Genomic DNA, 57671 nt, shown 5'->3' with positions numbered 1-57671 from the left:
AGGCTCAAGACCACCAGGGGCACCATGACCATGCCGCCGTCATGGAGCAGGTCGGCTGTCAGCTCCAGGTTTTCCCGGATAAAGGCCTCCATCATGCCCCCTGGTGCTTCTGTACGATATTGATCAGGGCAACGGCCTTTTCCTCCATCAGCCCCAGGGTGCTTTCAACGGACCGGCTCAGCAGGGTGTGGGCCAGCATGATGGGGATGGCAACCGAGAGCCCCAGCATGGTGGTGACCAGGGCCTCGGAAATGCCGCCGGACATCATCCGGGGGTCGCCGGTGCCGTGCATGGTGATAACATGGAAGGTGTCGATCATGCCCGTGACGGTTCCTAAGAGCCCCAGGAGCGGGGCAATGGCGGCCAGCATGCCCATGGTGGAAAGAAAGCGCTCCATGGGGGGGATTTCCTTGAGAATGGCCTCCTGGACCGCGTTTTCCATATCCTCCCGGGGGAGGGTGCGGCTGCCGATACCCGCCCGGATCACCCGGATGACCGGATTTCTTGCATATTTGTCGCAGATGGCTGTGCAGTCATTCCATTTCCGGGCGTCGGCTGCCGCTTCAATGGTAGAGACGGCTTTTTCCAGCCGGATTTTCCGGCGCAGAAAAAAGATAATCCGTTCCAGGACGATGAGGCCGCCGGCGGCCAGGATGGCCAGGATGGGCCAGACCAGGGCCCCGCCCTTGGGGATCTGCTCCTTGAAGCTGAGCTGGTGGGTGAGCTGGCTTAAGGCCCCGCCCCTGGAGATATCCATGGGCACTGCCTCCCTTAGGCCGTCCATGTACTGGGTGATCTTTGCCTGCATGCCCCTGTCGGGGAGGCGGGAGAGGGCGAACAGCTTTCGTTCACCGGGGGAGTAGTTTAAAAAACCGGTTTCGTCCGCCAGGCGGTAGGCGGCGGTGAATTCTCCCACCAGCAATACCTGGGTTTCTGCGGCTTTGCCGGACCGGTCAACGATGGGGCAGGTTTCCACGCTCACGTTGCCGCCCCGGCGGATCTGGTCAAAGAGCAGGTCCGCCATCTTCCGGATATGGTCCATGCCGGGGAAAACAGCGGCATCGGCAATCTCCTTTAGGAAGCCGGTGTCCGGATGAAAGACCCCGGCAATGGGGCTTGAGTCCACAACACTTTTGATATCCTTGGCATTCATGCGGACCACCCCGGACAATTCCTTGACCATGCCCAGGGCCGATTCTAGGGTTTTGGCCAGTTGGGCATCGGTTTTGTCCAGGGCTGTGTTTTCTGCCGAAAGGGCCTTGATCCGGTTTTGAAGGTCCTGCTTTTTACGGGTCAGTTCGGCAATGGCATGGTTCAGTCTTTTTCGGTCTGTTGTGATTTTTTGCCGGCTCTGGGCGGCCTCGGCCCGGGCGGCCGTCAATTCCATGGCGGCTTTTTCCTTCATGGCCGCTTCTTTTTTCTGGGTTTCAATACTGAGCAGCCGCATGTCCTGGGCCAATGCGCCAGGAGAAGAACAGGTCAGGGCGAAAAAGATACAGAGCAGAACGATAATGGGGAGATGGCGCTTCATTGAACAACTATCCTTCCCAGGGGCAGGTCCGTGAGGGCAACGGGTTTACGCTTGGCCCCCATCTCTACTGCCGCCTGAATCTCTTTTAAAAATGCCGGGTCCAGGGGGGCCCAGGTCTTTTGGGCCGGGTTGTAGAAACCGCACCGGGCCCTGTCCAGGGTCTGGTAGAAGAGGTTCAGCCGGCCCAGCCTGAAAATATTGACCAGGGTATCTTCCCCGGCCAGGTCAATGGTCCGCTGGGAGACCTCAACGGTCCTGCCGTATTCGGCCTCCACCAGGAGGGCTTCCATGATTTTCCGGTATTTTTCGCTGACAGGGGCCTTGGGGTCCCGGTTCAGGGCTTCAAGGGATGCCAGCCGTTTGCTTCTTTCGCTGTCAAGGAAGGGCAGGTCGCTTTCCTTGAGTTCGTGCAATTGGGCGATAAGCCGGTCCAGGAAGGGGGCGATCTGGTCGGATATCTGCTGGATATCTGCCAGCTGCCGCTCTTTTTGGGCCACCGAGGCCTTTAATGCCTGGTTCCGGTCCGTTTCGGCGGCCAGGCTCTTTTCAAGGGTGGCAATTTGATTTTCAAGGGTTTCGAACTGCCGCAGTTTCTCTTCTTTTTCCTGCCGCCATTTTGCCTCGCCGGCCTGGGTCTGCTGTTCAAGCCGGACGGCATTGCGGACCGGTTTTTCAATCTGCTCTTTGACCCGGTTCGCCCGGGCCGGGGCTGAGATCAGCATCATGGCCAGAGCCCCAAAAAGCAGATATCTGTATTTTTTTCTATCCATCAGGATGTCCTTTTATTTGCGGGCCTTAAAAACAAAAAGGCCAAGAATCCCAGTTCACCGGTGTTAGCGGTGACTGACCTTCTTGGCCTTGAATTACGTATGAATTACTATCTTTTTTTACCGGCGCCTTCCTGACGCCATGTTGTCTACGCCTTTAAACATACCTTTCTGGCCATGTCAAGGGAAAAGCACATGGGTTCGGGAGACGGCATTTAAGAATCGGGATGATAAGGAAAAACGGAGGGCCGGGACCTAAATCTTTATGCTGAAACTGACGCCTCATCCCATGGGGTGCCTCCCTAGAAAACAATAAAAGCTATCCGTTCAACCAATTAAATCATTTTTTGTTTGAATGCGGTGCGCCGGGCCGGAACAATTTGTCGGTGTCTTTGGGTGTCGACGGGGGAATATGAAATGTTTCCAGATGGTTATCCTCTGCTGGGATGGGGTAAAAAACGTTCTTTACAATTGCCCGTGGGCCCTGTATAACCAAACTTTTTTATAATAAATCAGGAAGGATATAATGGAAGAACTTCAGAAAAAATACGGGTTCTGGACCGCCACAGCCATGGTTGTGGGCATTGTTATCGGGTCCGGTGTCTTCTTTAAAGCGGATGATGTACTCAAAGCATCCGGCGGCAGCCTGCCAACGGCCCTGACTGCCTGGCTCATCGGCGGCGGGATCATGGTGGTCACCGCCTATGTGTTTTCCCACATTGCCACCCGCATCGGCAAGGTCAACGGGGTGGTGGATTATTTTGAAGAGGCTTACGGCGAGAAAGCCGGATACATTGTGGCCTGGTTCATGACCTTTATCTATTATCCGACCCTGGTGGCGGTGCTGGCCTGGGTGTCGGCCAATTATACCCAGGCGCTGTTGGGCCTTGAAAATGTGGTATGGCATATTTCAGCGGTGTATCTGGTGCTGTTTTTTATCCTTAACGTCCTTGCCCCGGTGCTGGCCGGAAGATGGCAGGTGTCCGCCACCATCATTAAACTGATCCCCCTGGGGATGGTGGCCGTGGTGGGTATGATCAAGGGGGTATCATCCGGTCAGATTGTGGACAGTTTCACCATGGGCGCCAAGGCAGTTTCAGATTCCGGAGGGCTTGCCGTCGCCACCCTGTCCACGGCATTTGCATATGAAGGGTGGATCATTGCCACTTCCATCAATGCCGAACTCAAAGACGCTAGAAGAACCCTGCCCAAGGCCTTGGTTGTGGGGACCCTGGTGGTGGTTGGGGTATATATGCTCTATTACATCGGCATTGCCGGCGTATTGTCCAACGATGAGGTGCTGAGCGCCGGGGACGGGGCTCCGGTTAAGGTAATCTCCCTGATATTCGGGAAGATCAGCGCGTCCATGCTTTCTGTATTTGTCATCATTTCCTGCCTGGGAACCCTAAACGGCCTTATCATGGGCTGCTCCAGGGGCATGTATGCCATTGCCAGCAGGAATATGGGACCGGCGCCTGACATGTTCAAGGCTGTGAACCCCAAAACCGATACGGCAATTGCCTCTGCCCTTCTGGGGTTTGTGATGTCCTGCGTATGGATGGTGGTCTGGTACGGGAATTTCAACGGATGGTGGGGCGGCTTTATGGATGTGTCCGAACTGCCCATTGCCTTTTTGTATGTGATCTATATTTCCCTTTATTTCTGGATGATGAAAGCCTTTACGGATCTTTCGCCCCTCAGCCGGTTCATTGCCCCGGCACTGGCCGGGGCCGGCTCCATTTATATTATCTGGGGGGCGGTGCATAAGGCCATGTTCCTCCCCTTCCTGGTAATTACGCTGGTGATTTTAGGCGCCGGAATGATGCTTAGAAAATAGCCTTTGGCCTGCCGCTTCGGAGCGCGTGTTTCCGGGGCGGCGGACCGGCCGCCTGAACTGCCAGGATTTTCAATGGATAAAGATATCTGCTGTTTAAATTTTAAGGGGCTTTTCGGATATATTGAAAAGCGGTTTGGAACAGAGGGGGTGGATGCCATGTTGCGGCATGCCATGGGAGACCGCACCTGGCTGATTCCCAATAAAAACAACCCCGCCAGCCTTGAACCGGTGACCCTCACCCATCTCACCGATGAGGCCTACTGGGTGTCCAACGCGCTTTCACTTGCCTTGCTGGGGGCTATAAAAAAGGTGGTGCCGGGACCCCATCCTGAGCAGAGGGCCGGAGAAGCGGCCGTTCTTGAAAATTTATCCAAACGGGATTTGTTTTTTGCCAGGGTGTTCGGTCCCATGGCGGTTGCCAAACGGGCGGCACGGATCAATGCCAAGTTCAACCGGACAAAGGATGTTGCCATCGTCCGGGTGGCCAGGGATTCTGCCGTGGTACAACTCCATTACAAACCCGGCGTCCGGGTTACCCGGGAGGTGTGCCACTGGAATCTGGGGGTATACATGGGGGTGGCAAAACTTTCAGGCGCCCGGCTGCTGCAGGCCCGGGAGACAAAATGTGTTCATGAAGGCCACGGGTGCTGCGAATTCGAATTTAACTGGCAGGTCCCCGGTTTCCTCAGCCGGTTTTACCGTATGGGCCTGCGTTTTTTAACCAAGGATCTCATTGCCGAGTACGAAAAAACCGTCGAGGACCGGGACCGGTTGATCGAGCGATTAACCGAGAGTGAGACATTGTTCAAGCGGATCACCGGCCACACCAGCGCCCTGGTGTCCATCCACGATGACCAGGGCCGGTATGTGTATGCCGGTCAGTCCCATATCCGGATGGGGTACAGGCCCGGGGAACTCATCGGGAAATCCTCGCTGACCATGGTTGAGCCCGAGGACAGGCAGGCCATGACCGCCGCCCTGGAAGCGGCAAAGGCGGGACGGCAGGCCAAGGCATTCCTCAATTACAGGCTTCGGGACAAATCCGGCAGGTGCCGGTATTACCGGGGGGCTTTTGATGCCGTATTCAGACCTTCGGGGGCCCTGGATCAGATCATCTGCGTGGGCGAGGATATCACGGCGCTGCGCCAGGCCGAGTCGGAAAAAATGGCGGCCCTGACCGAGGCTGCCGAATCCAGGAAAATGGCCCTTGTGGGCCAGGTCTCCGGTAAAATGGCCCATGATTTCAACAATATTTTGACCATTATAATGGGAACGGCGGAAATCAACGCCATTGAGTGCAACGATCCCGGGGCCAAGAAGGCATTCAGCCTGATTTTCCAGCAGAGCCGGCTTGGAAAGACCATGACCAGGAATCTGGTGGCCTTTGCCAAGGACCAGGAATTAAAAGAGGAGTATTTTTTCCTCAATGACAAATGTGACCTGGTGCTGGACCTGCTGGGAAAAGACCTGAAGGAGATTGAGGTCGAAAGGCATTACAGCCCTGACATTGGCGAAATCAAGGCCGATCCGGGAATGATCGAAAACGCCCTGGTCAATATTATTCAAAACGCCATCCATGCCCTGAGCCGGGTGGCACACCCACGAATCGCTATATCCATCCGCGGTGAGGCGGGGGATTCCCCCCGGGTCTGTCTTGAAATTGAAGATAACGGATGCGGTATACCGGAGAGGTTCCAGGAGCGGATTTTTGATCCTTCGTTTACCCTGAAAGGCAGCCGGGACAAGTCCGGCGCCTATGCGCCGGAGATTAAAGGCACCGGCTACGGCATGGCCAATGTCAAAAAGTATGTGGAGCAGCATAAGGGGCGGGTGTCGGTCTGGTCTAAGGATGATAGCGGCACCCGGGTGACCATCGAACTGCCCACGTCAGGCCACTCCCCCTGCCGCTGCATCGCGGAAGAGGAACCCGCGGAAATCTGTGCCAGTGAGAAGCGGATTCTCATTGTTGAGGATGAAGAGGCCATTTCCAGGATCCACCGCAGCCTGTTGTCCAACAGCCCGGGCCGCCACATGGTGGACATCGCCGAAACGGGAGACGCCGCCCTTTCACTTCTGGACAGCCACCGCTATGATCTGGTCAGCCTGGACTATGTGCTGCCCGGAAACCTGGACGGCATGGATCTTTATACCCATATCAGAAAATCCGATCCCGATATCCCCATTCTTTTTGTTTCCGGAAATCTTGAGTTTATCGCCTCTGTGAAGGAATTAAAACAAAAGGATTCCTGCATGGCCCATCTGTCAAAGCCCTTCACCAACCTTGAATATTTCAATGCGGTGAACCGGCTGATGGCAGAAGATGCCGCCTGACCGCGAGAATTTCAGGCCCCGTCATCCACGGTGCGGAGCCATACCTCTATCACCGGTGACCATGATTTTCCGGCGGGTGTGGCCACATTGTCCAGGCAGACGATCCGGGGGGGGACATAAAACCGGTCCGCCCCGATGCGGTTGATAATGGTGGTCCCCACGCCATGGGCCTGGCTGCAGGCATTGAGGCCGATGAGCACCAGTTCATAATACTGCTGGCTTGGCTGCTGGATATACCGTGCCAGCCTTTCCAGGTCTTTTTGGGAACGGTTATCCAGGCTTCCTGCGCCGGTGAAACGAAAATTGAAATTGATCCGGCGGCCGCCGAGGGTTTCGTTTTTATACCGCTGGTTATGGGAGGGATCCTTAAAACGGGGAGCCGTGATTTCAATGTCTCCCATGTCCATGGACAGTTTGGCAAATCCCTTCATGGCCACCCGGGTCTGTCCTTCCTCTGAAAGGGCATAATCGATAAATTCCCTGATCAGCGGGTTGTCGTTGCGGGCCGGCGCATAGAGGTAGAGCCTCCGGGAGAGGGGATAATCTTCACAGGCCACACTCAGGTTGGTGGCCTCCACGGCGGAGGTGCCTTTATGTTCTTTTATGGACAGGGCCTTTGCGCCTAACACGCCGGCCATGCTGACAAAGCCGATGCCGTTGGCGTCCCTGGTCACGCCTTTGGAAAGACCGGCGTTGGAATCGTAGCGTTTTGCCGTTTTTACCAGGGTGTTATTTTTCAATACCATCTGTTTAAAGGTGTCATAGGTGCCGGACTGGTTGTCCAGGGCATAAACCGTGATTGGGCGGTTTTGTCCGCCGACATCGGCCCAGTTGGTTATCCGTCCGGAAAAAATATGGCTGATCTGATCCAGCGCCAGAGCCTTGATCCGGTTGGACGGATTGAGGATGAGGGCAATGCCGTCAACAGCCAGAATATGCTCATTGCGGATGGATGTCATGTCTCCCTTGGGGGCAAGGGCCTTGGCCTCTTTTTCCTTGATGCGCCGGGAGGCCATGGCGATATCGCATGCCCCGGACTTAAGGCCGGCAAAGCCGGTGCCGGAACCGTGGGCCTTGATTTCGATGCGGTGGATGTCGTTGTTTTTTGCGCCGACAATGAAACACTCTCTTTCTTTGGCGCCTTTTTCCCGGGAGACGAGCTGGTATCCTTTTTGTTGGAGAAATTGTTTGGCCAGATCCGGCATGAGTTCGGCGCCGATGGTGTTGGAACCGTGGATGCGGAGAATGGTTTTTCCGGCCGCGCCCTGGGCCCGGAGCGGGAGCAGGACCAACAGCACAAGGGAAAGAATAAAACAGGTTATGGTGTATGGTCTAGGGTAAGAGACGGTCATGGGGTATCCTCGTTTAAACAATATTGCTCAAAATAATAAACCCGCGCCATTGCCGTATGAAACAGGTCGTATATTAAAAAACGGGTATCTCTATCAAAAAAGCCGGTGAATGTCAAAAAAAACGGAGTGATATTCGGCGCTTCCGGCCCGCGCCACGGTCACTCCTTTGGGCCGGAGTTTCTGATTTTGAATTCGTTGATCATCTCCAGGGGGAGGACCCGGATCAGCTCGGACAGGCAGATCTGGTTCATTTTCATCATCCCGTCGTCGGCCATGGTTTTCATGCCTGATTTTATGGCCAGCCGCTTGAGTTCGGTCTCGGTTGTCTTGCAGCTGATGGCCAAGGTAATGGTCCGGTTCAATTCAAATAATTCAGAAACAAGGGTCCGCCCGTCAAAGCCGGTGAAATCGCAGGCCTTGCAGCCGATGCCCTTGTAGAATTTGATATGGGAGGGGTATTCACTGAAAAAGAGCTGCCACTCTTCCTTGGGGGGCGTCACCTGCCTTGAGCATTTGGCGCAGTTGCGACGGACCAGCCGCTGGGACACCACTCCGATGAGGCTGGAGGCGATCTGGTTATGGTCGATGCCCAGGTCAATGAGCCTGGATACCACATTGATTGAGTCGTTGGTATGGATGGTGCTCAGCAGCAGATGGCCGGTCTGGGCGGCGTCAAAGCTAATGACGGCGGTTTCCTGGTCCCGAACCTCACCCACCAGTATCACATCGGGGTCCAGGCGCAGGAAAGAGCGGAGCAGACGGGCGAAACTCAGACCGATTTTGGTGTTGGTCTGGGTCTGCATGATGCCGGGAAAACTGTATTCAATGGGGTCTTCTGCGGTGATGATCTTGATCTCCGGAGAGTTGACGTACTGCAGTGCGGCGTAAAGGGTTGAGGATTTGCCGCTGCCCGTGGGACCTGAGACCAGCACCATGCCGGCCGAACTTTTAAACAATTGTTTTAAGGGGTCCAGCACATGCCTGGAGTGGTTGAGGTTGTCAATACCCAGCCCGGTCCTCCTTGAATCCAGTATCCGGATGGTGATGTTTTCCCCCACAATGGCCGGGCAGACCGCCACCCGGAAATCCAGGTCAAAGGTGTTGTTGTTTTCCCTGTAGGTGATCCTGAATACCCCGTCCTGGGGCATCCTGCGTTCGGAAATGTCCAGATTGGACATGACCTTGATTCTGGATATCACGGCTTCGGGTTTGGTTGCCAGGTGGTCTTTGAGCCATTGTTCTTTGGGCTCCTGGCAGATGCCGTCGATCCGGTACCTTAGTTTTACCCCTTTTCGGTCTTGCTCAAAATGAATGTCGCTGGCCCCATGGACGATACCGTAATTGATGATGGTGTCGACAATATGTTTTATTTCCGATTCCGTCCCCGAATAAACGGCCTGTTTCGGCCCCCCCTCCTTAATGGCTTTAATATGGTCGAGGGAGAAAGACTGGGCGCCGGCAGTAACGGTTTCCGCCGGGCCGGGTTTTTCGTCGGTAGCCACCAGGTCCGAGTTGTATAGGACGGAAAAAAGGGATCTGAATTTTTTTTCGTTGATAAAAACCGTTTTGAGTTTCAGATTCCGGTAAATGAGCTGGAGTTCGTCAACGGCCTTAAATCCTTCCGGGTATGTGATGCCCAGAACCAGTTTCCTGGCGTCCATGGAGATGGGGAGGATCATGTTCCGGCGGCCGTATTTTTCGGATACGAATTTAATTAATCTGACTTTTACCAGTTCATCGTAATAGAAATCGTCCAGTGTTTTATAGGGGGTGTTGTACTGGTGGGAAAGGGCGTTGTACAGCTGATGGTGGGTGATGAGCCCCTTGTTGATCAGGAACTCGCCGATTTTTTCCCGGGACCGGCCCTGTTCCTTCAGGGCGGCCTGGAATTCCTTTTTGGAGATCATACCCTGGTTGATGAGGATCTCCCCGATTTTTGACCGCATATTATGTTTTTTCAGGGCCATGGAAAGATCTTCGGGCTGGATGAAGCCCTTGCTGCACAGGATTTCGCCCAGGGTCCGCCGGTTGTTCATATAGCTCAGTGCCCGGACCAGATCAATTTCCCTCATCATCTGAAGCCTGACGGCCAGTTCCCCGATTTCCAGGGCCTCGTTCTGCATTTCAACCAGTTCGTTGAGCATCTCCTTGGAAATCAGCCCTTTTTGGAGAAGCGCCTGGCCGATGGGCTGATTATCCGCTTTGGTCACCAGGGCCTCTTTTACATGGTCCGGTGCCATGATCTCATGTTCAACGATCATCTGGCCCAGTTTTTTCCGCCGGTCGGGATGGCTTTTAAGGATATCCATCTGGTCCTGGCTGAGATAGCCTTTGCGAACCAGGATCTGTTCCAGGTGGAATTCCGTTTCCCTCTCTTTTTTCTGGATGGCAAGGGCCTGCTTGAGCTGGGTTTCATTTATGACCCCCTCTCTGATTAGCAGTTCACCGATGTGGGTCTCCTGCTGGCGATTTCCCGGTGCAGATTGAGTCATGAGAATTACCTTGTAAATTTTTTGGTTGTCAAATTTTAGGACGGAAGCTTTTGCAATGTCAATTAAAATCTGGTCTTGGGGAAGATGGATAAGGGCGAAACCGGCCCATGGGGAGGTTTCAATTTCCGGACACCGCCAGCTTGAGAAAAAAGTGTTGACATTGTATTTATTATTCTGTACTGAGTATTTACTCAGTTAATTTGAGTAGATACTCAGAAAGGTGAATATGAATAAAAAAGAAGCAATATTACAGGCTGCCACGGTGCTCTTTTCCAAGAATGGGTTCAAGGAAACCTCCACGGCTGATCTGGCCAAAATGATCGGCGTGGCGGAAGGCACGGTGTTTTACCATTTCAAGAATAAGAAAAAACTGTTCCTGGCCGTACTGGGCCAGACCCGTGAGATGATCCTGCACGAGTTTGCAACTTACATGGGGCAGAAGCAGTTTGTTTCGGGAATGGATATGGTGGAAAAGGCGGTATCATTTCATCTTTACCTGGCAGGGAAAATGGAGAATCAGTTTCTCCTTCTCCACCGGTATTACCCCTACCAGATGGCCGAGGTCTTTCCCGAGTGCCGCAGCCACCTGGAGGCCATTTACGACTGCCTGGTCAATATTTATGAAGAGGCCATCGAGGCGGGACAAAAGGACGGTTCCATTGACCCGATGCCGGCACGGAAGACCGCGCTGATCATTTTTTCAATGGTTGACGGGGTGGTCCGGTTCAAAACCTATAACCTATATAATGCCAATGCCCTGTTCAACGAGATGGTGTCGGCATGCAAACGTATACTTAAAACTTAAATAAGAAAGGTACGACAGATGCTCAATAAATTCTTACCGTTTCTCCAGTGGTTTAAAGATTATTCAACGGCCAAGTTCAAAATCGATTTTTTGGCGGGCCTCACCGTTGCCCTGGTACTGATCCCCCAGTCCATGGCCTATGCCCAGCTGGCGGGGCTGCCTGCCTACTACGGGCTTTATGCGGCCTTCCTGCCGCCCATGGTGGCCAGCCTTTTCGGCTCCAGCCGCCAGCTGGCCACCGGACCTGTGGCCGTGGTCTCCCTGATGACCGCCGCCTGCCTGGAGCCCCTGGCGTCAGCCGGCAGCGAAGCCTTTATCGCCTACTCCGTCATGCTGGCCCTCACCGTGGGCATCTTCCAGTTTCTGCTTGGGGTGCTGCGGCTGGGACTGATCGTCAACTTCCTTTCCCATCCGGTGGTCAACGGGTTCACCAATGCCGCCGCCATTATCATCGCCTCTTCCCAGCTTTCCAAGATGTTCGGGGTATATGTGGATAAAGCGCCCCACCATTACGAAACCATCATGCGGGTGGTCGCCGCAGCAGTGGATTACACCCACTGGCCCACGCTGTGCATGGGGGTGGCGTCCATCGCCATCATGGTGGGGCTCAAGCGCATCAATCCCAGGATCCCCAACGTGCTGGTGGCCGTTGTCATCACCACACTCGTTTCCTGGGCCATCGGGTTTGAACACAATGTGAAAATCACACCGGCCCAGATCCAGTCTCCCCAAATCCAGGCCCAGGTTGAATCCTTTAACCAGACCCTTGCACAGATTTCCACCCTGGCCGATGACCGGACAAAGGCGACCTCCCGGATGGAGGCTGCAAAGGCCGGGCACGCCCCCAAGACCGAGATGCTGGCCCTGGAGTTCAAGGTCAACGAATACAGTGCCAGGATCAACGGGTTGAAAGCCAAAGCCAGTGAGATCCGCACCGCGCTGCGGGATTATAAATTCGGTGCTGTGGAAGCCGGCGGCAGCCTGTCATTTATCGTCGCACAGAAAGATACGGTAATTGAAAACCGGGCCGACGACCGGGTCTACCGGATCAAGGTGGGCAACAAACCCCTGGACCTTTCCGCCATCAGCATGAGCGGCGGCGGCGCCGTTGTGGGCAACATCCCCAAGGGGCTGCCCAGCCTGGGCGTTCCCAAAATCACCCCTTCCGTATTCTTCCAGCTGCTTCCCTTTGCCGTGATTATTTCCCTGCTGGGCTTCATGGAGGCCATCGCCATTGCCAAGGCCATGGCCGCCAAGACCGGGCAGCGCCTGGATCCCAACCAGGAACTCATCGGCCAGGGCCTGTCCAATATGCTGGGCGCCATCGGCAAAAGCTATCCGGTCTCCGGATCCTTTTCCAGGTCCGCCGTCAACCTCCAGGCAGGGGCTGTGACAGGGCTGTCCAGTGTGATTACCAGCCTCATGGTTATCATCACCCTCCTGTTTTTCACCCCTCTGCTTTATCATCTGCCCCAGGCGGTGCTGGCCTCCGTTATCATGATGGCGGTTATCGGGCTGGTCAATGTTTCCGGTTTTGTTCATGCCTGGAAGGCCCAGTGGTATGACGGCGCCATCTCCGTGATCACCTTTGTGGCCACCCTGGCCCTGGCACCCCACCTGGAAGAGGGGATCTACATCGGGGTTTCCCTTTCCCTGGGCGTATTTTTGTTCAAATGCATGCGCCCGCGGGTTCCCACCCTGTCCCGGGCCGAAGACGAGTCCCTCAAGGATGCCGGCCTTCACGATCTGGCTGCCTGCGATCACATCGAATTGATCCGGTTTGAAGGCCCGCTCTTCTTTGCCAATGCCAGCTACCTGGAAGATGAGATCAACCGGCGCATCAATCCCGAATCCTCCATCCGTCATTTCATCATTGCGGCCAACGGCATCAACGACATGGATGCCTCGGGCCAGGAAATGCTGGGCCTGGTGGTTCAGCGGCTGAGAAGCGCCGGATACGGGGTGTCACTCTGCGGGGTGAATGATGCCGTATACCAGGTGCTGGCCAGAACCCATCTGCTGGAAGAGATCGGCGAACACAATATTTATGCCACCACGGATAAGGCCATCACAGAGGTTTATGAAAAAACCCACGAGGGCACAACCGAAAAGGCATGCCCCCTGCTCACCGTCTGCAGTGCGTCCGGGGCCCATTAGAATAAGGAGATGCAACCATGACCATTCTTTCATTTTTCAGCGGAACATTCTGCGGAAAAGAAACGATTATCCAGGAAATCTCCCAGGCCCACGGGCTGCGCACCATCACGGACCTTGACCTGATCAGTACGGCATCGGAACTATCAAATATTTCTGAAAAGAAGATCAGCCGCGCCTTTCTGGATAAACCATCGGTGTTTAACAAGTTTACCCATGAAAAGGAACGCTCCATTGCTTACCTGAGGCTGGCCCTGGCCAAAAACCTTGCGGAACCGGATTTCCTGCTGGACGGTTTCACGTCCATGCTGATTCCGTCTGCCGTGAGCCATGTACTCAAAATCTGCCTCATTGCGGACACCGCCTCCCGGGCAACCAGAGCGGCCGCTGACAAACAGATCAGCGAGAAAGAGGCGGTGGGGCACGTCCGGCGGGACGATGAGATCGCCGGCGCCTGGTGCGACAGCCTGTTCAAGGTACAGGATCCCTGGGATCCTTCGTTATACGATATTGTCATTCCCACGGACAAGATGGATGTCCAGGCTGCCGCGGCCCTGGTGGCTGACAACCTGAAGCGTGAAGTGATCCAGCCCACAAAGGCCTCCCTCAAGGCGGCAACGGATTTTGTGCTGGCCGCCAACGTGGAAGTGGCCCTGGCCAAAGAGGGACATGCCGTCGGGGTCAGCGCGAGGGACGGCCTGGTGACCCTGACCATCCACAATAATGTACTGCTCCTGGGACGGCTGGAAGAGGAGCTCAAGGCCATTGCCGGCCAGGTGGCAGGCGTGGACACCGTTGAGACCCGAATCGGCAAGGGGTTCTACCAGACCGATATCTACAGAAAGTTTGACTTCCAGGTCCCCTCAAAGGTACTGCTGGTGGATGACGAGCGTGAGTTCGTCCAGACCCTGTCCGAACGGCTCCAGATGCGTGATGTGGGATCGGCCATTGCCTATGACGGCGAATCCGCCCTGAACCTGGTGGCCGAGGATGCCCCCGATGTCATGATTCTGGATCTCAAAATGCCGGGCATAGACGGTATCGAGGTCCTCAAGCAGGTCAAGGAAAAGACCCCGGATGTTGAGGTGATTATCCTCACTGGACACGGTTCTGAAGCGGATCGTGACATCTGCATGAACCTGGGCGCCTTTGCCTATCTCCACAAACCCGTGGATATTGAGGAACTGAGCCGTGTCCTGGAAGACGCCAACAAAAAACACCGTCAGGGGGAAGGGGCCTGAGGGGCCCGGCAGTGACCTATGTCCCAGAAATCAGATCATAAACGGTCTTCAAAAATGAACCCGGAACGACTCCCCTTTCTCAAAAAAGGGGAGTTTCTGGACTTCCGGCGGATCTGGCTGCTTTCATTTGTTCTCACAGCCGGGTTCGCCATTGTACCGGTGATTTTTTTTGCTGCCATTGATTATAACCTGACCTATACCTCCATGGAGCAGGACGCCGTTGCACGGACCTCTCGGCTGGCCTCCAACACCTGGCGGTCTGTGGCCTCTTTTCTGGATGAACGGAAGAATGCCCTGACCTATGTGGTCAACAATACCCCCCTGGAGCGGCTTTCGGACCCGGCACACCTTAACGGGGTGCTGGCGGATCTGACCCAAAGCTTCGGGGGGTTCACGGATATCGGGGTCATTGACGGTCAGGGCAACCAGACCACCTATGCCGGCCCCTACGGATTGGGGGGAAAGAACTATTCCGCCCAGACCTGGTTCAGCCGGGTAAAGGAAGAGGGCACCTTTGTCAGCGAGGCCTTCATGGGGTTCCGCCATGTTCCCCATATTGCCCTGGCCATCCGTCACCGGGCCGGTGACGGCCGGATGTTTATTCTCCGGGCCACCATGGAGCACCAGCTCACCCGTATTTTGGGGGAGGTGGACAAGGCCCAGGGCAGTGACGTGTTCCTGGTGAATACACGGGGAATTCTCCAGACCAGGTCCGAGATTTACGGAGATGTCCTGGACGCCCTTCCCATGACGCTGCCTCCGAAAAGCGATGAAACCCTTACCCTGTCCCTGGCGGATCCGGGAACCGGGGATAAGTGTATTGCGGCCTACCGTTATATACCGGATACTCCCTTTGTGCTCATGGTGATCAAGCCCGAAAAGGCGCTCATGGCCCCCTGGCGCGACAGCCAGGTCACCCTGATCAAATATCTGGCGGGGAGCATTACCGTCATTCTGCTCTGGATCTGGCTGATCACATCATATCTGGTCCGCCGCCTGAGGATGGTGGACCGGAAACGGGCCGAATATCTCCACATGGCTGAATACGCCAACAAGATGGCCTCCATCGGCCGTCTGGCCGCAGGGGTGGCCCATGAAATAAATAATCCCCTGGCCATTATCAATGAAAAGGCCGGGCTGATGAAAGATCTCCTGGAGTTCAGTCCGGAAGGGGCCAATGACGCTAGATTCGATAAGATCATTGACACCATTCTGGCCTCGGTGATCCGATGCAGCCGGATTACCAAACAGCTGCTGAGCTTCGGCCGGCATACCGATAACCGTCTGGTGCCCCTGAAAATCCGGATGGTGCTGGATGAGGTGCTGGTCTTTCTGGCCAAGGAAGCGGAATTCAGAAATATCACAATTAAAATTGATATACCGGAGAAGCTCCCCAAAGTGCTCTGCGATCACGGTAAGCTCCAGCAGATCCTGCTCAATATCATCAATAATGCCTTCGGCGCCATGGAGCCGGGGGGACAATTGGATATCTGTGCCCAGAACGGACCGCAGGGATTTGTCTCGCTGGGCATTGGAGATGACGGCTGCGGCATATCCGAGGCCAATCTCAAGGAAATTTTTGAACCCTTTTTTTCCACAAAAACAGATGACGGCGGAACAGGCTTAGGCCTGTCCATCACCTACGGCCTTGTCCAGGAACTGGGGGGGCAGATCCAGGTGAAAAGCAAAGAGAACCAGGGCACAACATTTACCGTTTTACTGCCCCTTACGGAAGGGGATAAGGAAAAAGCATGAAAATATTATTGGTAGACGATGAAAAAGAATTGGTATCCACCCTTGCCCAGCGCCTTGAATTCAGAGGGATTCAGGCAGACTGGACAGATGAGCCGGAAAAGGCCCTGGATATGGTGGACCATAATGCCTACCAGGTGGCGGTACTGGACGTGAAAATGCCCGGTATCGACGGGTTTGAACTCAAACAGCGGCTGGAGCAGAAGGATGCCGACCTCCGTTATATTTTCATGACCGGCCACGGATCAAAGGACTGTTACCAACAGGGCTGTTCGGAAACCGGAGAAGCGTACTATCTGGTCAAACCCGTGGACATCACCCGCCTCATTGAGAGACTCAAAGAGGTACTGGGCAACTGAGGCTGCCCGGGAAAGGAAAACAATGACAGTTGAACAACGTACAAAGGGTACCGGCTATTTCGGCAAGATGACGGCGGCCATGTCCCATGAACTTAAAAACTGCCTGGCCATCATGAATGAAAACAACGGGCTGATACAGGACTTCACGGCCCTGGCCCTCCAGGGCCGGCCCCTGGATCCGGAACGGCTGACCCAGGTCTCAGAGAGGATCTCCCGGCAGATTGTGAGAGCCGACGACCTGCTCAAGCAGATGAACCGGTTTGCCCACAGTGTCGACCGCCCTGAGCAGCAGGTGGACCTCAATGATGCGGCAGCCCTTGCCGCCAGCATCGGGGCCAGGCTGGCCGCCAACCGGCAGGTGGAAATCCGTATTGAAGCCACAGACACCCCCGTGTCACTGACCCTTTCGTATTTTTCGCTGCTGAATCTGATCTGGCAGACCATGGAGGCCATGATGGCCGGCATGGCGGCTGAAACGGTGCTTTCAGTTAGTGTTGCCAAAAAAGAGAATGCCGTAACCATGGGATTTGAGGCATCCAGCCCCTTTACAGAATCCCCTGAACCCGCGTTAAAGGCCGCAGACGTCTTTCATCTATGTTCCGATGCCGGCGCCCATATCGAGGTCCTCCCCGATAAAGGCCTGATCACCCTGACCTTTGGAAAATAAAAAGACGGATATAAATGTCATAAGGAGATAATCATGAACGAAAACGTATTGCTCATAGACGACGAACCGGAATTTATAGATACCCTGGGAGAAAGAATGACGAGCCGCGGTATGAACGTTACCACCACCACCTCTGCCCGGCGGGGCATTCAGGCGGCTGATAAAAAGAATTTTGATGTGGTGGTCCTTGACCTGCAGATGCCGGAAATGGACGGGCTTGAAACCTTGAAAATTCTTAAAATTCAAAATCCTGATGTCCAGGTGATCCTCCTCACCGGCCATGCCACTGTGGAAAAAGGCATTTCGGCCATGAAACTGGGGGCCATGGATCTGCTGGAAAAACCTGCCGACATTTCCGTACTCACGGACAAGATCCATAAGGCGCAGACTAAAAAAATGATCCTGGTGGAGAAAAAGACCAGCGACAGAATCAAGACCATCATGGAAACCCGGGGCTGGTAATCTTTCTGGCCCCGCCATGCGGACGGACTGCCGTCCATGCCCTCTTTAAGGCATCCGGCAGTCCACCTTTTCCCCATCCCGCCCGCCCTCAAGGTGTTTCCTCTGAATTGCTTAGATCATCGCGTATTGGTGGTTTGGACTGATACTTACATTTTGGGTCGAACCATGCGAATTCAACATATCGCCTTGAAGGTTGTTTATGGCGCCAATTCCTGATAGAGTTCCTGCAACGTATTGTATCATCCCTGAATTAGCGATGATATGCGATGCCGTATCGTATTTTTCTGGAAATGTGCAGATGTTTTACGTCCACTTGATTGCCAATGGAAAGATTGAATATGAGATGCCGAATTGGAAAAATATCAGGATTATTTTGCCTTTATTCAGTTTTTATTGGAGTGTTCATTTTAACGGCAAGCTGTTTTACAGCCGATGCAGCAGGTGAAGACAGGTTAACGGTCAAGGTTGGCGTGTATGAAAATAAACCCAAGGTTTTTACAGATCCCGAAGGTGAGGTCAGGGGATTCTGGCCTGAACTCATCGCAAGTATCGCAAGTAAAGAAAACTGGGATATCAGGTATGTTCATGGAAGCTGGAATGAAAATCTTGAGAGATTGATCCGCAATGAAATAGATCTCATGCCTGATGTTGCCTTTACGGAAAAAAGGAACAGGATCTACAGGTTTTCCCATGATGCCGTTCTCATGAGCTGGTCCAGGGTCTATGTCAAAAAAGAGAACACCCGGATCCAATCAATAACGGATCTGAAAAAGAAGAAAATTGCCGTACTCAAGGGGAGTGTCAATTTTGAAGGTGCAGACGGCATTCGAGAAATTGTTCAAAAATTCCATGTCGATTGCACCTTTTTAGAATGTGACAGCTATGACAAGGTATTTGAGGCGGTAGAGAATAATCTCGCCGATGCCGGCGTCACAAATCGAAATTTCGGAAATAAGAATGAGGAAAAATACAATCTTAAAAAAACCGCAGTCATTTTCCAGCCCATCAGCATAAAATTCGCGTTCACAAAAGGGGGGCGGTTAACCGAGAACCTTTCTGGAAAAATAGATTCGCATATGGCCAGGCTCTTCGCCGACAGCGATTCAATCTACTATGAATTGCTGGAAAACTATTTTGAAACAAAGATCGCCCAGAAAACCGTTGAAATAATCCCCACATGGGCCATGACGGTGTTAAAAAGTGCCGGGGCAGTTTTCAGTATTTTGGTGCTTGTCCTTTTTCTGTCACGGTTGCAGGTAAAAAGAAAGACCCGGGAAATAGCGGTCAAGAACAACGCATTGGCTGAAAGCGAAGGTTTTTTACGCACCTTGATTGAAACCATACCCGATCTTATCTGGCTGAAGGATCCCGAGGGCAGATATCTGTCATGCAATAAAAAATTCGAACGGTTTTTCGGGGCAAAGGAATCCGATATCATCGGTAAGACCGATTATGATTTTGTGGATGAAGCATTGGCGGATTTCTTCAGGGAGAAAGATAAGCTGGCAATTGCCTCAAACGGGCCGACCATTAATCAGGAAGATGTGACCTTTGCCGATGACGGCCATAAAGAATTGCTGGAAACCATTAAAACCCCAATGTACGACAATTCCGGCAATCTTATCGGTGTACTTGGCGTGGCCCGGGATATCACCCGGCTCAAGCGGAGCGAAAAACGGATTCGTGAAGAAAAGGAGTTCACGGAAGCCGCCTTGAACTCACAAAGGGATACCTTTTTCCTTTTCGAGCCGGCCACAGGAAAAGCCATCCGGTGGAATGACGCCTTCTGCCGTATCTCTGGGTATACCAATGATGAAATCGCCCGGATGAAAGCACCGGAGTCCTATTACAGCCCGGCGGATTTAAAAAAGGCCCTTCCCTTTGTTGAGATGGTTACCCGGACGGGGTTTGGCACCATAGAGCTGGATTTGATCTGCAAGAACGGACGGAAAATACCCACGGAGTATAATGTCGCGGTGATCAGGGATGACCGGGGTGACCCCAAATACCTCATTTCCAGTGGGAGGGATTTAACCGAGCGGAAACAGCTGGAATTAAGATTCCAGCAACTGGCTGAGAATTCATCCGACTGGATCTGGGAATTTGATGAAGACACGGTGTTTACCTATTCCAGTCCGGGGGTTATACGGCTGCTGGGATACACACCGGAAGAAGTGGTCGGAAAATCAGCCTTGGATCTGATTCCGTCCCATGAAAAGGAAAAATCAGCCCGGGCCTTTGCCAGAATCAGGGATCGCCATGAGCCCTTTTCAAGGTTTGAAACGATCAACCAGCGTAAGGACGGCCGCCTGGTCACCATCGAATCCAGCGGTAGCCCGATTTTTAATTCTGACGGCGAATTCAAAGGGTACCGGGGGATAGACCGGGATATTTCAGAGCGTAAACGGATAGAGGAAGAACTTCGCCAGTCCCAGAAAATGGAATCGATCGGAACGCTTTCCAGCGGGATTGCCCATGACTTCAATAATATTCTCGGCATTATTCTGGGAAATGCAGAGCTTGCTTTAAATGCATTGCCCGAATCCGACAATGCCCATGGTAAAATCAAAAAAATAAAGACAGCAAGCCTTCGGGCAAAAGATGTGGTCAGGCAGCTGTTACGTTTCAGCAGGCGGATTGAGAAGCACAGAAAACCCATTGATATCTCATCTATTGTCAATGAAACCATCAAGCTGATCCGATCTTCTATCCCAGCCAATATAGAGATTCAGGCTCGTATTCCCCAGACCGTGGATACCATTCTGGCCGATGCCACCCAGATCCATCAAGTCCTGATTAACCTGTGCACCAATGCATCCCATGCAATGCGTGATACAGGAGGGGTCCTGGAGATCAGCCTTGACACGGTCGATGTCGGGGACGGTGAAAAAGATGTGGCCCCGGGCAGGTATATAGAACTTGGTGTAAAAGATACGGGGCCGGGAATCGACCCGGCCATCCGGGATAAGATATTTGATCCCTATTTTACAACAAAAGAAGTCGGGAAGGGCACTGGGATGGGCCTTTCGGTCGTCCATGGGATCGTAAAAAACCACGATGGCAAGATTGGTGTCCAAAGTGAACCCGGAAAGGGGGCCCGTTTTTCAATCATTTTTCCGACCATAGAGGAAAAACCGCAAACGGAATCTGAAATTCCAGTTAAAAAACTGGAAATACCCGGAAAAGAAAGAATTTTATTTGTGGATGATGAAGCCTCGCTGGTGGATATCGCCGATGAGATATTAACCGCCCTCAATTATGAAGTACAGGTTTCTACCAGTCCTGTTGATGCATTGGCCCTATTTGCAGAAGCACCGGACCGATTTGATCTTGTGATTACCGATTTGACAATGCCCCAAATGAACGGCGTCCAATTATCCCGGGAATTAAAAAGGCTTCGGCCTGACCTGCCGATTATTATCTGCACCGGGAATCATACCCTGATGGATGAAAAGGAGGCAGAGAAAGCCGGTATTTCAGCTTATGCAATGAAGCCCATCACAATGTCTGAAATATCCAATCTGATCAGTGCCCTGTTAAAAGCCTAAATTTTTGTATAGAATGAAAAGGAGTCAGCCGGTTCAATTAAATGGAGGAGACCCAAATGGAAAGAAAGTACTTTATTTTCCTGGCATTGATCATATGTATCCTCTTCTCTTCTTTTGTTCATGGGGCCGAACAAAAACACCTGAATATAAATTGCACGATTCACTCCCCCTATGAGGCATTTTTTTTCCGCTTGGTGGAAGAAATTTGTGCGCGTAATCAAATAACGGTCTCCCGTAACACCCCTCCTGTTGGCCGATCCCTGATTCATGTGAATTCGGGAATTGATGACGGGGACGGCCCAAGGGTGATGGGATTGTCAAAAAGCTACCCGAATCTTGTCTGCGTTACAGAGCCCTTTGGCGAGTTTGTTTTCGGCGCATTTGCCAGGAAGGAAAACATCAGGATCGACGGATGGTCAAGCCTGAAAGATTTGAACCTGGCATATATACACGGGTGGAAAATCTTCGATAACGAGGTGACCGCTGCAAAATCCATTACCAAAGTAAAAAATAAAACGCTGTTGTTTAACCTTCTGGCTGCGGACCGGACGGATATCATTCTCATCACAAAGCTTTGCGGGTATGCCATGATTCAGAAACTCGGGATTGAAGGGGTTCGGTTTGTCGAACCGCCGTTGGCCGTGGTGCCCAACTATCTATACCTGCATAAAAGCCATGAAAAACTGGCATCAACCTTGTCACTGACATTAAAAGAGGTTAAGCAAGACGGCACATATAAGCAGCTTTACGCTGAAATGATTATTCCCTACCTGCCCAATTAAAAAGATGAAACAATTTTTTTCCATTTTTCCGGCAAGCATCATTGCAAAACGATTAATATGGGGGGTCATGCTTTTTGCCGCGTTGGCAATTGTCCTGTTCACGGGGATCATCGGAAGTATTACCTGGTTTAATGAAATACAGGGGTTGGAAAAAAGGTTTGATGAGATAGAAAAAAGCTATTCGGATGTCATTCGAAGAACGCTGTGGGTGGATGACAAAGAAAATCTGCAGGTGATATTGATGGGCATCTGCAGGTTGCCGGGCATCGAATATGCGGATATTCATGGGAAAAATGATATGGTGTGCATGGCCGGCAAACGTGTGGCACACAAAAAGCTGGCCCGTGTCTTCCCCATTGTCCAGGCCTATAACGGCAAGGAATATACACTGGGCCATTTGCATGTCATCGGGAGCCTGGATTATGTCCACCAGAAGATTGTCAAAGCGGTAATCTCCACCGCAGTATCACAGGCGTCCATCATTCTCATGGTCTGTCTTCTGGTCTTGTTTTTGATTTATCGTATCGTCATCGGGCGCTTAATAAAAATAACGGATTATGCCTCTTCTTTATCCTTGGATTCCCTGGGCATGCCCCTGGGCATGACGCCTGAAAAAGGGTCTGCTGATGAACTGAATCATCTGGCTGATGCCATTAATTATATGCAGGCAAATCTGTACCATGCGTTTACCCGCCAGAAAGAGGTTGAGGACAAACTGAAACAACACCGTGAAAATCTGGAAAAGCTGGTGGCGCAAAGGACATCATCCCTTAATTTGACCAATGAAAAGCTCCGGGTGGAAATTGATGAGCGCAAGAAAATCGAAACGGAACGGGAGAAGGTAATTGCGGACCTGAAGCAGGCCCTGGCAGAAATCAAAACCTTGAGGGGAATTATCCCGATCTGTGCCAATTGTAAAAAGATTCGTGATGACCAGGGGTATTGGGAGAAAATTGAGGTGTATATAGAAGAACATTCAAACGCGGATTTCAGCCATGGCTTGTGTCCAAAGTGTGCCGATGAAATTTACGGCGACCAGGATTGGTACATCGAGATGAAAAAGGATCAAAATAAGGAGGATTGAAAGTTCCGGTGCTGCCGGATGAATGGGCGCGGCAGCACCGGAGGGGGAACCGGCAGGGCGCCGGCCGGAAGGACGGCTGTTTTATCCGGCCGGCGCTCGTTGGGTTTTACCTGTCGGGTTGCCCCGTTTAGCTCTCAATGGCGCCGGCGCGGACCCCTTTGAGGTATTCCATGCAGAACTGATCGTGGCCCAGCAGCATGTCGGCTGTTTTGATGGTGGCCATGATCTTTTTGTCCAGCGGGTCAATAATGGCCGAATCCATTCCCGCATCCATCATCAGGGTCACAAAGGTCCGGTTGATGATGTGGCGCTGGGGCAGTCCGTAGGAAATATTGGACAGCCCGCCGGTGATGTGGACTTCCGGGAATTGGGCTTTTATGGACCGTACCGCATCCAGAACCATCATCCCTTTGTTGGAGTCGGTGGAGATGGGCTGGACCAGGGGGTCCACATAGATATTGGCCGTGGGGATGCCGATGCCGTTGAGCTCCTTGACCAGGGTTTTGGCCCGGTCCAGGATGTCGTTGCTGGATTCGGGCATGCCGGCATCGTCCATGCACAGGGCAATGATCTTGCATTCTTTTCCGTCCAGAAAGGGCATCATGGCGTCAAACCGTTCCTTTTCCAGGGAGATGGAGTTGACCATGGGGGTCTGTTTCACCATGGAAAAGGCCATTTCGAGGATGGCTGGATCTGGACTGTCCAAGGCTAATGGGATTGTACAAACGGGTTGTATTGTGTCCAGAAGCCAGCGCATATCCTCTTCCTCATGGCCGATGCGGGCACCGGCATTCACATCTATAAATGTTGCTCCTGCTTCCTGCTGTTTTTTTACATCCTCAATAATATAGTCTGCGTCCCGGTCGGCCACTGCCGCCTGGACCAGTTTTCTTGAGGTGTTGATTCTTTCGCCGATTACTTCAAACATTGTCTCTTCCTTAATTTAAAAAACGCGAGAGGGGGGCAGTGAGGCCCCAAAAGGGTCTCACTGCCCGGTACTCACAACTCATAACTCACGTCTTTAAGTCTTTGTTGTGTAGGACCAAATGGTTTAGTTAATAAAGGACTTGGCCAGTTTGGATGCGGAGCCGGCATCGGCGGCAAAGCCGTCGGCACCGATTTCATCGGCAAAGGCCTGGGTGACGGGCGCGCCGCCTACCATGATTTTAACCTTGTCTCTCAGGCCGGATTCCACAATGGCGTCCACGGTCTGTTTCATGGCCGGCATGGTGGTGGTCAGAAGTGCAGAAAGACAGACGATCTGGGCGTTTTTCTTTTCAATTTCAGCCACAAAGTCTTCCGGGGGAATGTCAACACCCAGGTTGTGTACTTCCAGGCCGGCGCTTTCCATCATCATGGCCACCAGGTTTTTGCCGATGTCATGGAGATCGCCCTTGACGGTGCCGATAATCACGGAACCGGCTGAAGCGCCGCCTTCGTCACCCAGCATGGGCTTGAGAATTTCCACACAGCTGCCCATGGCCTGGGCGGCCATGAGAACTTCGGGGATGAACATGTCGCCGGATTCCATTTTTTCACCGACAATGTCCATGCCGGCAATAAGGCCGTTGTTGAGGATTTCCTGGGCAGGGGTGTCCGCTGCCAGCGCATCGTTTACCAGGGTGGTGAGTGTGGCGGCATCGCAGGATACCAGGGCTTGAGTCATTGCATTAAAATCTGTCATTTTATTCTCCTTATCCGTTTTTACGGTTTTCTACATACTGGGTGAGGGCTTTTTCAATTTCCGGATCAATTTCCGGTTTCTCATAGGTGGCCAGACGCTGGGCAACACGGTCTTCGGCAATGGTGTCAATGGATTTTTTGCCGGCTTTCATCCAGGCTTCGGGGTTCATCCGGCTCATCAGCGTCGGCATGAAAAATTCGGTGCGGCAGAGCTGGAAGGTCTTGGGATGGGTGAGATACTGGCCGCCGATGCCCACTGTCTTAATCACATCCAGGTCGATGGTGTCGTCGGTGAGGGCCAGGGGTTTCTGCATGGCCCGGATCATGCCGCAGGCCTCTTCGTCCACCAGGAATTTTTCAAAGCTCATGGCAATATAGGAGCCCAGGATACCGCAGGCGTGGAGGATGAAGTTGATTCCGCTTCTGGCGGCCGTGGACAGGGCAAGGGCCGATTCGACACCGGCCTGGGCGTCGGTTGCCAGGGCGTCTGTGAGGCCGCCGCCGGAGCGTGAGGGCAGGTTGTAGAACCTGGCCATCTGGGCCACAAGATGAATATTTTTGGACAGTTCCGGGGCACCAATGGACAGGGCGCCGGTTTTCATATCCATGGCAGAGGAGGTGGAACCGTAAACCACGGGGGCACCCGGGCGGACCAGCTGGGCCAGGGTAATTCCGGCCAGGATTTCCGCATTCTGCAGGGCAAGCACCCCGTCCAGGGTTACGGGGCCGGAGCCGCCGGCCATGATCAGGGAGGCCACCACACAGGCCTGGTTGTTCTTGGCCAGCTGGATCAGGGAGCCGATCATTTCGTCGGCAAACTGCAGGGGTGACAGGGAGTTGATCAGGGAGACGGACACGGTCTTGTCCATGATTTCGTCTTTGATACCGAAAAGGATTTTTGCCATTTCAATGCCGTCTTTGGCTCCCTGCTTGGAAGCGGGACTGCCCATGAAGGGTTTGTCGCAGAGCAGCATATTGGAAAGGTTCAGGTCCAGGTGGACGGTCTCGTGGGGCATGTCCGACGGTTCCACCATCATCCAGCCGTTCATGTCGATGAAGGGAGAGGTCTGGATGAGCTTGCAGAAGTTGTCGTAATCTTCCATGGTGGCCTGGCGCTGGTTGCCCTTGGCATCCATGACAAATGGGGCGCCGTAGCCGGGAAGGAATACGAAATCGTCCTCTCCGATTTCCACGCTTTTTTCAGGGTTGCGGGCATGAACGGTAAAGCGCTTGGGGCAGGTTTCCAGGGCCTTTTGGATCTGGGCCTCTTCAAAGAATACCGTTGTCCCTTCCACTTTAAACCCGTTGGATTTGAAAATTTCCAGGCCCTCGTCATCGTTAAAGGCTACGCCGGTGTTTTTTAAAAGGTCCATAGCGGCGTCATGGATTTTTTCCATCTGGGACTGCGTCAGTTCCTGCATGCGGTCATACATAATTTTGTCTCCTTTGAGTCAGCATTAGCGGGGGTGGGAAGCCCCCGCCTTTCCGGTATTTATTGGTTGTTTTCTTTTTTATACTGGTTCAATCCCTTGAATGTGCCGTAAAGGACCATGAGCAGCAGGAACATCAGGGGAAAGGCCGTTGCAATGGATGCGGTCTGAATGGCCTTGAGGCTGCCTCCGCCGGCCAGCACGGCGGCCACGGCGCCCAGGGCAATGCCCCAGAAGGCCCGCAGGTTCCGGCCCGGGTTCTCATGGCCGGATACGAACATGGCCAGGGAGATGGCGGCGGAGTTGGCGCTGGTCAGGAAAAAGGTGCCGATGAGGAAAATAAGGGCCACGGCCAGGATGCCGGTCATGGGCAGGTTCTGGGCAATGGCGAAAATGGCGCTTTCCACACCGTGTTCGTTAAGGGTTTTGGTGACATCATAGTGGATGCCGGCGCCGCCCACCACCCCGTACCAGAGGAAGTTGCCCAGGGAGGGGAGAATCAGGCTGGCGGCCACGGTTTCACGGATGGTCCGGCCCTTGGAAATACGGGCGATGAATACGGCCACAAAGGGGGCCCAGCTCATCCACCATGCCCAGTAGAATACGGTCCATGAACCGATCCAATTGCCTTCGTATCCGGGGCCTGTGAACAGGCTCATGGGGATGAAGTGGAGCAGGTACTGCCCCAGGGAGTTGGTGGTCAGGTTAATGAGGAAGATGGTGGGGCCGAAGATAAGGACAAAAAACCATACCGCAACAAATACGTACATGTTGATGTCGCCGATGAGTTTTACCCCTTTTTCAATCCCCGTGTACACGGAGACGGTGAAAATGGCGGTGAGGACGCCGATGATGATGTAGGTGGCACTTGGCCCCAGGGCCAGGCCGTACTGGAATTTGAGGCCGGCGGAGAGCTGGAGGGCCACAAAACCGGTGGTGGTGGCCAGTCCGCCCAGGGTGGCGAATACGGCGAAGATATCCAGGACCTTGCCCCAGGTGCCGTGGATTTTATCCCCGATCACATAGTAGAAAGCAGAAGAGAACCGCAGGGGCAGGTTTTTGGTAAAGCAGGCATGGGCCAGGGCGATGGTGAGCATGGCATAGATGGACCAGGCGCTCAGTCCCCAGTGGAAAAAGGAATAGGTCATGGCATTGGCCCCGGTCTGGGGGGTCAGGGCCTCTCCGCCGAAATAGGGCGGCGGGCTCATATAATGGTAGGCCGGTTCGGCAGGGCCCCAGAAGACGATGCCGGCGGCGATGGCTGAGCCGAAGAGCATGGCGAACCACGAAAAATTGGAGAATTCAGGCTTGTCGCCGGGAAGGCCCAGCTTCATATTGCCGTATTTGTTCCCCATAAGGGCAAAGCAGCCGCCCACTAAAAGAACGACGGTGAGCAGGTAAAGCCATCCCCATTTGGTGGTGGTCCAGCTGAAAACGGCGTTGATAACGGTTGTCATATTCTCGGGAAAAATAACACTCCAGAGAACAAATAATACGGTAACTGATGCAGAGACCCAGAATACCAGCGGGTCAAAAGGTTTGGTTGGGGCGGTTTGGTTCAACGGTCTAACTCCTGTGCAAATGATGTTTACTCAAATGCCGGTCGGCTTGTCTGCCTTCCCGGGGTTCCGCCATAAAGATTGCAGGTTGCATACCATCATCAATGGGATAAGACGAAAAAATGTATAACCATATAATATTGTTATGGTTTATTGCGGGTTTAACCTGGCCGGGGCATCCGGTTCTGATCGGTTTATCGTCGATATGAAAAAAAATTTTCGGTTCCCCCTTAGGGGAAGAGACAAAAAATTTTCATTAGAAAATAATTTGTCTCTCCGGCCGGGGGGATCGACGAAAAATTATCTGTTGAACCTGCCTGGCATGAAAAAAATTGATATTTTTTCCTCCTGGTATAAAATGGAATCAGGTTGAGAATGTGATCGGAACCATGAGGAGACCCTATGATACCTGTGAGGGATAAGGTATTGGCCTTATCTTTTTTATTTATATGTATTGCCTTTGGCCTGTGTGCCTGGATGACCGCAAAGACCTTGGCTGCCGAGGGCAGGACCCTGGCCGTGTTGATGCTTTCAGGATTTGGCATTTTGATGTTCCTGGTTTTTGGTGCGATTCTGATCCGGGATAACAGGATCAGGGCCCGCCGGGCCACCGCCTCAGAAACGGCCGAGCCTGAAACGGCCGCCTGCCGTGACGCCGAAGGTGCCAGCCGGACCCTTTCACACGATCTGGCCGTTTTGCCCGGGATGCTGGCCGGGATACAGAATACGGCGGAGCACAGCCGGAACCGGTCCAATGATATTTTTTCTTCAGCGGAAATCGTCCACGGCAACATCCGCAGGGTCTCCGAATTTATGCGGCAGGCGTCAAAAAATCTCATGTCCATCTCAGGGGCGGCCGACGGAATCACAGAAACCATTGATAATATTGCCGGGAATTCGGAGCACGCCAAAGCCGTTACCCAGGAGGCCGTGGCCCAGACCCTGAATACCACTGAAAAAGTGGCGGAGCTGGGGGCGGCCGCCAATGAGATTGAGACGGTGGCCCATACCATTAATGAAATTTCGGAGCAGACCAATCTTCTGGCATTGAACGCCACCATTGAGGCGGCCCGGGCCGGGGAGGCCGGCAAAGGGTTTGCCGTGGTGGCCAACGAGGTCAAGGCCCTGGCCGGGCAGACCGCAGAGGCCACTGAAGATATCCGGAAAAAAGTGGATCATATCAATGCCGTTACCGCAGAAACCGTGGCGCAGATCGAGCAGATTTCCCGGATTATCGGGGACGGCAATGAGATGGTAACCTCCATCGCCGATGCCGTTGATAAACAATCCGTTTCCACCCGCAAGATTGCCGAAAATGTCGGGGAGACCTCCCAAGGGGTGTCAGAGGTCAGCGGAAAGGTCAGCGCCAACCTTGAATTTGTTGCCGGCATACTTGAAGGGATCCGGGAGGTGGAAAACCAGTCCCGGGACCTGGCCCGGGAGACGGACCGGGTGATCCGGTTCAGTGAGGACCGGATGGCCCAGGCTGAAGAATTAATAAAGATTCTGGCACCCGGCCCGGGCCGGTCTAACGCATAAAATCGACGCGGCGCAATCCCAGCTTTTTCAGCTTGTAGTGGAGGAGCTGTCGCGAAATGCCTAGTATTTCTGCTGCCCGGGTCACATTGCCCGCAGCCTTTGTCATGGCGGCTTTTACGGCGGTTTCTTCCCGCTGCTTCTGGGTCCGGGTAAAGTTTTCGGGCGGTTCTGCCGCCTCGTGGACCGGGAGTTGGGGCGGTTGGGTTATCATGGTGATTGCCGGGTCCATGCATTCGGTATCCATGTGTTCCAGGCAGTCCAGCCCCGGGCCGAAATGCTGGATGCCCATGGCTTCATCCTGGCCCGCCATATTCATGGCCCCCTCAATGAGATGTTCCAGTTCCCGTATATTTCCGGGCCACCGGTAGGCCATGAATAATTCCATCACTTCCCTTGAAATGGATTTTACATTGGTACCCAGGCGGGTATTGTATTTTTTGATGAAATGACCGGCCAGTTCCTCCATGGTGTCCAGGCGCTGCCTCAGGGGCGGCAGCTTCACCATGACCACCCCCAGACGGTAGTACAGGTCGGTGCGTAATTTTTCTTCCCGGATGGCCGTTCTCGGATCCTGGTTCACCGAGGAAATTATCTTTACATCCACCCGGGTTTCCTTGAGAGAGCCCAGACGCCTCACCCGTTTGTCCTGGAGTGCCCGGAGCAGTTTGGCCTGGAGATCCACAGGCATGGCCAGCAGTTCGTCCAGGAAAATGGTGCTGCCGTGGGCCATTTCAAAAAGGCCGGGTTTATCCAGGGCACCGGTGAACGCCCCGCGGCTGGTGCCGAAAAGCATGCCCTCCAGCAGGTCATGGGGGATGGCCGCGCAGTTGACGGCCACAAATTTCTGGTCCCGGCGGGGGCTGTGGTTATGGATGGCCTGGGCAACCAGTTCTTTGCCCGTGCCGGTTTCCCCCTGGATCATGATGGGGGATGCCGAATCCGCTGCTTTTTTGGCAATGCCGATCACCTTTTTCAGCCAGTGGCTTGAGCCGATGATATCTGAAAACCTGAACCGGGTGCCGTTGCCCAGGTCCGTGTGAAAGGGCTCTCTCGGGGGCATGGGGGTGGAGCGGCGCAGGCGTTCGTAATCTTTGACAAAGCAGATGGCCCCGTTGACTTTTCCGGTTTTTGTATACAGGGGATAGGCAGAGGTAATGGAGTTGACCACCTTGCCCGCGGCGGTACGGTAGAAAAAGGTTTTGTTTTTGATTGAGGCATTGTGAATGATGCTTTGCATCACCAGGGAGGTGCGCCGGTTCAATTCGTAGATCTGGGTAACCTTCATGCCCATGGCCTCTTCGGCGGGAATGCCGTCGATTTTGGCCTGGGCACGGTTGTAAAAATGGATGGTGCCCCTCCGGTCCGTAATCATTACCCCGTCGTCCAGACGGTCCAGCACCGAAAGAAAATCAATCCCCTCCACATCCAGCAGCGGCGGGGCAGACGGGTTGTTTCTCAATACCATGGCAATTATCCTGAATTAAAACATCGTTTTTCGGCTGAGCATAGCACAATCTTCCCGAAGGGCACAATGCCAGGTTTATTCGAGGAACCGGCCCGCCCTGAGGCCGGTGTCAGCCCTGCCCCCTTCAACCACTTTGGTGCCGTTGATAAAAACAATTTCAATGCCGGAGGGGCGGGCGTCGGTGCGGTCCAGGGTGGTGTTGTCCCTGACCTGCTCCCAGTCAAAAACGGTGATGTCGGCTGCCTTTCCCTTTTCCAGGGTTCCCCTGTCCCTTAGATTGAACCGGGCGGCGCTGGCCCCGGTCATTTTGTGTACCGTTTTTTCCAGTGTCAGGGTCTGTTTTTCTCTGGCGGACTGGAGGAACCGGGGGAAACACCCGTAAACCGCCGGGTTCTGGAGGCCGTCGGGCTCGGCCCAGGCATCCGTCATGAACAGCGAGGCCGGGTGGGCGGCCAGGGCGTCGACAATTTCGGGATTGGTGTATTTGTGCATGATCACCCTGGCATTTCCGCGGCTTTCCCGGACAAAATCCATATAATTCTTGAAGGGGGATACCCTGCGGGCCTTTGCAATGTCCGAGAGGAACATGCCGTTGAACTTTTCAAAGGGCGGGTGAAGGGCCGATGCGATCTGGATATCCTGGAATCCGAACCCCAGCAGGCGGAAGGAGAGGGCGGCCAGAATGCGTACCCGGAAAATCATGGCAGGGTCTTCATAGCTGCCGGGGGCTTTGGCCATGAACCAGTCCGGCAGCAACACGGTGATCACCGAGGCGCCGCAGTGATAGGCGTAGGTGTCCAGGCCCACATCAAGGCCCTGGGACCGGGCCTGGTCAATGAGGGCCATGGCCCTGTCAAAGGTTTTCCAGCTTTTTTGTCCCACAAAGATCATATGGGAGAGCTGGAGTTTCACCCCTGTTTCCCGGGCCAGGTCCAGGGCCTCTTCCAGGGCGATGAGGTTGTGGGGTTTGCCCAGGGGGATGACCGGATATGTGGCCGAAACCGAGGAATAGGCCTTGAGGTGGATGGTGACAATTTTATCCTTAGACCGGACCCGCTCGGCAATTCTACGGATCTCTTCTTTTTGGGAAAAGAGTCCAGGGGCGTACTGGAGACCAAAGGAGACCCCCTTGGCCCCCTGGTCCATGGTTGTTTCCAGCAGCCTGAGAAGCCGGTCCATTCTTTCCTGGGAAAGGGGGGCGGGGTCCCAGGCGCACAAAGAGGCCCTGGCAGTGCCGTGTCCGGCCAGGACGGCCAGGTTGTGGGTCATTCCCCTGGATTCCAGTACCTGCCTGTAGCTGGACAGGGAGTCCCACTCCAGTTCCGGCGTACCGGCCCGGAATAGGTTGTTCTCTTCAATGAAGGGTTTATGGGGGGAGCCCGCTTCAAGGCCGGCGGCGGCAAATCCGCAGTTGCCGCCGATGAAGGTCGTGATGCCCTGTTCCGTGAAGGGGGTGGTGAAGCCCGGGCGCTCCTTGGCCATGAACCAGTCGTTGTGGGAGTGCATATCGATGAAGCCCGGGGCAATGATTCTCCCGGTGCAGTCTATGCAGTCCGCGTCTGCAGAAATGGCCGAAGGTGAGACGGCCGCGATCCGGTCTCCTTTGATGAGCAGGTCGCCTGTATATTTTCCGGTGCCGGTACCGTCCACAATGGTACCGTTTTTCAGCAAAATCTTCTTTTCGGACATTTTTGCCGCCTCCTTTCGGGTGCCGGTTGGGATAGAATCTCCAATATTGATAAAAGCAGCAAAACCTGTCAATAATGAATTCAGCCGGAATATAAAATTCAAATCTGATGATGAGGAAACGTATGAGTGAAAAAACAATTGGATTTATCGGGCTGGGGGTGATGGGGCATTCCATGGCCGGCCATCTTTTGGATGCCGGATACAAGATGCAGGTCTACACCCGGACAAAGAAAAAGGCCGAGGCCCTGGTCGCCAGGGGAGCGGTATGGGCCGATTCCGTGGCCGGCCTGGCCGCGGCATCGGATGTGGTGGTTTCCATTGTGGGATACCCGGCCGATGTGGAACAGATTTACCTGGGACCGGAGGGTGTCCTGGAAAACGCAGGCCAGGGCACCCTGGCCATTGACATGACCACCTCGGACCCGGCCCTGGCGGAAAAGATATGGCAGCAGGGCAGGGAAAAGGGTGTGGCCGTGCTGGACGCCCCGGTTTCCGGCGGGGACCTGGGGGCAAAAAATGCCACCCTTTCTATCATGGTGGGGGGGGATGAGGCTGATTTCACTGCGGCATTGCCCGTGCTGGAGGTTATGGGGAAAAATATCGTGTTCCAGGGCAAGGCCGGTGCCGGGCAGCACACAAAAATGGCCAACCAGATCGCCATTGCGGCGGGCATGGTGGCTGTTTGCGAATCCCTGGCCTATGCCAAGCGGTCAGGCCTGGATCCGGAAACCGTGCTGGAAAGCATCGGCCAGGGCGCCGCAGGCTCCTGGTCCCTGAACAATCTGGGGCCCCGGATTATCAATGAAGATGACCGCCCCGGTTTTTTCATCAAACATTTCATCAAGGATATGGGCATTGCCAGGTCTGCGGCCAAAACCATGAAACTGGAAACCCCGGGCCTGGATCTGGCCTATTCCTTGTATAAGAAATTGGAAGAGCTGGGGCTGGAGGACAAGGGCACCCAGGCCCTGTATAAATTATTCGAGTAAACGGGCGCTTTTTCAGGGCCCGCCGGACTGTTTTGAGCGGCTGTTATGGCCGGTGGCTTTGTTTGAACCCTTACGCCTTCTGGCTGATACAGACACCGGCACCCACGATCAGAGCGCCGGCAATCTGACCGGGCCCCAGGGTTTCTCCCAGCAGGGTCCATCCCAGGAATACGGCCACGGCAGGGACCAGGTTGATAAATACCGAAGCCCGGGTGGCCGGCATGCGGGAGATGGACCAGTTGTATAGCCCGAATGCCCCGACGGAGGCAAATACGCCGAGCAGTATCAGTGCACCGATCAGATCCGGGCGACACATGACCTGGGGGGTATCAATGATGTGGCGTATGCCGGGGGAAAAAAAGACCAGGCCTGTAGCAAACTGCATGGCCGTGAGGGTCCAAGGGCTGTATTTTCGGCTCAAGCCTTTGACCAGGAGCATATTGCCTGCCGCGCAGACCATGGCGGCAAATTCCATGCTGTTTCCGAGTATGGGGTCTTCGCCGGACAGCCCTGAATTTCCGCACAGGGTGAGGACCGTCACCCCGGCCACTGAGGTCGTCAGCCCCAGAATAATTTTTCCGTTGATTTTTTCAGAGAAAAAGACCCATGCGCCCAGGGCCACCAGAACCGGAACCGAGGCAGAGATGACCCCGGCCTGGGATGATGTGGTCAGTTTCAGGGCATTTGACTCAAGGAGAAAATAGAGGCAGGGCTGAAACAGGACCATGGGAATTATCTGTTTCAGGTCCCGGCGGTCCAGGGTGGCGGGCTTTAACCGGTGCATAAAAGGCGCCATGATCAGGCAGGCAATGACCATTCGGCAGAACATCACGGCCTGGGGATGAAGCAGCTGTACGGCAACCCGGCTGGCCGGAAAGGATGCCCCCCAGAATACAACCGTGGCCGTAAGTGCAAAATATGGGAGCAGTTCGGCCGTTGCCATGGCCTTTTGGGGTGAAGTATTTTTTATTGTGTTTTCCATTTGTCCTCCTTGGGTGTTGCAGCAATTTGGATCGAATCATACCTCGTCCGTCAGAATGGGTATTGCAAAAAAATGCCCGGTGTGGAGGGGGCGGGTCGGGGCCGGATTAATGTTGTGCCAGGTATTGCTTTGGGGTGGCGCCGAGGTAACGGCGGAAGGTGTTTGAAAAATGGCTTTGGTCGGTGAAACCTGTTTCCAGCGCGACCTGGGCAGGGGGCATGCCGCCCGTCAGCAGGCCTTTGGCCGCTTCCAGTCGTTTGAGGGTGCGGTAAAGGTGGGGGGAGATGCCGGTTTCCCGTTTGAATGTCCGTAAAAAATGGTACCGGCTCAGGCCCACGTTTTGGGCCACTTCTGCCAGGGTGAGCTTTTGGTCCAGCCGGCCGGAAAGCAATTCCCGGGCCTGGATGACAGGCTGGTGTCTCAGGCGGTTTCCCCTGTCGTTCCCGTTATTCCGTCCGTATCTGGAAAGTATAAAGTGACATGCCGATACCAGCAGGGCTTCTTTTTCAAGGGGGTCCCGGCTGGTAAGGAGGGTGGCGAAGAGGTGTTGAAGCAATGCGGTGACAATGGGATTCCTGAGCACCGATGCCGTGAACTCCGGTGCGGCGCTGCCGGCAGGCCCCATCCCCCTGGCAAGGGAGGCCATGGCAGGGAGGGAAAGATAACAATTGGTGTATCCTATCCGTCCGTTGTTCACGGGAATGCCTGAGTGAATCTGGCCGGGGTTGAGCAGGGTGATTCCGCCGGGGCCGGCCACTGCCTCGCTCTGGCCTTCGCCCAAGCAATAACAGGTTCCTGAAGTAACCAGGCTGATAATGTACAGATCGTCGTGGTAATGGAGGGGAAACCTGTGGCGGCTGTTGACGGCACGGCAGATGTCAATGCCGGGCAGGGCCGGATCGCGGTGGTATATGACATCTGTTTTAGGCTTCATGCCTTAATTATAGTAAGTTTTCAGGAAAAGTATTGTAAAAAATTGCGGCGGCCTTTGAAATATTATGGGGAGTCTTTTTTTTTCAGGGCGGCCAACTTGCCCGCGAGTTCTTCGTATTCGTCTTCGTAGTCCATCAGCTCCATCATGATTCCGGGCTTGGCCGAATGGGCCGGGAGCCGGTCCCGGGTCTCTTTAATCCGTGTCTCAAGCTCGGCCATCCGTTTTTTTATCTCAGCGATTTGGTTCATTACAGAAAGCCTCCTGCTGAAAATAAAACATCCCCGGATAAAAATGTATCCGGGGATGTGTTTAGTTTAAACCATTTGGGGAACCCTTGTTATTCCCTTGATTTTGGCAGCACCAGGTTCAGGGTGACGCCAAGGATGCCGGCAAGGCCGATGCCCTGGAGCTGGAACTGGCCGGCGGAAAAACTCATGCCGCCGATGCCGAAGATCAGGATCAGGGCAACGATGGCAAGGTTCCGGGCTTCCATGAGGTCATCCCCGGATTTGACCAGGGTGTTCAGGCCCACCACCATGATGGCACCGAAAAGCAGCAGCATGATGCCGCCCATGACCGGTGCCGGGATGGTTTGCAGCAGCGCACCGAGCTTTCCGACAAAAGCCAGGAGCATGGCAGCAATGGCCGCCCAGGTCATGATGGCCGGGTTGAACATCTTGGTCAGGGCAACGGCGCCGGTAACCTCCGAGTAAGTGGTGTTCGGGGGACCGCCCAAAAAGGAGGCCAGGGAGGTGGCCAGGCCGTCTCCCAGCATGGTGTTCTGAACCCCGGGGTCCTTGAGGTAATCTTTGCCGGTTACCCCCGATATGGCCACCACATCGCCGAAATGCTCAATGGCCGGTGCAATGGCAATGGGCACCACGTAAAAGATGGCCTCCAGGTTCCACTCGGGAAGGACAAAATCCGGCACGGCAAACCAGGCGGCGTTCCCCACCGGAGCAAAATCAACAAATCCGAAGCACAGGGCAAGCACATATCCCACTGCGATGCCGCAGAGGATGGGAATGAGCCTTAAAATGCCTTTGCCCAGAATGGAGACCAGGATGGTGGTGGCAAGGGCGGAGAGTCCCACGGTCATTGCCTTGGCCTGGGGGAAAAGCACAATGGCCCCGTCTCCGGTTTTTCCCATGGTCATATGGACGGCCACCGGGGCCAGAATCAGCCCGATAACCATGATGACCGGCCCTGTGACCACCGGCGGGAGGACCCGTTTGATAATGTCGCTGCCCTGCCATCTGACCAGAAGGCTTAAAAGGATATACACCACGCCGGCGGCGGCCAGGCCGCACATGGTGCCGGGAATGCCCCAGGTCTTCACCCCGTAGATGATGGGGGCGATAAAGGCAAAGGATGAGGCCAAAAATACCGGCACCTTGCCCCGGGTAACGATCTGGAAGACAATGGTGCCAAGACCGGCTGTGAACAGGGCCACGTTGGGGTTGAGCCCGGTGAGCAGGGGAACCAGAACAAGGGCGCCGAAGGCCACAAAGAGCATCTGGGCACCCAGGAAACAGTCTTTCACCTGGAAGTTGTAGTCGGTTGACGAGGGGGAATTCTGCGACATCAGTTTTTTCCTTTTCCTGTTTGGGTTGGTGTTGTATCAGCTCCGGATTATCCGGTGGGTGCTTATTTGGTACCGAATATTTTATCGCCGGCATCACCCAGGCCGGGCAGGATGTAGCCGACTTCATTGAGGCATTCATCCACGCTGGCGGTATAAATATCCACATCAGGATGTTTCTCTTCCACCTTGGCAATGCCTTCGGGGGCAGCCACAAGGAAGAGTCCCATGATTTTTTTACATCCCGCTTCCTTGAGCAGGTCGATGGTGGCGATGAGGGTGCCGCCGGTGGCCAGCATGGGGTCCACGATCAGGGCGGTCCGCTCTTCCAGGGCGCTGGCGGTTTTAAAATAATACTGCACCGGTTTCAGGGTTTCTTCATCCCTGTAAAAGCCCACAACGGATACCTTGGCAGAGGGGATAAGGTCAATGACCCCGTCCATCATGCCCAGGCCTGCCCTGAGAATGGGAACGATGGTGATTTTTTTGCCCTTGATCTTTTCCACTTCAACTTTGCCGGCCCATCCTTCGATGACGGTTTTTTCGGTCTCAAATGATTTGGTGGCCTCATAGGTCAGCAGCCGGGCCACTTCCGAAGCCAGTTCCCGGAAGTCCTTGGTGCTGATGTTTTTTTCTCTCATGATGCCCAGTTTATGCTTAATCAGAGGGTGTTCCTCTACGTATACAGCCATAGTATGCCTCCTTGTTTTATCAAATTGTGCTGTTGGGTATATCCCGCCAATATTATTGAAAATGGGCGTTTTAGTCAAGAAAATTGTCCGGCTGCACCCGGGTAAACGTCCATGTTCTACAAAGGCAAAACAGATTATGAGTCCTTCTCGTGTATGACATGATGGCCACCGGCCCGATGCTGGGCCAGACCATAAAAACAAAGAGAATTCTCCCGCCCGAATTCAGCACCGGTCTTTGAATGTTGCTATTTTGGGATTATCTTTACATGATCTATAGGATTTGATAGGTGTGTCACATGAGTACCTGTGGAGCCAGATAGGACATCATTCAAAATTTCATTTCATTCGGATCTTTTAGGAATTCATGGGTGAATCCCCTCAGCATTTATTGATCAGAAAAAAAGATGGAAAAGGCGGGACTCCATCCTAATACAAAAGAACCTGCGGATGACTGACATTGCCTAGGGGATTTCCCGTGCTTTTTGTAACGTCTTTAAACCTCATTTCGGTTGAAACGGTGTAACGAGGCTTTTGATGGGGTGAAACCTAAGCAAAGCATGAAGGAGGAAAAATGAAAAACAGATCAGTTTTGTGTGCGGCTATTTTATCCGTATTTTTTTTCCATTTATTTTTATCCCCGGCTATTCTCTCCATAGCGTTCTCGGGGCAGGCTTCTTACGATATTCCCACAAAAATAGATCCCGAGGGCAGATATCTTTTTTTTCTTCACAATTATTATGTGGAAAAAAAAGGCCCTGACGGCGATTGCAGGTACAACGATATTCTGAAGGCTTTTTCGGATAGCGGCTTTGTTGTCATAAGTGAGGTGAGAAAGGGAAAAATCATACCTTGCCAATATGGTTCCAAAGTTGCCCAGCAGATTAATTCACTTCTTGATTCAGGCGTACCGTCCCGGAATATTACGGTTTCCGGACACTCAAAGGGGGGCGTAATCGCGCTTTGCGTGGCTTCGGAGTTGAAGAATGAAAAAATCAATTACGTCATCATGGCGGGATGCGGTATAGCAGGCATACAAAAATATAAGATGTATCCGGATTTCTCAAACCTGAAAGGAAGGATACTCTCTATATACGCAGCTTCCGATACCGTTGCAGGCAGTTGCATCACGGAATTCTCCAAGGCTGCCAAGGGCCTTTCCCATACCGAAGTCGTTCTTGAGAGCGCTGACGGGCACAAGCTTTTTTTCACTCCGGACAAAATATGGCTCTCACCTGTGACGACATGGATCAATAACCAGTATTGAAGTATTCGGCGGTTGAGGCTACAGCCTTAATAAAAGCCATGCCGGCAAGTGTCCCTGCCCTGGGTGACACCCCTGCCTGCCGCGCCAGGGCATCCGCCGTCATCAGAGACGCGCCTGGTATCTCCTCCGGGGCCGGAGAAAAACAGTATTTGAAATTATGTTTAATTTATGCACAATAGGCCCATGGTGAATTCAGATTTTATAGAGGTCGGAGTGACGCTTCCTGTGCGGGGCACCTTTGTTTACAGTATCCCTGAAAAGTTCCGGGACCAGGCCTGCCTTGGGATGCGGGTACTGGTCCCCTTCGGCCGGCGGCGGGTGACCGGATATATTCTCGGGGAACAGGCAGACAGCGGACCTTATAAGGCCCGGGATATTATTTCCCTTCTGGATGACCACCCCCTGTTTCCCGAAACTGATATCCCCTTTTTCAAATGGGTGGCGGATTACTACATCCATCCCCTGGGCGACACCATTAAAACCGCCCTGCCCAAGGGGCTGGAGCAGAAGGATATTTCCTGGGTCTTTGTGACGGATAAGGGGCGCTGCGCCATGGCCGAAGGCAAATTGGCCGATGAAGAAATCCCGTTGATGGAGCAGGTCTGCCGAAAAGAGGGATGTGCCCTCAAATCCCTTGTAAAAAGTGTTGAACCGGCCCTGGTCCGGCGGATGGAAAAAAAGGATTTTATTGTTGTTTCGGCGGTGCTGAAAAAGGAAAGTGCCGGAATAAAAAAAGAGAAATTCATTTCTATTTCAGCGGCATTGCCCACTACATCCATTACCATGTCAAAGAAGCGGACCGAAATCCTTGCCATTGTCCGGGAGGCGGGTGAGATTTCCCTCACCGGTTTAAAGGCCAAGGTGCCCAGCGCGCCCCGGCTGATAAAACCCCTGGCCGAATCCGGATATCTTTCCATCGTTGAACGGCGGGTCTTCCGTGATCCCCTGGGGGATCCGGTGGAGCCGGATACGCCGCCTCAATTGACAACAGAGCAGGCCGCCCTGGTGGCGCAGGTCCGGGAGAACCGAAGCCAGGGGTTTATTCCCTATCTGCTCACCGGGGTCACGGGTTCGGGCAAAACAGAAGTATATATGCGGCTGGCGGCAGATGCACTGGAAAGCGGGCTGGGCGCCATTATCATGGTGCCGGAAATCGCCCTGATCTCCCAGACCGAGCGGCGGTTTAGGGCCCGGTTCGGGGAAAAAATAGCGGTGATTCATTCCATGCTCACCCAGGGGGAACGCCTGGACCAGTGGCGGCGCATCGCATTGGAAAAGGTGAATGTCGTCATCGGCGCCCGGTCGGCCCTGTTTGCCCCCTTGAAAAAAATTGGAATCATCATCGTGGATGAGGAGCATGACAGTTCATACAAACAGGAGTCGGGGCTGCGCTACAATGCCAGGGACCTGGCCGTGGTCAGGGCCAAGATGCACAACTGCCCGGCGGTACTGGGGTCGGCCACCCCGTCGGTGCAGTCTTATCGGAACGTGGTTGCCGGCAAATTCAGGCAGCTTGAGCTGACAAAGCGGGTGAATGACAACCCCCTGCCGGAGATTACCCTGGTGGACATGAAAAAGTACAAGGATGTCTACGGCACCGACCGGATCATCACTCCTGAACTGGGACGGGCGATCCGGACCTGCCTGGAAAAGGGAAATCAGGCGTTGATTTTTCTCAACCGACGGGGATTTGCAACCTTTCCGGCCTGCGGGTCCTGCGGCAAGACCCTGAACTGCCCCTATTGCGATGTGACCATGACCTTTCACAAGGGGGCGGATTATTATAAATGTCATCTCTGCGGCCACAGCGTTGCCGGTGATGTGCGGTGCCCGGAGTGCAAAACAGGCAAAATGAAGAATTTCGGATTCGGTACGGAAAAGGTTGAAACCATGCTGAAAACCCTTTTCCCCGATGCCCGGCTGGCCCGGATGGACCAGGATTCCACCGCCAAAAAGGGCAGTGCCTTAAAGCTGCTGCGCCAGGTCCGTAACCGGAATGTGGATATTATTGTGGGGACCCAAATGCTGGCCAAGGGCCATGATTTTCCCGCCATTACCCTGGTGGGGGTGATTTGCGCCGACCTGTCGCTGAGCCTGCCGGATTTCAGGGCCTCGGAACGGACTTTCCAGCTTCTGGCCCAGGTGGCGGGGCGGGCCGGCAGGGGAAAAGAGCCGGGCAGGGTGATCATGCAGACCTATAATCCGGACCACTTTACCATTGAAGCTTCCAGGAAACAGGATTACCTGGAATTTTTCAACCAGGAGTCCCCCTTCCGGAAAGCCTTGATGTATCCCCCCTTTACCCGGATGATTCAGTTGAAGATTTCAGGAAAGGATGAGCATCGGACCGCCGCACATGCCCAAACGGTGGCACAGGTGCTGAACCGCATGAACACGGCCGATCCCCGGGCCCAGATCCTGGGGCCCATTGAAGCCGCGATCCAGAAAATATCTTCCAGATTCAGGTGGCAGATCCTGATCAAAAGCATTTCTGCCCGCCAGATCAATCAAATGGTGTCGGCCATGGCCGAAGATCCGGAAATCAGCCGGGTGAAGTCGGTGACAGTGGGAATTGACGTGGATCCTTACTTTTTGATGTGATGGTGTCTGAAGGGCCTTTATTCGTTGAGTTTGTTAAAATAAAGATAGGGCCCAAGGTTGTCCAGATGTTTTGTCGAAGTGAACTCGGCAGTCAGAAAATGGCGATTTTTGGCGACGGCCCGAACTTTTTTTGTCACCACAGACTGCATGGCATCGTCCAAAACGAACTCCACTTCAAGGAAACTGCGGGCAGGGACCTTGGTTTCCGTATCCAGTCTCATGGTCAGGCCTTCCGCCGTCATCCGGGTAATGACCATGCGGCCGGTGCCCAGAGTTTTTCCGGTTTTTCCCTTGAGGGTAAATGTTCCGGCCAGGCGGATATCTTTTTTTTGTCCTGCGCGGCTTTCAATGGTCGTCACAAAAGTCTCCCCGCAGTTGCAGGTATATTTTACGCGGGTGAACCGCTTGGTCAGCTTGTATTCGGAAAGCTGAAGGGTTTTGCTCCGTTCACATTGGGGGCAGGTGAGTCTGGCTGTTTCAAGTGGTGTTATTTTTACCCGGTTTTCCATTGAGTCCCTTTTTATATTATATTTATTAACCGAAATATCATAATTCATTTTTTGTGCCAACGCTAAAATCAATTTGATGGAATGCTTAAAAGCCTATATAGTAGGATGATTAAATATCGTTGGATTATTACCTGCGCTGTGTTTATATTTAGATCGCCACTGGTTAAATTTAATTAATAATTGTGAGTAACAGGGGGTTCCCATGACCCATGACGGCAAAGGTCAGGCCCGGCAGGAATATGAATTGTTCAAGGAGCTTGACCCCGATGCCCTGCAGAAAAAATTTTTAAATGCCCTGTTGAAGATTCAGAATGTCCGGCGGGGATCCATCTGGATAAAAAAAGACCAGACCTACGTCTGCGTGGAGGCCGCCGGCGCCGAGAGCGAACATATCAAAGGGGTGGTACTGGAGGCGGACCAGCCTTCGGTGGTGGGCTGGGTTATCGAAAATGGGAAGATGACCATTGCGGAAACCGGGAGTGACCTGCGCCACAACCGGGAGGTCGAGGAAAATTTTTCGGTGAAAAGCAGCCAGATCCTTTGCTTCCCCCTGATCCTAATGGAAAAAGAGGTGTACGGGGCGGTTCAGGTGATTGACACCTCCTGTGACAGAACCGCTCTCAATCTGGATACGGCCTACCTGGAGCCCCTTCAAAATCTTGTGGACATCTGCTCCATTGCCATGAGCAACGCCGTTCTCTATTCTGCTGAGCGGAAAAAAGCCCTTCATTTCAAATCAGTACTCTCAAAGGTCAAAAAGGAAAATGCCATTATCGGTCAGAGCAAGCCGTTTCATAAAAGCATGGCCCTGGTGAACAGCTATGCAGATACGGAGTTTAACGTTCTGATTACCGGTGAAAGCGGCACGGGTAAGGAGTTGGTGGCGGAAAAGGTACACATGGGCAGCAGCCGGGCGGATAAGCCTTTTCTGGTTCAGAATTGCTCTGCCATCCCGGAAACGCTGCTGGAAAGCGAATTGTTCGGGTATGAGAAGGGGGCCTTTACCGGGGCCACCCGTTCAAGGGCCGGGCTGTTTGAGGCGGCGGACAAGGGCACTGTTTTCCTCGATGAGATCGGTGACATGCCCATGAGTACCCAGGCCGCATTGCTGAGGGTGCTCCAGAAAAATGAGATCAAACCCCTTGGATCCAACCGGATCAAGCATGTGGACGTCAGGATTATCGCCGCCACCAATAAAGATATAAAGCAGATGATCCATGAGAATTCATTCCGCCAGGACCTCTATTACCGGCTCTCCGTACTTCCGGTTCATCTGCCCCCCCTGCGGGAGCGGCGGGAGGATGTGCCCCTTCTGGTGAAGCATTTTCTGGCCAAGGAGGCCATGAAGGCGGAGGTCCCTGAAAAGAAAGTCGGCCCCGACACCATGCAGTATCTGGTGTCCTATGCCTGGCCGGGCAATATCAGGGAATTGGAGAATCTGATGCGGTATCTGATGGTCACGGCCCCGGGGGAGGCAATCGGACCGGAGAACCTGCCGGAGCACATCCGGGAGCAGGCCCCTGAAGGAGATGGTCTCGCAGAGATGATACACGGTGAGGACAGTGAATTTTTAATGGATCTCTCCGCCATGACCTGGCCGGAACTCGAAGGCGCCTATGTAAATACGCTGTTGCAGAAATACAATTGGAATATCACATGGGCGGCCAGGGCGTCGGGCATCAACCGGTCGACATTTGCCTCCAGGATGCGGAAACTGAACATCCGCAGGGACCGCCCCTGATACCCCCAGGCGCTTTGAGTTATCCGAGAAGGTCTACGATCTGCTGGGTTGAATCATTGGCATGGTTCAACGCATAGGTGGCCGCCTGGCGCAGCAGTTGATTCCGGCTGAGTTCAATTGACTCCTCTGCCAGGTCTGAATCCCGGATCTGGGATTCTGCTGAAATCAGGTTGACCCGGCTGGTGGAGAGGACTTCGATTTCAGAAAGTGACTGGTTCTGGCTGGACCCTACATCAGACCGGATTCTGTTAAGCTGCGTCAGGGCCTGGTCCACCGTTCCCAAGGCGTTCTGGGCGCCCTCGGCTGTGGTGATATCAATGTTTGAGAGCATGCCGGTTTCCCCTGATCCCAGCTGGGACGGGGCAGCGGAGCCGATGGAGAGCCCCGCTGTGCTGAAACTGCCGTCCAGAAGCGTCTGCCCGTTGTAAGAGGTGTTGGATACAATATCATTGAGGGCGCCAAGGGAACCGTTTATCTCCGACTGAATGGCAGCCAGACTCTCTGCCGACTGGGCCCCGTTTCCGGCGGCAATGGTTTTGGTCCGGATATCCTGAAGGATATCTGACATCTGCCCCAGGGCACCGTCGGCAACCTGGGCGATGGCGATGCTGGCATTTGCATTTTCGATCTGCTGTTCGGCGGCCAGGGATTGGCTTTTGAGACGGTCTGCGATGGCCATTGCCGAGGCATCGTCCGATGCGGAGTTGATCCGTTTGCCCGTGGCAATGCGTTCAAGGGTGTTGGTTAAGGCGCTGTTGGCTTTCCCTGCCTGGCCAAGGGCGATGAGTGCGGCGCTGTTGCCGGTTATATTTAAAGCCATGATCCCTCCTTGCTTCATATCATTCTCGATGAATCACCTGATATTGTATCAGTGATTCTGAATGAATTCAAGGGGTTGTTTTTTGTGCTGGCGTCAGGCGTTTTGGCTGTGCCAGGCCACCACGTCCAGGTAGGGGATACTGCCGCCGAAGATGTCCAGGGCCGAACCGATGGTCAGATCCACCCGGTTGCCGCCTACTGTTTTAACCCGTTCCAGGTCTGAGAACCGGGAGACGCCGCCGGCATAGGTGGCGGGAACGGGGGAATGGGTGCCCAGCAGGGCCACCAATTCTTCCTGGATCCCCTGCATTTTTCCTTCCACATCCACCCCGTGGACCAGAAATTCGTCACAATACCCGGCCAGATGGCCAAGGGTCGCCGGGGTGACGGGCACATCGGTGAAATTCTGCCAGCGGTCGGTGACGATCCAGAACTGCCCGTCCCTGGACCGGCAGCTCAGGTCCAGCACCAGCCGTTTTTTCCCCACCGCACCGACCAGTGTTTCGAGTTTGCCCATATCAATTTTTCCCCGGGAAAACACATAGGAGGTGACTATGACATGGGAGGCGCCGGCATCCAGAAATTTTCCGGCATTGTCCGGGGTGATGCCGCCGCCCACCTGGAGCCCGCCCGGATAAGCGTTGAGGGCGGAGAGAACGGCATTGGTGTTGCCCGGGCCCAGGGCGATGACATGGCCGCCGGTGAGCTGGTCCTTTCTGTACATCCGGGCAAACTGCGCCGGTGAGTCCGGGCTTTCGAAATTGGTGACAAGGGTGCCGCCTGCTTTTTCCTTGAGGGTGGAGCCGACGATCTGGACGACTTTACCGTTTCTCAAGTCGATGCAGGGTCTGAATTTCATTAATATTATCCTTGTTTAGATTTTAAACCGTCCGGCCATCTTCTTCAGATCGGAAGCAATCCCGGCCAGTTCTTCGGCATTTTCATTGACTTTTTCGCTGTTTTCCACCAGGGACTCGGACATCCGGCTGATGCCGGAGACATCCTCGGATACACTGCCGGCGGCCTCGGATGCATTGCCGATACCTTCGGTGATATGCCGGCCGGCCTCGGATGCGGTGTTGATGTTGGTTGAAATCTCCCGGGTGGCGGCCGACTGTTCTTCTATGGCAGCGGCAATGGCGGAGGAGAGTTCATTGACATTGCCCACAATCTCGGTGGTGCGGGTGATGATATCCACGGTCTGCCCGGTTTCTGTCTGGATCTGTTGGATTTGTCCCCTGATTTCCTCGGTGGCTTTGGCGGTCTGGGCAGCCAGGTCTTTGATTTCAGTGGCAACCACAGCAAATCCTTTGCCGGCTTCCCCGGCCCGGGCCGCCTCTATGGTGGCGTTCAGGGCAAGAAGGTTGGTCTGCTCCGAGATATCGGTGATGGCTTCGGTGACTTTGCCGATGGCCTCGGCGGCCTCGGCCAATTGATTGACCTTGTCTCCGGCGGTTTTTGTCTGCTCCACGGCCTCTTCTGCGGTCTGCCTTGAGTCGGCGGTGTTCTTGGCCACTTCTGAAATGGTGACGGTCATTTCCTCTGCGGCAGCTGCCACCATGTCCAGGTTGTCGGCGGTGGTCTCCATGCCGGAGGCCACAGCGGCCATGCTGTCATTCATGCCCGCAGCCGCATCGGCCACACGGGACGATTTTTCCGAAGCTTCCCTGGCCCCGTCGGACATGCTGCCGGATACCGATGAAAGGCTGCCGGCGGCATCGGTGAGGTGGGTGATGCCCAAGGACAGGCTTTTGATCAACTCTCCGACATTATTGGATATCCGGTTCAGGTATTGGGCCAGATCTCCCAGTTCGTCATTCCTGACAATATCCAGTTGTGAGGAGAAGTCCCCCTGGGACAGGCCCTGGGCAAAGGCAAAACTTTTATTCAGCACCGATAGGATCTGGCGGATGATGATAAAGGCAAGAAACGTTCCTGCAAGGATACCGCAGATGGCAATGGCGGCCAGGAGGGTGCGGGCGGTGTTGAAATTCTGGTTGGCCAGGTCACGGTCGGTGGCCAGCCCTTTCTGGCTGGCGTCCACCAGGCCGGCCATGATGCCGGCGGCCTGGTCCAGGGCAGAGCGCCCCTCCTTCCTCGACAATTCAAAGGCCCTGGCGTTGGAGTTCTGGGCGGCCAGGGCCATGATTTTTTCACTGACCTGGGTGAACCGGGTGAAAAGATCCCGGGCCGCCTTGAAATCATTTTGGGATTTTTCATTGATTTTGGATGCCAGATCCTCGAATTCCTTGGCAATGGGCCCTTTTAGTTTATTACTCTGCTGGATCAAGGACTGAGTGTTTTCGGTCTCCCTGGACAGGATAATGGCCTGCTGGGTATTTTCCAGGGTCCGGATCGCTGTCAGCAGCCTGGCCGTCTGTTTCATTAATTCCCCGACTTCGGCCAGGTACATGGCGTCGAAGAGCTGGGTGGCCTCCTGGAACTCCTCCTCGTAGTTGACCACCACGGTTTCAACATGGTCGCCCAGTGCCGTGATCATGGGGCCGGCCTCTCCGGCGGCCATCTGGGCGGCCTTGAAGTTGGTATTGGCTGTTGTGAGGGCCGCGACGTCTTTGTGGACGGACAGGAACTGTGAAAAGGCCGATTCAAATTGTTCCAGTTTCTTTTTTTCATCTGAATCAATGAGGGCTGCCAGTTTGCCGCTGGCCTCTTGTATTTTTTTCTCCGCTTCGGCAATGATTCCGGCATAGGTGTTCATTTCATCCCCGTCTTCTGAAATGAGCATGTTTTTTTCCGCCCCGGAGATGAGCAGAAGGTCCTTCTGGATACGGGTGGCCAGGATAATTTTTTCAGCCGATACACCCACGATCCGGCTGATCTGACTCCGCATACCGGAGAGGTTCCATAAGCCCACCGCCCCGATGACCAGGGCGATACATATGAAAATTAATACCACAGAGTAAAATTTAATCTTAAGGCTGATTCTTTTCTGTTCTTTTGCCATGGGAATCTCTCCAGTGACGGGTTAACGGATACCGGCCGTGCCGGGCGGATACGGTTCTTGTTACTTGTGGCGGACGACCATTGCCACCCACTCATCGGTAACAGTTTCGGCAGCCAGCTCAAGGTTGCTGGCTGCCAGGGCCGCCAGAACATCTGCCCGGCGCTCTTTGATGATGCCGGAGAGTATGGCCAGCCCCTCTGGTGCCATCCGTTTTTTTATATCCTTTGCAATATCCACGATGACCTGGGCAATGATGTTGGCCACCACAAGATCATAGGCGGTTTCCGGGGTTCTGTCCAGGGTTGTGGCCTCCAGAGTATATAGGGCGGGATCGATTTTGTTTTTTTCAAGGTTTTCACGGGTGATGTCCACGGCCATGGGATCGAGATCAATGCCGAAAAGGCGCAAGGCCCCCAGCTTGGCCGCTGCAATCATGAGAATGCCCGACCCGCAGCCCACGTCCAGAACTGTCTGACCCGGCTTCAGGTGAGTTTCAATGCGTTCAAGGCACATGGCCGTTGTGGGGTGGGTACCCGTACCAAAGGCCATTCCCGGATCAATATGGATCACCACCTCGCCTGCCTTCGGGGTGTGGGGCTTCCATTCGGGCTTGACCACTATGCGGTCGGTGATCCGGGTGACGTGGAAATAGTCTTTCCAGGCATCGGCCCAGTCTTTTTCATCCACGACTTCAATGCCGACAGCCACCCCGATCCCCATATCCCCAAGGGCCGCCAGCTTCCCCTCTATTTTTTCGATAATGATATCCGAGGCGTCCATGTCCGGCAGGTATCCGATGATGGCATTCTGCTCGGGCTGGGGCAGGGTGGATGTCCCGAATCCTTCATCGGGTTCGGGGATGGGGACATTGCAGACCACCCCCTTGAGGTTGAAGGAAAAGAAAACATGGCAGATCATTTCTTCTGCCAGAGCAATATTGTCCGCGTTGAATTCCGCGGTGAGTTTTTTGAATTTCATTGAGTCTTAAGTCTTTCTTGAATTTTTCATAAAAAAGAATTATTTTGCATAAATTTGATATTGTCAAACCTTTTATTGGGGCAGGCCGCATTGGTTCATCCATCCAATCATCAGTCAAAAGTATTCCGCCAATCCCATCGATTCTTCTTTTGGCAGTTTTTCCTTTTTGGCAGTTTATTTGTTCTCTCCGCCGGGCAGGCGCTGTCGTCACCCGGGGTGAAAATGGCAGGAACCGGGGACGGGGTGTTTCAGTTTAGGGCTCTGGGAGTGCACGCAATGGAGCCCCATGCAGAGACATTTAATACCCTGGATATCAATTTCAAGGAAGACGGCCCCGCCAGGTTCACCGGAATCCGGCTTTCCCGCCTGGCAAAGATGGCCGGCATGAACCCCCATCACCCCCTGACCGTTGTCGGCTCAGATCAATATGTGGGGTACCTGCCCGGAGAACTGCTGGGCAAGGGTTTTCTGGTCTGGGAAATAAACGGGAAAAAAATCACCGGGCTGAAGGGCGGCCCCCTGAAGGTGGTTTTTCCCCAACAGTTGGGGGTACATCCGGCCTGTTTCACCTGGTATGTTGAGGCCATGGTCGCCGGCAGCGGGACCGAAGCAAGGCTTTCCCTGGTGCACAGGGATACGGTCCGGCAGTATTCCCGGAAGGAACTTGAGGCCCTGGCCACCCCCCTTGATCCTTCTCTGTTTTCCATTGCCCAGGGGTGCCGTAATTCATTTCCTTCCCTTCCCGGTGGCAAAGAAATCCTGGCTGTTCCCCTGTCCCGGCTTTTGGCGGAAACACTTGCAGAGAAGGGCGGGGCGAAGGTTGCCGTGGAACTGGTTCCCTTTGCGGGCCCTGTGGTAACGCTTCCCCCGGATATTGCGCGTTCTCCGGCCTATGTGGTCATCTCCTGTGACGGCCGGCCCCTTCACCCGGCCCTGGGCGGCCCTTTTTCGGTGATATTCCCCGTTGAAACCCATCCGGAAATGGCGGATTTGGTGCCTGAATCCGGTGCACTGTTTTTCATTGAAAAGGTCATTATTCAATAGCATGTTTTCTGTCCATACCCTCCAGGCCAAGCTCATGGTCTCCGTTTTTTTGATTGTCATCCTGACTGCCGGGTCCATGACCGCATTGGTCATCTATACTGAAAGCAATAAGCTCCAGACAAATGAAATGGAGCGGATTTTTTACAAGGCGGATGCCATGCGGGCCCGCCTGGGGCATCTGATGTATGGAAAAAACTGGCGGTATTTAATGATGACCCTTTCCAATGCCAAGGCCGCCGATCCGTCAATGCTTTATTTTTCCATTATAGACGACCAGGGGAGGGTGCTCATTGCCGATGATGATTCCCTGGTGGGGCAAAAATGGGGGGGGCATTCCACCCCCATGGACCCGGATCGTCCCCTTTACTCAAAGGAAATGGTAAAAAAGCGGGGTCAGTTCCGTATTTTCCTCTCCCAATACCCTGTTGGTGAACAAAGCGGGGACAAGGTGATCTTTGAGGCGGTTTATGAGATCGTTTACCTCGGACAGCCCATGGGAACCTTCAGGGCCGGATTCTCCAGAAAGGGGATGGTACGCCACCTCCAATTTTTAACCCTGGGCATGGTGGCCATGGGCGGCCTGGTGCTCCTGGCTGTCCTGGGCATCATGTATCTTGTGATCCGCAGGCATATGGTACCGGTTGAATCCTTTACAAAACATATTTCAGGACTGGATCTGGGGGGAGACGGCAGGGGGCTCAGGTCGGGCCTTGCTGACCTGCAACTGGAAGAAGGGCAGGGCGAGACCCGGGATGTCAGGCTGGTGAAGCAGGCCTTTGCCCATATGCGGAATCAGTTTATTTCAGCCTGGGACCAGCTGGAGAACCATAGAGACAACCTGGAACAGATGGTGGATGAGCGTACAAAGGCCCTGAACCGGAGCAATGAAGAACTCAGCCGCCAAATTAAAGAGCGTAAGGAAATCGAATCCCGGATACTGACGGTGCAGAAACTGGAAGCCATTGGCACCCTGGCCGGCGGGGTGGCCCATGAATTCAATAATCTGTTCATGGCCATTACCGGATATGCCACTTTGATCCAGAAGCGGAGCGCCCCCGGGCATCCCAATATTGAAAAGGCTGAAAAGATCCGTGACCTGGTTGAAAACGGTTCCCGGTCGGTTCAGCAGCTTCTGGGGTTCGCCCGTAGCGGCAAATTCAGCCCCGGGCCGCTGAGTCTCAATGAGATCCTCAGCGTCAGTCTCGCCATTCTTTCGGCCGGCAAAAAATCCCTTATCATTGAGGCCGGGTATGAAAAAGATCTGTGGATGGTCCAGGCGGACCGTTCCCAGATGGAGCAGGTGTCCATGAATCTTCTGCTCAATGCGGTGGAGGCGGTAAAGGAGGGCGGTACCATCCGGGTCTCCACAAGGAATGTTGAACTGGAGAAATTCCAGGTTTCCATGGATAAGCAGGTGTCGGGCAGGTATGCCGTTGTTGAGGTCCGGGATGGGGGCACCGGCATTGATCCTGATATCCTGCCCCGGATTTTCGACCCCTTTTTTACCACCAAGGCCCCGGGGCAGGGCTCGGGCATGGGCATGGGACTGGCCTCGGTCTTCGGAATTGTTGACAACCATGGCGGCTTTACAACAGTGGACAGCAAACCTGGAAGGGGCAGCACCTTTTGCGTATATCTTCCGGCAATGGATATGGAGAAACCCGATGAATAATCCGGCCCAAAATATAATTAAAAACCCCTATGAACACCTCTATATTTATAATTTTGACCGGATTCCCGGGGCCAGCGACGGGGTGAATTCCCATCCGTCCTACCTGGGAACCTGGGAAGAGGACGGTACGGCTTTTTTGTTTTTTTCCGCCCCTGCCGATGATGTGATCGAGGCCGTGGCCGCTGCTGAGCCCGGTATCTCCCTGGAAGCCCGCTACGAGATGAGCTGTGAAGAGTGGCACGGTGACCGCATTGAACCCTATTGGGTGGAAAACCTCTGCATTGCCCCGCCCTGGGAACGGCCCGATCCCGGTGAATTAAAGGGGAAGGGCCGGGAGGTGCTCCTGGATCCGGGGGTGGTCTTCGGCACCGGACGCCATCAGACCACCGAGGACTGCCTGGCCCTGATGTGCAGGGTGCTTAAAAAGGAATCCATCGGGCGGGTGGTGGACATCGGTACGGGAACCGGACTGCTTTCCCTGGGGGCGGCGGCTCTGGGGTGTCCCCAGGTGCTGTCCTGTGATTTTAACCACCTGGCCGTCCAGACCACATTGAAAAATATCCGGCTCAACGATTTTGAAGACCGGGTGCTGGCCTTCCAGGCCAGGGGGGAGGAGATGATCGCCATTCCCTGTGATCTTATGGTGGCCAATATCCATTATGATGTGATGCGCCATATCATTGCCCATCCGGGATTCCTGGAAAAACCCTGGTTTATTTTGTCGGGGCTGCTGAACTCAGAGACCCGAAAAGTGCTGAGCGCACTCGGTGACCTGCCGGTGCATATTGTTGAGCGACGCTGTCCCGACGGAATCTGGAATACCATCCTGGGAAGACGGTTGTAGAACCAGAAGACCAACGGGCCGGGCAGGCCGGTGGCCGCCTTTTTAACCTGCCTGAAATCAATTCCTGACAATCCATTCCCCCCCCTGCATCTTCCGGAATAGGTGATTTTCTTAAAATCACCGGGTGTTCTGCCTTTTCAGGCGCTCAGTGAGGGTGTGGTCCGGCAGAAAACGGATCACGCGCAAGGAGGGAAAGACCCCGGCCCAGCAGGCCTGTGCCGGGACAGAATCACTGGAAATTTTAATTTTTAATTAAATATCTGATCAGATTTTTCTTGACTTTGACCCTGTTTTTCTGTTTCATCCAATATGAATGATGTGATATTGGCTAAAATACATAACGAGGAATCCGGAGGATACAATGGATTTTCAACTGTCCACCGAACTGAAGATGCTCCAGAAGGAAGTCAGGAAATTTGCAAAAAAACAGATTGAACCCTATGCGGACCAGTGGGACGAAGACCATTACCTGCCCGTTGAAGAGGTGATGAGGCCCCTGGGCGAACTGGGGTATTTCGGTACGGTGATCCCGGAGGAATACGGGGGGGAAGACATGGGATTCCTCGCCGCCATGATCGTCACCGAAGAATTGGCCAAGGTCTCTTCCTCCCTGAGGGTTCAGGTGAACATGCAGGTGCTGGGCTGCGCCTATACCATCTACAAGTACGGCAGCGAAACCCTTAGAAAAAAATATGTGGAGAAACTGTGCACGGCCGAGTATATCGGCGGCTTCGGCATCACCGAACCCGATGCCGGCTCCGATGTCATGGCCATGACCTCCACGGCCGAGGACAAGGGGGACCACTGGCTGCTCAACGGGTCCAAGACCTGGATTTCCAACGCCAATGTGGCCGATGCGCTGCTATATTACGCCTATACCGACAAATCAGCCGGTACCAAAGGGCTGTCCGCCTTCGTCATTGAGCCCAAAAACTTCGAGGGCATCAAGACCTCCTCCCTGGAAAAGCTGGGCTCCCATTCTTCTCCCACAGGAGAACTGTTTCTGGATAACGTCAAGGTGCCCAAGGAAAATATCCTGGGCAACCCCGGTGACGGCGCCAAAATCGTTTTTTCTTCCCTGAACCAGACACGGCTCTCTGCTGCGGCCGGCGGCGTGGGCCTGGCCCAGGCCTGCCTGGATGCGGCCCTTAAATACTGCAACGAAAGAAAACAATTCGGCAAGAAGATCGGCGAGTTCCAGATGAACCAGGACATGATCGCCCAGATGGCCACCGAAATTGAAGCGGCACGGCTTCTGGTTTACAAGGCCGCCTGGGCCAAGGACCAGGGCAAGCTCAACAACGGACTGGACGTGGCCATGGCCAAATACTTTGTGGGCGAGGTGGCCACCAAATGTTCCAACTTTGCCATGCGCATCCTGGGCGCCTACGGGTACTCCACCGAGTACCCCGTGGCCCGGTATTACCGGGACGCCCCCACCTATTCCATGGTGGAAGGTTCTGCCAATATCTGCAAGTGGATCATCGCCCTTGACCAGTTGGGAATCAGAAAGGCCAACAGATAACAAAATCGATACCCCTAAGCATCGAATGAATAATAAAGGAGAATAAACCATGTCTGAAAATGTCATTGCCCCCCTGTCCGGAAAAGTCGTCAGCCTCACCCTCAACCCCGGCGAGGCGGTTGAAGAAGATGATGAACTCATGGTCATTGAGGCCATGAAAATGGAAACCCCCATCTTTGCCCCCTGTTCCGGCACGGTTTTAAAAATAGAAGTCAAAGAGGGGGATTCGGTGGAAGAGGATGACGTGATCGCGGTCATAGACCCGGCTTAACCCTTACAGCAGCAGTAGTTTCCGGAGGTTTGCATGAAACCCTATTTTGAAGCCATGGATGCTTTTGGGGATGCCCTGAAAAAAGGGACGATCAAACGGACCCAGAAAAATCTTGAAGCGGTAATGGCCGCAGAAGCCGGGCTGGACAAAGCCGTTGACGGGGTAAAGACGGCCGGGCTCCCCGAAGAAAAGATCAATGCCAGGGGACAGATGACCGTGTGGCAGCGCCTGGACTATCTGGTGGACCCTGGCACCTGGACGCCCCTGCACACCCTTTATAACCCTGCCGATAATGTGGAGGGCACCACCAATGTGGTGGACGGCCTGGGGAAAATAAACGGTAAATGGGCCGTGATCATCGGTTTTGACAACAAGGTCATGGCCGGGGCCTGGCTGGCCGGCCAGTCCGAGAACATTCTGCGGGTCACCAATCTTGCCAAGCGGCTGAATATCCCCCTGGTCTGGCTGGTGAACTGCAGCGGGGCAAAGCTTACCGAACAGGAAAAATTTTATGCCAACCGCAGGGGGGCGGGCACGCCCTTTTTCCGGCACGCTGAACTGGAACAGGCAGGTATCCCCGTCCTTGCCGCCATCTACGGCACCAACCCCGCCGGCGGCGGCTACCAGTCCGTCAGCCCCACCATCCTCTTTGCCCATGAAAAATGCAACATGGCCGTGGGCGGTGCCGGCATCGTCAGCGGCATGGCCCCCCAGGGGGGATTCACCGTGGAGATGGCCGAGGACCTGGTGACCCGGGCCAAGGAACACCGGGCCAAACCCCCCGGATCCGTTGCCACCCATTATGATTCCACCGGTTTTTTCCGCTATGTATACGAGGACGAAAAAGAGGTCCTGGACGGCATCAAAGACTATATGAAGGATATGCCGGCCTATAATCCCAAGTTCTACCGGGTGGCCGAACCCAAGGCTCCTGCCTTTGAATCCGAAGATGTCATGCGCCTTCTGCCCATGGCCTCTAAAACGGTCTATGATTTCGACCAGATTCTGGCCCGGCTGGTGGACGGCTCGGAACACCTGGAGTACCGGCCCGACTACGGCCCCGAGGTCTACACCGGGTTGTGCAAGGTAGACGGGTTTCTTGTGGCCTGCATCGGCAACCGCCAGGGGTATCTGGGCAAGGGATATCCCGAGTATGCCGACTACCCCGGCATCGGGTCCAAGCTCTACCGCCAGGGCCTGATTAAGATGAATGAGTTTGTTACCTTCTGCGGCAGGGACAGAATTCCTGTGATCTGGTTCCAGGACACCTCTGGCATTGATGTGGGAGACATCGCTGAAAAGGCTGAACTGCTGGGGCTGGGCCAGTCCCTGATCTATTCCATCCAGCAGACCGATCTGCCCATGATGCTGGCCGTGTTAAGAAAAGGAACCGCTGCGGCCCACTATGTCATGGGCGGCCCCCAGGGCAACCGGAACAACGCATTCACCGTGGGCACCTGCGCCACGGAAATCTGCGTTATGCACGGTGAGACCGCTGCTGTGGCCACCTATGCCCGGCGGCTGGTCAAGGAAAAGGAAGCCGGCCGCGACCTTGAGCCGGTGGTGGAAAAAATGAACGATCTGGCCCAGAAATACGCGGATACCTCCACCCCGCTTTTCTGCGCCAAGCAGGGCATGGTGGACGAAATAGTGAAACTGGCCGATCTTCGCAAATACATGCAGGCCTTTGCCGGTGCCGTATACCAGAACCCCAAATCCATCTGTCCCCAGCATCAGATGATCCTGCCCAGGATTATCAGGGACCAGGCCGCCTTAAGGGAAGGAAAATAATCATGACGGATGCGGTGATGGTCTTTCTGACAGGAATTTTCGGCGTATTTTTCGGAATGGCGTTCCTTTATATCTCCATTAAAGCGACCGGGGCGGCTGTTATGGCGCTGGAAAAGAAAAAGGAGGCCTAGGTGCTTGATTCCATTTCCATGCTCTTCCGGACCTCGGGCTTTTTTTATCTCACCCCCGGCATGGGGGTGATGTGGGTCATCGGCCTGGTGCTGATTTACCTGGCCGTGGCCAAATCCTACGAACCCCTGCTGCTGCTGCCCATCGGTTTCGGCATCATCCTGGTCAACCTGCCCCTGGCAGGGCTGATGGAACCCAACGAGGGGCTGCTCTGGAAATTTTACCAGTACGGGATTCACTGGGAGATTATTCCGCCGGTGATCTTTTTGGGGCTGGGGGCCCTGACAGACTTCGGGCCCCTGATCGCCAATCCCCGGCTGATCTTTCTGGGGGCCGGGGCCCAGGCCGGGGTGTACATCACCTTTTTTGCGGCCCAGGCCTTTGGTTTTGACCTGAAGGAGGCGGCCACCATCGGCATCATCGGCGGGGCCGACGGGCCCACCACCATATTCCTGGCATCCAAGATGGCGCCCCAGCTTTTAGGGGTCTGTGCCGTGGCCGCCTATTCCTATATGGCCCTGGTGCCCATAATCCAGCCTCCGGTGATGAAACTGATGACATCAAAGGCCGAGCGATGTATCCGCATGACCAAGGGCAGAAAGGTCAGGCCACTGGAAAAACTGCTTTTTCCCATTGTCTCCACCTTTGTGATCATCCTGCTGGTGCCGGCCTCTGCCCCTTTGATCTCCATGTTTATGCTGGGGAACCTTTTCAGGGAATCCGGCGTGGTGGAACGGCTGAACCATGCGGCTCAGAATGAATTGATGAATATCGTCACCATTTTTTTGGGGGTTCCCGTGGGCGCCACCATGAATGCGGAAAATTTTCTGCGCCCCCAGGTGATTTTTGTCTTCTGCCTGGGGTTGTTCGCCTTTGTGGTCTCCACCATGACCGGGGTGCTGCTGGCCAAGCTCATGAACCTTTTATCCAAAAACAAGATTAATCCCCTGCTGGGGGCGGCCGGCGTATCTGCCGTGCCCATGGCCGCCCGGGTGGTGCACAAGGTGGGCATGGAGGCGGATAAGAAAAATTATCTGCTCATGTACGCCATGGGACCCAATGTGGCCGGCGTCATCGGCACCGTGATCGCTGCCGGGATTTTTCTCACCCTTCTGGGCGGGTAAAGCGGCCGCTTGAGAATAACACCTGACCAGGGGGGCTGATTGACGGCAATCAGCCCCCCCCTTAATTTATGGAAACCGCTTTTTGACGGGGCCTTAATCCCTGTCCCTTTCCTCAAGGACCTCTTTCAAGGCGGAAAGGGCGGTATTGGCCGCTGGGACGCCGCCGTAGATGCTGGTCTGGAAGATGACTTCCGCGATTTCTTCGCTGGTGCAGCCCACGTTGAGGGCGGCGTGGATATGCAGTTTGAGTTCCTCGGGTTTGGAGAGAACGGTGAGGGCGGCCACGGTGATAAGCTGGCGGGTGGTGTGGGGGATTTTTTCCCGGGCGTACATCTGTCCTGTGATGTACAGGGACATGTCCTTGGCCAGTTCCGGGTCAAAGTGGCGCCAGAGGTTGTAGGGCTTGTCTTCGTCCTTTACTGTGGAAAAATAGAGGTTGGCGGTTTTTCCGGTTTTTTTGGCGATTTCTTTGAAATCCATCTCTCCTCCGTCTTCTTTTTGTTTAGGGGGCAGTTTCTCTTTCTCGTTTTTCCTGGTCCAAGGACAGGGAAAAGGCATTTGCGGCCCGGCTCAGGCTGTTGATACAGGTGTCCGTGTGATCCCGGCCGGTGATGCGCATTTCCGGGATGGCCAGGCTCAAGCTGGCCAGGATATCTCCTTTGAAATCAAATACCGGGACGCTCAGG

At 54.2% G+C, this 57671-nt stretch carries 47 protein-coding genes (2 of these 47 cut by a window edge); 24 read left to right on the top strand and 23 right to left on the bottom strand.

Annotated features, from left to right (window positions below):
- The 3 genes in view from HUN04_10255 to HUN04_10245 are tightly spaced (each overlapping or abutting the next) and all read right to left on the bottom strand, a layout consistent with a single transcriptional unit that may run on beyond the window.
- A protein-coding gene (locus HUN04_10255; protein WDP93241.1) for a MotA/TolQ/ExbB proton channel family protein crosses the window boundary here: on the bottom strand, positions 1–92 show its start. Its footprint begins 520 nt before the window's first position; only the first 92 of its 612 coding nucleotides appear in the window; its start codon is at positions 90–92; the stop codon falls past the left edge of the window.
- Entirely contained in the window at positions 92–1531 is a 1440-nt protein-coding gene (locus tag HUN04_10250; GenBank protein ID WDP90071.1) for a MotA/TolQ/ExbB proton channel family protein, read from the bottom strand. The genes HUN04_10255 and HUN04_10250 overlap by 1 nt, the downstream gene beginning before the upstream one ends.
- Positions 1528–2301 (bottom strand): DUF3450 domain-containing protein, encoded by a 774-nt coding sequence (locus tag HUN04_10245; GenBank protein ID WDP90070.1) that lies wholly within the window; start codon positions 2299–2301, stop codon positions 1528–1530. Before HUN04_10245 ends, HUN04_10250 begins: the two co-directional genes overlap by 4 nt.
- Before the next feature lie 523 nt (positions 2302–2824).
- On the opposite strand from HUN04_10245, the gene HUN04_10240 reads away from it, so the two are divergent.
- Both HUN04_10240 and HUN04_10235 read left to right on the top strand, forming a co-directional pair.
- Positions 2825–4135 carry an amino acid permease gene (locus HUN04_10240; GenBank protein ID WDP90069.1) on the top strand — a complete coding sequence of 437 codons (1311 nt, stop codon included), beginning with the start codon at positions 2825–2827 and terminating at the stop codon, positions 4133–4135.
- A 72-nt stretch (positions 4136–4207) separates the two neighbouring features.
- Positions 4208–6466, top strand: a complete 2259-nt coding sequence (locus HUN04_10235; GenBank protein WDP90068.1) for a response regulator — start codon at positions 4208–4210, stop codon at positions 6464–6466.
- 11 nt (positions 6467–6477) lie between these two features.
- Here HUN04_10235 and HUN04_10230 read toward each other — a convergent pair whose 3' ends face one another.
- The gene (locus HUN04_10230) at positions 6478–7818 is read right to left on the bottom strand and encodes a phosphate ABC transporter substrate-binding protein (GenBank protein WDP90067.1); all 1341 of its coding nucleotides are present in this window, start codon (positions 7816–7818) and stop codon (positions 6478–6480) included.
- Positions 7819–7976: 158 nt separating this feature from the next.
- The gene (gene tadA / locus HUN04_10225; protein ID WDP90066.1) at positions 7977–10310 is read right to left on the bottom strand and encodes a Flp pilus assembly complex ATPase component TadA; all 2334 of its coding nucleotides are present in this window, start codon (positions 10308–10310) and stop codon (positions 7977–7979) included.
- A gap of 226 nt (positions 10311–10536) precedes the next feature.
- On the opposite strand from tadA, the gene HUN04_10220 reads away from it, so the two are divergent.
- From HUN04_10220 to HUN04_10175, 10 genes are all read left to right on the top strand, one after another.
- The gene (locus HUN04_10220) at positions 10537–11115 is read left to right on the top strand and encodes a TetR/AcrR family transcriptional regulator (protein WDP90065.1); all 579 of its coding nucleotides are present in this window, start codon (positions 10537–10539) and stop codon (positions 11113–11115) included.
- 18 nt (positions 11116–11133) lie between these two features.
- Entirely contained in the window at positions 11134–13272 is a 2139-nt protein-coding gene (locus HUN04_10215) for an STAS domain-containing protein (GenBank protein ID WDP90064.1), read from the top strand.
- 17 nt (positions 13273–13289) lie between these two features.
- Entirely contained in the window at positions 13290–14510 is a 1221-nt protein-coding gene (locus HUN04_10210; protein WDP90063.1) for a response regulator, read from the top strand.
- A gap of 18 nt (positions 14511–14528) precedes the next feature.
- Positions 14529–16265 carry a two-component sensor histidine kinase gene (locus HUN04_10205; GenBank protein WDP90062.1) on the top strand — a complete coding sequence of 579 codons (1737 nt, stop codon included), beginning with the start codon at positions 14529–14531 and terminating at the stop codon, positions 16263–16265.
- Positions 16262–16621, top strand: a complete 360-nt coding sequence (locus HUN04_10200; protein WDP90061.1) for a response regulator — start codon at positions 16262–16264, stop codon at positions 16619–16621. Before HUN04_10205 ends, HUN04_10200 begins: the two co-directional genes overlap by 4 nt.
- A 22-nt stretch (positions 16622–16643) precedes the next feature.
- Positions 16644–17288, top strand: a complete 645-nt coding sequence (locus HUN04_10195; protein ID WDP90060.1) for a HAMP domain-containing histidine kinase — start codon at positions 16644–16646, stop codon at positions 17286–17288.
- Positions 17289–17321: 33 nt separating this feature from the next.
- Positions 17322–17750: a response regulator gene (locus tag HUN04_10190; protein WDP90059.1), complete on the top strand. Its 429-nt coding sequence runs from the start codon at positions 17322–17324 to the stop codon at positions 17748–17750.
- A 470-nt stretch (positions 17751–18220) separates the two neighbouring features.
- A complete protein-coding gene (locus tag HUN04_10185; protein ID WDP90058.1) occupies positions 18221–21298 on the top strand; it encodes a PAS domain S-box protein in 3078 nt (1025 codons plus the stop codon).
- A 56-nt stretch (positions 21299–21354) separates the two neighbouring features.
- Positions 21355–22080, top strand: a complete 726-nt coding sequence (locus tag HUN04_10180; GenBank protein ID WDP90057.1) for a transporter substrate-binding domain-containing protein — start codon at positions 21355–21357, stop codon at positions 22078–22080.
- 67 nt (positions 22081–22147) lie between these two features.
- Complete coding sequence (locus HUN04_10175) at positions 22148–23164, top strand: hypothetical protein (GenBank protein ID WDP90056.1); 1017 nt, start codon at positions 22148–22150, stop codon at positions 23162–23164.
- 127 nt (positions 23165–23291) lie between these two features.
- On the opposite strand, the gene HUN04_10170 is transcribed toward HUN04_10175, so the two are convergent.
- From HUN04_10170 to HUN04_10155, 4 genes are all read right to left on the bottom strand, one after another.
- Positions 23292–24092: a dihydropteroate synthase gene (locus HUN04_10170; protein WDP90055.1), complete on the bottom strand. Its 801-nt coding sequence runs from the start codon at positions 24090–24092 to the stop codon at positions 23292–23294.
- A gap of 123 nt (positions 24093–24215) precedes the next feature.
- Complete coding sequence (locus HUN04_10165) at positions 24216–24848, bottom strand: corrinoid protein (GenBank protein ID WDP90054.1); 633 nt, start codon at positions 24846–24848, stop codon at positions 24216–24218.
- A gap of 10 nt (positions 24849–24858) precedes the next feature.
- Positions 24859–26280 (bottom strand): trimethylamine methyltransferase family protein, encoded by a 1422-nt coding sequence (locus HUN04_10160; protein ID WDP90053.1) that lies wholly within the window; start codon positions 26278–26280, stop codon positions 24859–24861.
- A 59-nt stretch (positions 26281–26339) separates the two neighbouring features.
- The gene (locus HUN04_10155) at positions 26340–27839 is read right to left on the bottom strand and encodes a BCCT family transporter (protein ID WDP90052.1); all 1500 of its coding nucleotides are present in this window, start codon (positions 27837–27839) and stop codon (positions 26340–26342) included.
- A gap of 399 nt (positions 27840–28238) precedes the next feature.
- Here HUN04_10155 and HUN04_10150 point away from each other — a divergent pair, with 399 nt between their 5' ends.
- Positions 28239–29375, top strand: a complete 1137-nt coding sequence (locus tag HUN04_10150; protein ID WDP90051.1) for a hypothetical protein — start codon at positions 28239–28241, stop codon at positions 29373–29375.
- On the opposite strand, the gene HUN04_10145 is transcribed toward HUN04_10150, so the two are convergent.
- A complete protein-coding gene (locus tag HUN04_10145) occupies positions 29365–30840 on the bottom strand; it encodes a sigma 54-interacting transcriptional regulator (protein WDP90050.1) in 1476 nt (491 codons plus the stop codon). The two genes, HUN04_10150 and HUN04_10145, sit on opposite strands and share 11 nt — an antisense overlap.
- A gap of 75 nt (positions 30841–30915) precedes the next feature.
- Positions 30916–32529: an amidohydrolase family protein gene (locus HUN04_10140; GenBank protein WDP90049.1), complete on the bottom strand. Its 1614-nt coding sequence runs from the start codon at positions 32527–32529 to the stop codon at positions 30916–30918.
- 122 nt (positions 32530–32651) lie between these two features.
- Here HUN04_10140 and HUN04_10135 point away from each other — a divergent pair, with 122 nt between their 5' ends.
- Positions 32652–33518, top strand: a complete 867-nt coding sequence (locus tag HUN04_10135) for an NAD(P)-dependent oxidoreductase (protein WDP90048.1) — start codon at positions 32652–32654, stop codon at positions 33516–33518.
- 70 nt (positions 33519–33588) lie between these two features.
- Here HUN04_10135 and HUN04_10130 read toward each other — a convergent pair whose 3' ends face one another.
- The 5 genes from HUN04_10130 to upp all read right to left on the bottom strand — a co-directional run bounded on the left by HUN04_10130 (position 33589) and on the right by upp (position 37708).
- Positions 33589–34500 carry a DMT family transporter gene (locus tag HUN04_10130; GenBank protein ID WDP90047.1) on the bottom strand — a complete coding sequence of 304 codons (912 nt, stop codon included), beginning with the start codon at positions 34498–34500 and terminating at the stop codon, positions 33589–33591.
- Between the two features lie 106 nt (positions 34501–34606).
- On the bottom strand, positions 34607–35434 hold the full coding sequence (locus HUN04_10125; protein WDP90046.1) for an AraC family transcriptional regulator: 828 nt from the start codon (positions 35432–35434) through the stop codon (positions 34607–34609).
- 62 nt (positions 35435–35496) lie between these two features.
- Positions 35497–35682: a hypothetical protein gene (locus tag HUN04_10120; GenBank protein ID WDP90045.1), complete on the bottom strand. Its 186-nt coding sequence runs from the start codon at positions 35680–35682 to the stop codon at positions 35497–35499.
- Between the two features lie 89 nt (positions 35683–35771).
- Entirely contained in the window at positions 35772–37019 is a 1248-nt protein-coding gene (locus HUN04_10115) for a uracil-xanthine permease (protein ID WDP90044.1), read from the bottom strand.
- A gap of 62 nt (positions 37020–37081) precedes the next feature.
- On the bottom strand, positions 37082–37708 hold the full coding sequence (gene upp, locus HUN04_10110) for a uracil phosphoribosyltransferase (GenBank protein WDP90043.1): 627 nt from the start codon (positions 37706–37708) through the stop codon (positions 37082–37084).
- A gap of 589 nt (positions 37709–38297) precedes the next feature.
- On the opposite strand from upp, the gene HUN04_10105 reads away from it, so the two are divergent.
- Positions 38298–38972 (top strand): hypothetical protein, encoded by a 675-nt coding sequence (locus HUN04_10105; protein WDP90042.1) that lies wholly within the window; start codon positions 38298–38300, stop codon positions 38970–38972.
- A gap of 183 nt (positions 38973–39155) precedes the next feature.
- Positions 39156–41573, top strand: coding sequence for a primosomal protein N' (priA, locus tag HUN04_10100; protein ID WDP90041.1), 2418 nt, complete (start codon positions 39156–39158; stop codon positions 41571–41573).
- Between the two features lie 17 nt (positions 41574–41590).
- Here the strand turns inward: priA and HUN04_10095 are convergent, their stop codons facing one another.
- Positions 41591–42082 (bottom strand): hypothetical protein, encoded by a 492-nt coding sequence (locus HUN04_10095; protein ID WDP90040.1) that lies wholly within the window; start codon positions 42080–42082, stop codon positions 41591–41593.
- A 202-nt stretch (positions 42083–42284) separates the two neighbouring features.
- On the opposite strand from HUN04_10095, the gene HUN04_10090 reads away from it, so the two are divergent.
- Entirely contained in the window at positions 42285–43823 is a 1539-nt protein-coding gene (locus tag HUN04_10090; GenBank protein ID WDP90039.1) for a sigma-54-dependent Fis family transcriptional regulator, read from the top strand.
- Between the two features lie 19 nt (positions 43824–43842).
- Here HUN04_10090 and HUN04_10085 read toward each other — a convergent pair whose 3' ends face one another.
- The 4 genes from HUN04_10085 to prmA all read right to left on the bottom strand — a co-directional run bounded on the left by HUN04_10085 (position 43843) and on the right by prmA (position 48585).
- The gene (locus tag HUN04_10085; GenBank protein ID WDP90038.1) at positions 43843–44643 is read right to left on the bottom strand and encodes a flagellin; all 801 of its coding nucleotides are present in this window, start codon (positions 44641–44643) and stop codon (positions 43843–43845) included.
- 93 nt (positions 44644–44736) lie between these two features.
- The gene (hisA, locus tag HUN04_10080) at positions 44737–45501 is read right to left on the bottom strand and encodes a phosphoribosylformimino-5-aminoimidazole carboxamide ribotide isomerase (protein WDP90037.1); all 765 of its coding nucleotides are present in this window, start codon (positions 45499–45501) and stop codon (positions 44737–44739) included.
- A gap of 15 nt (positions 45502–45516) precedes the next feature.
- The gene (locus tag HUN04_10075; GenBank protein ID WDP90036.1) at positions 45517–47607 is read right to left on the bottom strand and encodes an MCP four helix bundle domain-containing protein; all 2091 of its coding nucleotides are present in this window, start codon (positions 47605–47607) and stop codon (positions 45517–45519) included.
- Positions 47608–47667: 60 nt separating this feature from the next.
- Positions 47668–48585: a 50S ribosomal protein L11 methyltransferase gene (gene prmA, locus HUN04_10070; GenBank protein WDP90035.1), complete on the bottom strand. Its 918-nt coding sequence runs from the start codon at positions 48583–48585 to the stop codon at positions 47668–47670.
- A 276-nt stretch (positions 48586–48861) separates the two neighbouring features.
- On the opposite strand from prmA, the gene HUN04_10065 reads away from it, so the two are divergent.
- The 7 genes from HUN04_10065 (at position 48862) to HUN04_10035 (ending at position 56985) form a co-directional block, all read left to right on the top strand.
- Complete coding sequence (locus HUN04_10065) at positions 48862–49629, top strand: molybdopterin-dependent oxidoreductase (GenBank protein ID WDP90034.1); 768 nt, start codon at positions 48862–48864, stop codon at positions 49627–49629.
- Between the two features lies 1 nt (position 49630).
- Complete coding sequence (locus HUN04_10060; GenBank protein WDP90033.1) at positions 49631–51301, top strand: hypothetical protein; 1671 nt, start codon at positions 49631–49633, stop codon at positions 51299–51301.
- Between the two features lie 16 nt (positions 51302–51317).
- Positions 51318–52145, top strand: a complete 828-nt coding sequence (locus HUN04_10055; GenBank protein ID WDP93240.1) for a 50S ribosomal protein L11 methyltransferase — start codon at positions 51318–51320, stop codon at positions 52143–52145.
- Between the two features lie 361 nt (positions 52146–52506).
- Positions 52507–53670 carry an acyl-CoA dehydrogenase family protein gene (locus HUN04_10050; protein ID WDP90032.1) on the top strand — a complete coding sequence of 388 codons (1164 nt, stop codon included), beginning with the start codon at positions 52507–52509 and terminating at the stop codon, positions 53668–53670.
- A gap of 49 nt (positions 53671–53719) precedes the next feature.
- Positions 53720–53941 carry an acetyl-CoA carboxylase biotin carboxyl carrier protein subunit gene (locus HUN04_10045; protein ID WDP90031.1) on the top strand — a complete coding sequence of 74 codons (222 nt, stop codon included), beginning with the start codon at positions 53720–53722 and terminating at the stop codon, positions 53939–53941.
- A 33-nt stretch (positions 53942–53974) separates the two neighbouring features.
- Positions 53975–55732, top strand: coding sequence for a glutaconyl-CoA decarboxylase subunit alpha (locus tag HUN04_10040; protein ID WDP90030.1), 1758 nt, complete (start codon positions 53975–53977; stop codon positions 55730–55732).
- A gap of 149 nt (positions 55733–55881) precedes the next feature.
- A complete protein-coding gene (locus tag HUN04_10035; GenBank protein ID WDP93239.1) occupies positions 55882–56985 on the top strand; it encodes a sodium ion-translocating decarboxylase subunit beta in 1104 nt (367 codons plus the stop codon).
- 93 nt (positions 56986–57078) lie between these two features.
- On the opposite strand, the gene HUN04_10030 is transcribed toward HUN04_10035, so the two are convergent.
- Positions 57079–57465 (bottom strand): carboxymuconolactone decarboxylase family protein, encoded by a 387-nt coding sequence (locus tag HUN04_10030; GenBank protein ID WDP90029.1) that lies wholly within the window; start codon positions 57463–57465, stop codon positions 57079–57081.
- A 22-nt stretch (positions 57466–57487) separates the two neighbouring features.
- Positions 57488–57671, bottom strand: partial view of an IclR family transcriptional regulator gene (locus tag HUN04_10025; protein WDP90028.1) — the final stretch only. The gene runs 620 nt beyond the window's last position; the window shows 184 of its 804 coding nt (coding positions 621–804); the start codon falls outside the window, past its right edge; it ends in the stop codon at positions 57488–57490.

It is taken from the genome of Desulfobacter sp. (assembly GCA_028768525.1).
GTDB lineage: Bacteria > Desulfobacterota > Desulfobacteria > Desulfobacterales > Desulfobacteraceae > Desulfobacter.
Note: the sequence above shows the minus strand (reverse complement) of the source record. Positions and strands in the feature narration are given on the sequence as shown.

Excerpts from the sequence above, each read along its gene's own strand:
- HUN04_10240 (WDP90069.1), top strand. The coding sequence starts at position 2,825 with ATGGAAGAACTTCAGAAAAAATACGGGTTCTGGACCGCCACAGCCATG.
- HUN04_10050 (WDP90032.1), top strand. The coding sequence starts at position 52,507 with ATGGATTTTCAACTGTCCACCGAACTGAAGATGCTCCAGAAGGAAGTC.
- HUN04_10195 (WDP90060.1), top strand. The coding sequence starts at position 16,644 with ATGACAGTTGAACAACGTACAAAGGGTACCGGCTATTTCGGCAAGATG.
- HUN04_10140 (WDP90049.1), bottom strand. The coding sequence starts at position 32,529 with ATGTCCGAAAAGAAGATTTTGCTGAAAAACGGTACCATTGTGGACGGT.
- HUN04_10145 (WDP90050.1), bottom strand. The coding sequence starts at position 30,840 with ATGGTATTGAGAAACAACCCGTCTGCCCCGCCGCTGCTGGATGTGGAG.
- priA (WDP90041.1), top strand. The coding sequence starts at position 39,156 with ATGGTGAATTCAGATTTTATAGAGGTCGGAGTGACGCTTCCTGTGCGG.
- HUN04_10035 (WDP93239.1), top strand. The coding sequence starts at position 55,882 with ATGCTCTTCCGGACCTCGGGCTTTTTTTATCTCACCCCCGGCATGGGG.
- HUN04_10115 (WDP90044.1), bottom strand. The coding sequence starts at position 37,019 with ATGTCGCAGAATTCCCCCTCGTCAACCGACTACAACTTCCAGGTGAAA.
- HUN04_10135 (WDP90048.1), top strand. The coding sequence starts at position 32,652 with ATGAGTGAAAAAACAATTGGATTTATCGGGCTGGGGGTGATGGGGCAT.
- prmA (WDP90035.1), bottom strand. The coding sequence starts at position 48,585 with ATGAAATTCAAAAAACTCACCGCGGAATTCAACGCGGACAATATTGCT.
- hisA (WDP90037.1), bottom strand. The coding sequence starts at position 45,501 with ATGAAATTCAGACCCTGCATCGACTTGAGAAACGGTAAAGTCGTCCAG.
- HUN04_10120 (WDP90045.1), bottom strand. The coding sequence starts at position 35,682 with ATGAACCAAATCGCTGAGATAAAAAAACGGATGGCCGAGCTTGAGACA.
- HUN04_10175 (WDP90056.1), top strand. The coding sequence starts at position 22,148 with ATGCTTTTTGCCGCGTTGGCAATTGTCCTGTTCACGGGGATCATCGGA.
- HUN04_10205 (WDP90062.1), top strand. The coding sequence starts at position 14,529 with ATGTCCCAGAAATCAGATCATAAACGGTCTTCAAAAATGAACCCGGAA.
- HUN04_10075 (WDP90036.1), bottom strand. The coding sequence starts at position 47,607 with ATGGCAAAAGAACAGAAAAGAATCAGCCTTAAGATTAAATTTTACTCT.
- HUN04_10150 (WDP90051.1), top strand. The coding sequence starts at position 28,239 with ATGATACCTGTGAGGGATAAGGTATTGGCCTTATCTTTTTTATTTATA.
- HUN04_10095 (WDP90040.1), bottom strand. The coding sequence starts at position 42,082 with ATGGAAAACCGGGTAAAAATAACACCACTTGAAACAGCCAGACTCACC.
- HUN04_10190 (WDP90059.1), top strand. The coding sequence starts at position 17,322 with ATGAACGAAAACGTATTGCTCATAGACGACGAACCGGAATTTATAGAT.
- tadA (WDP90066.1), bottom strand. The coding sequence starts at position 10,310 with ATGACTCAATCTGCACCGGGAAATCGCCAGCAGGAGACCCACATCGGT.
- HUN04_10060 (WDP90033.1), top strand. The coding sequence starts at position 49,631 with ATGTTTTCTGTCCATACCCTCCAGGCCAAGCTCATGGTCTCCGTTTTT.
- HUN04_10230 (WDP90067.1), bottom strand. The coding sequence starts at position 7,818 with ATGACCGTCTCTTACCCTAGACCATACACCATAACCTGTTTTATTCTT.
- HUN04_10250 (WDP90071.1), bottom strand. The coding sequence starts at position 1,531 with ATGAAGCGCCATCTCCCCATTATCGTTCTGCTCTGTATCTTTTTCGCC.
- HUN04_10085 (WDP90038.1), bottom strand. The coding sequence starts at position 44,643 with ATGGCTTTAAATATAACCGGCAACAGCGCCGCACTCATCGCCCTTGGC.
- HUN04_10125 (WDP90046.1), bottom strand. The coding sequence starts at position 35,434 with ATGAAGCCTAAAACAGATGTCATATACCACCGCGATCCGGCCCTGCCC.
- HUN04_10215 (WDP90064.1), top strand. The coding sequence starts at position 11,134 with ATGCTCAATAAATTCTTACCGTTTCTCCAGTGGTTTAAAGATTATTCA.
- HUN04_10220 (WDP90065.1), top strand. The coding sequence starts at position 10,537 with ATGAATAAAAAAGAAGCAATATTACAGGCTGCCACGGTGCTCTTTTCC.
- HUN04_10040 (WDP90030.1), top strand. The coding sequence starts at position 53,975 with ATGAAACCCTATTTTGAAGCCATGGATGCTTTTGGGGATGCCCTGAAA.
- HUN04_10045 (WDP90031.1), top strand. The coding sequence starts at position 53,720 with ATGTCTGAAAATGTCATTGCCCCCCTGTCCGGAAAAGTCGTCAGCCTC.
- HUN04_10130 (WDP90047.1), bottom strand. The coding sequence starts at position 34,500 with ATGGAAAACACAATAAAAAATACTTCACCCCAAAAGGCCATGGCAACG.
- HUN04_10030 (WDP90029.1), bottom strand. The coding sequence starts at position 57,465 with ATGGATTTCAAAGAAATCGCCAAAAAAACCGGAAAAACCGCCAACCTC.
- upp (WDP90043.1), bottom strand. The coding sequence starts at position 37,708 with ATGGCTGTATACGTAGAGGAACACCCTCTGATTAAGCATAAACTGGGC.
- HUN04_10180 (WDP90057.1), top strand. The coding sequence starts at position 21,355 with ATGGAAAGAAAGTACTTTATTTTCCTGGCATTGATCATATGTATCCTC.
- HUN04_10165 (WDP90054.1), bottom strand. The coding sequence starts at position 24,848 with ATGACAGATTTTAATGCAATGACTCAAGCCCTGGTATCCTGCGATGCC.
- HUN04_10200 (WDP90061.1), top strand. The coding sequence starts at position 16,262 with ATGAAAATATTATTGGTAGACGATGAAAAAGAATTGGTATCCACCCTT.
- HUN04_10065 (WDP90034.1), top strand. The coding sequence starts at position 48,862 with ATGGAGCCCCATGCAGAGACATTTAATACCCTGGATATCAATTTCAAG.
- HUN04_10245 (WDP90070.1), bottom strand. The coding sequence starts at position 2,301 with ATGGATAGAAAAAAATACAGATATCTGCTTTTTGGGGCTCTGGCCATG.
- HUN04_10170 (WDP90055.1), bottom strand. The coding sequence starts at position 24,092 with ATGTTTGAAGTAATCGGCGAAAGAATCAACACCTCAAGAAAACTGGTC.
- HUN04_10090 (WDP90039.1), top strand. The coding sequence starts at position 42,285 with ATGACCCATGACGGCAAAGGTCAGGCCCGGCAGGAATATGAATTGTTC.
- HUN04_10210 (WDP90063.1), top strand. The coding sequence starts at position 13,290 with ATGACCATTCTTTCATTTTTCAGCGGAACATTCTGCGGAAAAGAAACG.
- HUN04_10235 (WDP90068.1), top strand. The coding sequence starts at position 4,208 with ATGGATAAAGATATCTGCTGTTTAAATTTTAAGGGGCTTTTCGGATAT.
- HUN04_10160 (WDP90053.1), bottom strand. The coding sequence starts at position 26,280 with ATGTATGACCGCATGCAGGAACTGACGCAGTCCCAGATGGAAAAAATC.